Source organism: Streptacidiphilus sp. MAP12-20 (assembly GCF_041262525.1).
Lineage (GTDB): Bacteria > Actinomycetota > Actinomycetes > Streptomycetales > Streptomycetaceae > Streptacidiphilus.
The window spans coordinates 1-54,350 of sequence record NZ_JBGCCK010000036.1 but is presented as its reverse complement, the minus strand read 5'-3'; the positions used below and the strand labels follow the sequence as shown (position 1 = coordinate 54,350).

39 protein-coding genes are annotated in these 54,350 nt (G+C 70.0%); 24 read left to right on the top strand and 15 right to left on the bottom strand.

The window, feature by feature from the left end:
* Positions 1-144: 144 nt before the first annotated feature.
* Both ABIA32_RS31920 and ABIA32_RS31915 read right to left on the bottom strand, forming a co-directional pair.
* Positions 145-1,080, bottom strand: a complete 936-nt coding sequence (locus tag ABIA32_RS31920) for an RNA polymerase sigma-70 factor (protein ID WP_370103078.1) — start codon at positions 1,078-1,080, stop codon at positions 145-147.
* On the bottom strand, positions 1,077-2,015 hold the full coding sequence (locus ABIA32_RS31915; protein WP_370103080.1) for an NAD-dependent epimerase/dehydratase family protein: 939 nt from the start codon (positions 2,013-2,015) through the stop codon (positions 1,077-1,079). The genes ABIA32_RS31920 and ABIA32_RS31915 overlap by 4 nt, the downstream gene beginning before the upstream one ends.
* A 224-nt stretch (positions 2,016-2,239) precedes the next feature.
* On the opposite strand from ABIA32_RS31915, the gene ABIA32_RS31910 reads away from it, so the two are divergent.
* The gene (locus tag ABIA32_RS31910) at positions 2,240-2,752 is read left to right on the top strand and encodes a DUF402 domain-containing protein (RefSeq protein WP_370103076.1); all 513 of its coding nucleotides are present in this window, start codon (positions 2,240-2,242) and stop codon (positions 2,750-2,752) included.
* Between the two features lie 17 nt (positions 2,753-2,769).
* Here the strand turns inward: ABIA32_RS31910 and ABIA32_RS31905 are convergent, their stop codons facing one another.
* Positions 2,770-3,054: a hypothetical protein gene (locus ABIA32_RS31905; protein ID WP_370103074.1), complete on the bottom strand. Its 285-nt coding sequence runs from the start codon at positions 3,052-3,054 to the stop codon at positions 2,770-2,772.
* A gap of 75 nt (positions 3,055-3,129) precedes the next feature.
* Here ABIA32_RS31905 and ABIA32_RS31900 point away from each other — a divergent pair, with 75 nt between their 5' ends.
* Entirely contained in the window at positions 3,130-3,513 is a 384-nt protein-coding gene (locus tag ABIA32_RS31900) for a transposase (protein WP_370103072.1), read from the top strand.
* A 293-nt stretch (positions 3,514-3,806) separates the two neighbouring features.
* Positions 3,807-4,538 (top strand): transposase, encoded by a 732-nt coding sequence (locus ABIA32_RS31895; protein ID WP_370103070.1) that lies wholly within the window; start codon positions 3,807-3,809, stop codon positions 4,536-4,538.
* 205 nt (positions 4,539-4,743) lie between these two features.
* Here ABIA32_RS31895 and ltrA read toward each other — a convergent pair whose 3' ends face one another.
* The gene (ltrA, locus tag ABIA32_RS31890) at positions 4,744-6,174 is read right to left on the bottom strand and encodes a group II intron reverse transcriptase/maturase (protein WP_370103068.1); all 1,431 of its coding nucleotides are present in this window, start codon (positions 6,172-6,174) and stop codon (positions 4,744-4,746) included.
* Between the two features lie 1,156 nt (positions 6,175-7,330).
* Here ltrA and ABIA32_RS31885 point away from each other — a divergent pair.
* Genes ABIA32_RS31885 through ABIA32_RS31875 form a run of 3 tightly spaced genes read left to right on the top strand, consistent with a single transcriptional unit; the run spans position 7,331 to position 10,562 of the window.
* On the top strand, positions 7,331-7,726 hold the full coding sequence (locus tag ABIA32_RS31885; RefSeq protein WP_370103066.1) for a hypothetical protein: 396 nt from the start codon (positions 7,331-7,333) through the stop codon (positions 7,724-7,726).
* A gap of 26 nt (positions 7,727-7,752) precedes the next feature.
* Positions 7,753-9,996: a helix-turn-helix domain-containing protein gene (locus ABIA32_RS31880; protein ID WP_370103064.1), complete on the top strand. Its 2,244-nt coding sequence runs from the start codon at positions 7,753-7,755 to the stop codon at positions 9,994-9,996.
* A gap of 11 nt (positions 9,997-10,007) precedes the next feature.
* Positions 10,008-10,562 (top strand): helix-turn-helix domain-containing protein, encoded by a 555-nt coding sequence (locus ABIA32_RS31875; protein WP_370103062.1) that lies wholly within the window; start codon positions 10,008-10,010, stop codon positions 10,560-10,562.
* Positions 10,563-10,587: 25 nt separating this feature from the next.
* Here the strand turns inward: ABIA32_RS31875 and hppD are convergent, their stop codons facing one another.
* Genes hppD through ABIA32_RS31835 form a run of 8 tightly spaced genes read right to left on the bottom strand, consistent with a single transcriptional unit; the run spans position 10,588 to position 17,314 of the window.
* A complete protein-coding gene (hppD, locus tag ABIA32_RS31870; protein ID WP_370103060.1) occupies positions 10,588-11,682 on the bottom strand; it encodes a 4-hydroxyphenylpyruvate dioxygenase in 1,095 nt (364 codons plus the stop codon).
* Between the two features lie 50 nt (positions 11,683-11,732).
* On the bottom strand, positions 11,733-12,134 hold the full coding sequence (locus ABIA32_RS31865) for a nuclear transport factor 2 family protein (RefSeq protein ID WP_370103058.1): 402 nt from the start codon (positions 12,132-12,134) through the stop codon (positions 11,733-11,735).
* Entirely contained in the window at positions 12,131-13,369 is a 1,239-nt protein-coding gene (locus ABIA32_RS31860; RefSeq protein ID WP_370103056.1) for a PLP-dependent aminotransferase family protein, read from the bottom strand. The genes ABIA32_RS31865 and ABIA32_RS31860 overlap by 4 nt, the downstream gene beginning before the upstream one ends.
* A 45-nt stretch (positions 13,370-13,414) precedes the next feature.
* The gene (gene dpgD / locus ABIA32_RS31855; protein ID WP_370103054.1) at positions 13,415-14,224 is read right to left on the bottom strand and encodes an enoyl-CoA-hydratase DpgD; all 810 of its coding nucleotides are present in this window, start codon (positions 14,222-14,224) and stop codon (positions 13,415-13,417) included.
* A 4-nt stretch (positions 14,225-14,228) separates the two neighbouring features.
* Positions 14,229-15,491 carry an MFS transporter gene (locus ABIA32_RS31850; protein ID WP_370103052.1) on the bottom strand — a complete coding sequence of 421 codons (1,263 nt, stop codon included), beginning with the start codon at positions 15,489-15,491 and terminating at the stop codon, positions 14,229-14,231.
* Positions 15,492-15,548: 57 nt separating this feature from the next.
* Positions 15,549-16,241 carry an alanyl-tRNA synthetase gene (locus ABIA32_RS31845; RefSeq protein WP_370103050.1) on the bottom strand — a complete coding sequence of 231 codons (693 nt, stop codon included), beginning with the start codon at positions 16,239-16,241 and terminating at the stop codon, positions 15,549-15,551.
* 46 nt (positions 16,242-16,287) lie between these two features.
* Positions 16,288-17,094, bottom strand: a complete 807-nt coding sequence (locus ABIA32_RS31840; RefSeq protein WP_370103048.1) for a proline hydroxylase — start codon at positions 17,092-17,094, stop codon at positions 16,288-16,290.
* A 13-nt stretch (positions 17,095-17,107) separates the two neighbouring features.
* The gene (locus ABIA32_RS31835; RefSeq protein ID WP_370103046.1) at positions 17,108-17,314 is read right to left on the bottom strand and encodes an MbtH family protein; all 207 of its coding nucleotides are present in this window, start codon (positions 17,312-17,314) and stop codon (positions 17,108-17,110) included.
* Positions 17,315-17,664: 350 nt separating this feature from the next.
* Between ABIA32_RS31835 and ABIA32_RS31830 the strand changes: the two genes are divergently transcribed.
* The 4 genes from ABIA32_RS31830 (at position 17,665) to vioD (ending at position 35,717) form a co-directional block, all read left to right on the top strand.
* On the top strand, positions 17,665-25,977 hold the full coding sequence (locus tag ABIA32_RS31830) for an amino acid adenylation domain-containing protein (RefSeq protein ID WP_370103044.1): 8,313 nt from the start codon (positions 17,665-17,667) through the stop codon (positions 25,975-25,977).
* 30 nt (positions 25,978-26,007) lie between these two features.
* Positions 26,008-33,267: an amino acid adenylation domain-containing protein gene (locus tag ABIA32_RS31825; RefSeq protein WP_370103042.1), complete on the top strand. Its 7,260-nt coding sequence runs from the start codon at positions 26,008-26,010 to the stop codon at positions 33,265-33,267.
* A 116-nt stretch (positions 33,268-33,383) separates the two neighbouring features.
* Entirely contained in the window at positions 33,384-34,508 is a 1,125-nt protein-coding gene (gene gntD, locus ABIA32_RS31820) for a guanitoxin biosynthesis L-enduracididine beta-hydroxylase GntD (protein WP_370103040.1), read from the top strand.
* 21 nt (positions 34,509-34,529) lie between these two features.
* Entirely contained in the window at positions 34,530-35,717 is a 1,188-nt protein-coding gene (gene vioD, locus ABIA32_RS31815; protein ID WP_370103038.1) for a capreomycidine synthase, read from the top strand.
* A 77-nt stretch (positions 35,718-35,794) separates the two neighbouring features.
* Here vioD and ABIA32_RS31810 read toward each other — a convergent pair whose 3' ends face one another.
* Positions 35,795-36,790, bottom strand: coding sequence for a LuxR C-terminal-related transcriptional regulator (locus ABIA32_RS31810; protein WP_370103036.1), 996 nt, complete (start codon positions 36,788-36,790; stop codon positions 35,795-35,797).
* A 263-nt stretch (positions 36,791-37,053) separates the two neighbouring features.
* Here ABIA32_RS31810 and ABIA32_RS31805 point away from each other — a divergent pair, with 263 nt between their 5' ends.
* Both ABIA32_RS31805 and ABIA32_RS31800 read left to right on the top strand, forming a co-directional pair.
* Positions 37,054-37,242, top strand: a complete 189-nt coding sequence (locus tag ABIA32_RS31805; RefSeq protein WP_370103034.1) for a hypothetical protein — start codon at positions 37,054-37,056, stop codon at positions 37,240-37,242.
* Positions 37,243-37,418: 176 nt separating this feature from the next.
* Positions 37,419-37,610: a hypothetical protein gene (locus ABIA32_RS31800; RefSeq protein WP_370103032.1), complete on the top strand. Its 192-nt coding sequence runs from the start codon at positions 37,419-37,421 to the stop codon at positions 37,608-37,610.
* A gap of 305 nt (positions 37,611-37,915) precedes the next feature.
* Here the strand turns inward: ABIA32_RS31800 and ABIA32_RS31795 are convergent, their stop codons facing one another.
* Complete coding sequence (locus ABIA32_RS31795) at positions 37,916-39,148, bottom strand: helix-turn-helix domain-containing protein (RefSeq protein ID WP_370103031.1); 1,233 nt, start codon at positions 39,146-39,148, stop codon at positions 37,916-37,918.
* Positions 39,149-39,463: 315 nt separating this feature from the next.
* Between ABIA32_RS31795 and dpgA the strand changes: the two genes are divergently transcribed.
* The 10 genes from dpgA to ABIA32_RS31745 all read left to right on the top strand — a co-directional run bounded on the left by dpgA (position 39,464) and on the right by ABIA32_RS31745 (position 48,473).
* Positions 39,464-40,570 carry a 3,5-dihydroxyphenylacetyl-CoA synthase DpgA gene (gene dpgA / locus ABIA32_RS31790; RefSeq protein ID WP_370103029.1) on the top strand — a complete coding sequence of 369 codons (1,107 nt, stop codon included), beginning with the start codon at positions 39,464-39,466 and terminating at the stop codon, positions 40,568-40,570.
* 103 nt (positions 40,571-40,673) lie between these two features.
* Positions 40,674-41,372, top strand: a complete 699-nt coding sequence (dpgB, locus tag ABIA32_RS31785; protein ID WP_370103027.1) for an enoyl-CoA-hydratase DpgB — start codon at positions 40,674-40,676, stop codon at positions 41,370-41,372.
* A gap of 3 nt (positions 41,373-41,375) precedes the next feature.
* Entirely contained in the window at positions 41,376-42,794 is a 1,419-nt protein-coding gene (dpgC, locus tag ABIA32_RS31780; protein WP_370103025.1) for a (3,5-dihydroxyphenyl)acetyl-CoA 1,2-dioxygenase DpgC, read from the top strand.
* A gap of 29 nt (positions 42,795-42,823) precedes the next feature.
* Positions 42,824-44,284, top strand: coding sequence for a PLP-dependent aminotransferase family protein (locus ABIA32_RS31775; protein ID WP_370103023.1), 1,461 nt, complete (start codon positions 42,824-42,826; stop codon positions 44,282-44,284).
* Between the two features lie 117 nt (positions 44,285-44,401).
* Positions 44,402-44,542 (top strand): hypothetical protein, encoded by a 141-nt coding sequence (locus tag ABIA32_RS31770; RefSeq protein WP_370103021.1) that lies wholly within the window; start codon positions 44,402-44,404, stop codon positions 44,540-44,542.
* 52 nt (positions 44,543-44,594) lie between these two features.
* Positions 44,595-44,735, top strand: a complete 141-nt coding sequence (locus ABIA32_RS31765) for a hypothetical protein (RefSeq protein WP_370103021.1) — start codon at positions 44,595-44,597, stop codon at positions 44,733-44,735.
* Positions 44,736-44,787: 52 nt separating this feature from the next.
* Positions 44,788-44,925: a hypothetical protein gene (locus ABIA32_RS31760; protein WP_370103019.1), complete on the top strand. Its 138-nt coding sequence runs from the start codon at positions 44,788-44,790 to the stop codon at positions 44,923-44,925.
* A gap of 127 nt (positions 44,926-45,052) precedes the next feature.
* On the top strand, positions 45,053-46,207 hold the full coding sequence (locus tag ABIA32_RS31755) for a SagB/ThcOx family dehydrogenase (protein WP_370103017.1): 1,155 nt from the start codon (positions 45,053-45,055) through the stop codon (positions 46,205-46,207).
* Positions 46,204-47,220: an alanine racemase gene (locus ABIA32_RS31750; protein ID WP_370103015.1), complete on the top strand. Its 1,017-nt coding sequence runs from the start codon at positions 46,204-46,206 to the stop codon at positions 47,218-47,220. Before ABIA32_RS31755 ends, ABIA32_RS31750 begins: the two co-directional genes overlap by 4 nt.
* A gap of 14 nt (positions 47,221-47,234) precedes the next feature.
* Positions 47,235-48,473, top strand: coding sequence for an MFS transporter (locus ABIA32_RS31745; RefSeq protein WP_370103013.1), 1,239 nt, complete (start codon positions 47,235-47,237; stop codon positions 48,471-48,473).
* A 31-nt stretch (positions 48,474-48,504) separates the two neighbouring features.
* Here the strand turns inward: ABIA32_RS31745 and ABIA32_RS31740 are convergent, their stop codons facing one another.
* A complete protein-coding gene (locus ABIA32_RS31740) occupies positions 48,505-49,890 on the bottom strand; it encodes a condensation domain-containing protein (protein ID WP_370103011.1) in 1,386 nt (461 codons plus the stop codon).
* A 235-nt stretch (positions 49,891-50,125) separates the two neighbouring features.
* On the opposite strand from ABIA32_RS31740, the gene ABIA32_RS31735 reads away from it, so the two are divergent.
* Positions 50,126-51,949 (top strand): amino acid adenylation domain-containing protein, encoded by a 1,824-nt coding sequence (locus ABIA32_RS31735; protein ID WP_370103009.1) that lies wholly within the window; start codon positions 50,126-50,128, stop codon positions 51,947-51,949.
* Between the two features lie 82 nt (positions 51,950-52,031).
* A partial coding sequence (locus ABIA32_RS31730) for a beta-ketoacyl synthase N-terminal-like domain-containing protein (RefSeq protein WP_370103007.1) occupies positions 52,032-54,350 on the top strand: 2,319 nt, incomplete at its 3' end.

The window sequence follows — 54,350 nt, the reverse complement described above, 5'->3', positions numbered from 1 at the left end:
GACGCCCACGAGCGCGCGCTGGGCGCCCCGGAGGGGCGCGAACGTGTGAAGGTGGTCCCCCGCGACGAAATGCTGGACGCCTCCGGCGCGTAGCCCTCTCGGGGTGTGAGGCCCGCTCCTCGGGGACGTGGGCGACTCGACAGGCTATTCGGGGTTGCGGCGGGCTTGCTGCGTTTCGCGGTGGACGGCCCAGGCGTCGGCGACGGGGCCGACGTGGCCGAGTTTGTCGGGGTTGACTACCGAGCGGATCGTCTGGATCTGTCCGTCGAGCATTTCGAGGACTAGGGTGCTGATGATCTTGCCGTCGCGGTCGCGGAGGACCGCGCCGGGCTGGCCGTTGACCTGGTGGGGCTCCATGACGCCGCCGATCCGGACGAACGGGGGGATGATCGCGGCGAGCACCCGGGCGACGTTGTCGGCGCCGGTGACGGCCCTGGCGAGCTGTGGGGCCTTGCCGCCGCCGTCGCCGACCATGTGGACGTCGGCGGCGAGGAGTGCCCGCAGGGCGTCGACGTCCCCTTCACGGAAGGCGTGGAAGAACCGGTCGGCGAGTTCCTGGCGTTCGGCGCGGTCGGCCTCGAATCGGGGCCGGCCGGCGTCCATGTGGCGGCGCGCCCGCACGGCGAGTTGACGGCATGCCGCCTCCGAGCGGTTCACGGCCGACGCGATTTCGGGGAAGCCGAAGGCGAACACTTCCCGTAGCACGAAGACCGCGCGCTCCAGCGGGGAGAGCCGCTCGAGCAACAGCAGCGCCGCCATCGACACCGAGTCGGCCAACTCCGCTGAGCGTTCCGGGTCCTGGTAGGGGTCGGTCAGCAGCGGCTCCGGGAACCACGGCCCGACGTAGGCTTCCCGCCGGACGCGGGCGGAGCGCAGCACGTCGATGGAGATCCGGGTGACCACTGCGGACAGGAACGCCTTGGTCGACGCCGGCCTTGTCGCTGTGGACTCCCAGCGCAGCCAGGTGTCCTGGACTGCGTCCTCGGCCTCGCTCACGCTGCCCAGGAGCCGGTAGGCGATGGAGAACAGCAGCGGGCGCAGTTCCTGGAACTCTTCGGTCCGGGTCGGCTTCTGCGTCATGCCAGTTCCTCCTTGAAGCCTTGCCGCCATGAGGGGTAGCGCAGCTGCCAGCCCAGCTCCTGCTTCGCTTTGGCGTTGGAGAAACCGCGGCCCTCGACCATCATCGTGACAGCCACCTGCCCGACAAGCAGCCGGGCCAGCCACGCGGGGGCCCGCATCGGCGGCTTCGCTCCCGCGCACGCTGCCAAGTGGGGCAGCCACTCACTTGCCGGGGCCGGCTCGTCGTCCACGACGTTGAACACTCCCTGCGCCTTCTGCTCGAGAGCCAGGATGGTGGCGCTGGCCGCATCGTCCAGGTGCACCCATGAACAGTAGCCGGTGCCGCCGCCGACGACGGGGAATCGGCGTCTGCGCACGGGTGCGACCAGGTCGTCGGTGGCGCCCGGCCCGTAGAACCAGCCGTATCGCAGGACGGCGCCGCCAGCCGTGTTGACCGAGTCCTCGACGTGGCGGATCGCCGCCATGCTCGGGCGCGCTGCGGTCCCTGTCATCGGGTCGAGGGGTTGTTCCTCGGCCTTGATCCGTCCGCCGTCGCGGACTCCGTTCCATCCGGCGTAGCTCTGCGCGACGAAGTTGGTCACGCCGGTCGCTTCAGCGGCGGCCAGCAGGTGGTCCGTCCCTTCGGTGCGTAGCCGGTTGGTGGTGGCGAACCATCGGTCCATGTGTTTCATGTCAGGCTTGCCGGCATGCGCGACGGAGATCGCGGTCATCTGGTGGACGATCGCGTCGGGTTGGGCCTTGGCCACCGCCTCCCCGACCGACATCGGGTCCAGCCCGTCCATCACGACTCCCTCGGCGTCCATGCGTTCCAGCAGGCCGAGCTTGGCCGCGTTCGTCGTCGTCGCGGTCACCCGATGGCCCCTGGCCACGAGCTGTGGCACCAGTCGCTGCCCCAGAACACCGGTCCCGCCTGCCACGAACACCCGCACGACCATCACCTTCCCGCGTCGAAAGCCGGTTTCCATCCGAGACGAGAGACCGGGGTGGTTTTGTGACATGGAGGAAGGCTCATGCTGGTCCCTCATTTCTCCGGCGGCTCCCGGGCCGAGGCAGCGTGGACGTCCGCCCACAACAAGATCAAGGCAGGACCTGCGGAGTCCTGCTGGTGTTGACCGGGAACGCTCACGGGATCGGACCCGGTTGCCGTTAGCCTCGCGCTATGGGTGACGCCGAGGTCCGGGTCGTGGTCCGTAAGTTCGACGGGAGTCTGCACCGGCACTATTCCATGATCTGGCTTGGCGAGGACGAGTTCGGGGTCTGGTTGGGTGCGCCGATCGGGACGGTCTGCAGCAGGGTCGCAGAGGGCGAGGTCCTGGTCACTGAAGAACAGTGGGTCATGCTCATCCCCGCCGGTGCCTGGTGGACGGCGCTGTTTCTGGCAGCCCCGGCCCGCCTCGACGTGTACTGCGACGTCACCACTCCGGCCGAGTGGCCGCACACGGGGGAAGTGACCACGGTCGATCTGGATCTGGATGTCTGCCGGATACGGGGAGACGGATCCGTCTTCGTGGACGATCAGGATGAGTTCGCCTTCCATCAGAAGCGTCACGCCTATCCGCCGGACTACGTCGCGCGCGCCGAGACCACCGCTGAGTGGTTGTTGGCGGCGATACGCAACGGTACGGAGCCCTTCGGCAGCCGCTACCGGACGTGGCTTGAGCTTGTTGTGTGACGCGGGCCGACCCGCCATCAGACAACTAGACGTTTGTTGATTGTCCAGTCGGTCGGTGCCCAATCCAGCAGCCAGCCCGGGACTGTGGCCGCCACCGCCTCCAGCGCGGCGCGGACCGCTTCCCCAGCCAGCTCCAGCCGTTGAAGCGTGCGGACCGCCGCCAGGACGTGAGTGGAGTCGGTGCGCTGGCGCCCGCCGGGACTGATCCAGCCGGTCGCGGTCAGCCGGTCCAGAGCGGCTTCGAACACCAGCCGTTCTGCCGCGTCGGACCTGGCAAGACGGGCACGGAACTCCGGCAGCACCCTCTCTGACAGTCTCGACTGAGACGCCTGGTATGTCGGGTTAGTCTGGATGGGCGAGACAGGAGTAGACCCGGCATGGCCAGCACCAACGACCCCGAGCAGGACCCGGCGCCCCGCCCGAAGCGGCGGACGTTCCCGGCGGAGTACAAGCTGCGGATCGTCGCCGAGTACGACGCTGCCCCGAACGGGGAGAAGGGCGCGATCCTGCGGCGCGAGCGGCTGTACCACTCGCACATCATCGAGTGGCGGGCTGCCCGGGATGCCGGTGCGATGGCCACCCTGGTCGACAAGCGCACCTCGCCCGCGCGTCCGAAGAAGGCTGCTGAGCAGGCCGAGCTGGAGCGGCTCCGCAAGAAGGTTGCCCGCCTGGAGGCGGAGGCGGCACGCAAGGACGCCGCGCTGGAGCTCATGGGAAAAGCCAACGCGCTCTTGGAACTGCTCTCCGAGAGCGCGGACTGAAGCACGCTGTCGACCAGGTCCTCGACGACCTCTTCCCCGCCCTGGAGCGGGAGTTGACCACCACGGCCGCATGCCGGCTGACCGGCCGCTCCCGCGCCACCCACTACCGCCGGCTGAACCCGCCCGCACCCAAGCCACGAACCCCGCGGTCCGCGCCGGCCTCGGCCCTGAGCGCGGCCGAGCGTAACCAGGTCTTGGCACTGATGAACCGGCCCGAGTATGTCGACCTGCCGCCCGCGTAGATCTGGGCCCGCGAGCTGGACGAGGGCCGCTACTGGTGCTCCGAGCGCACGATGTACCGGATCCTGGCAACTGTCGGGCAAGCAGGTGAGCGCCGCCGCCAGGCCGCCCACCCGGCCAAGGCCGTGCCACAGCTCCTCGCAACCGCCCCGTGCCAGGTCCTGACCTGGGACATCACCAAACTGCGCGGCCCGGACAAGGGCACCTGGTACCACCTGTACGTGATCATCGACATCTACAGCCGCTACATCTGCGGCTTCACCGTCGAGCGCGCCGAATCGGCCGACCGCGCTGAGGAGTTGATCCGCGAGACCATCGAGCGCAACGGCATCGTCCCCGAGACCGTGCACGCTGACCGCGGCACCTCGATGACCAGCAAGAAGGTCTCCCAGTTGCTGATCGACCTCGGCGTCACCAGAAGCCACTCCCGCCCCAAGGTCAGCAACGACAACCCCTACAGCGAGGCGAATTTCAAGACCATCAAGTACTGCGGCGAGTACCCGAACTCCTTCAACTCCCTTGCTGAGGCCAGGGACTGGTGCGCGGGCTTCATCTCGTACTACAACCACGAGCACCGCCATTCCGGGATTGGCCTGCACACCCCGGCCTCGGTCCACTTCGGCACCGCTGACCTGGTCCGCGAACAGCGCGCCGCCACACTCGCCGAAGCACACGCCCGCCACCCCGAGCGCTTCGCCCGCCGCCCTCGACCACCCCGGATACCCGATCAGGTCTGGATCAACGAACCGAAGACGGAGACTGAACCCGTACAACAGTCCGTATAGCACCCAAACGTCTCATTTGACTTGACAGCTTCCGGCACGGACGCGTCAAAACCCTGGTCGCGCAGCTCCAGCCCGTGAAGTCGGCCCGGAGCGCGGTTCCGGCCTTTCGACCGGCCCGTTTCTCCGGACCGCTTCCCGCACCCGCCGTGCGCCTCTCAACGCAACGGGCGCTCCACAAGTCCCGGTCGTGGCCTACTGGTTGTCCTCATCCCGAGGTCGGCCATGGGGAGGGGATGACTGATCCCCGGTAGCGGTAGCGCGTGGTGCCTACCTTCGCCGGGCTGAACAGTTCCCGTTCCTCGCTGGCCGGCCACCAACCGCCGCCACAGAAGCGGCGGCGCAGGTCCTTCCAGTTCATCCGAGGGTGTTTGCGTCGCAGCCACCAGACCACCCGGCCCCAGACGTAGGAGCTCAGGTAGGAGAAGGTGGCGCTGGACACTCCCGGTCGGAAGTAGGCGCACCAGCCCCGCAGTATCCGGTTGAGCTGGATGAGCAGGGTGTCGAACGGCAGGTCGGTGCCTGTCCTGCGGCACTGCGTCCTGACCTTGTCCATCACGGCAGCCAGGGCCTTGCGGGACGGGTAGGTGTAGACGTAGTACTCGTTGGTGCCTCGTTTGCGGTGGCGCTGGATGCGCCAGCCAAGGAAGTCGAGGCCCTCGTCGATGTGGGTGATCAGGGTCTTCTCCGGCGACAGGCGCAGGCCCATCGTGGCGAGGACCTGGGCGGCCTCTTCCTTGAGCGCCTCCGCGTGGGCACGGGTGCCCGACACGACCAGGCACCAGTCGTCGGCGTAGCGGATCAGCCGGTAGTTCGGCAGTCCGCGACGGCGGCGCTTTCGCCGGTCGTTGAAGGTGGTCGCTGGTCCTCCCGGTCCCTGGGCGATGTGCTCGTCCAGGACCGAGAGGGCCACGTTGCTGAGCAACGGGGAGAGAATTGATCCTTGCGGGGTGCCGGTGTTGTTCTCCCGAAGTACGCGGTCCTCACCGAGGATCCCGGACTTCAAGAACGCCTTCACCAGGGCCAGGACGCGTTTGTCGCCGACGCGAGCGCGCACCCGGTCCAACAGGGCCGTGTGCGAGATCTCGTCGAAGCAGGCCTTGATGTCGCCCTCCACGATCCACTCGTAGGAGTGGGAGGTGAGGTGGCGGACCTCGGCCACCGCGTCGTGAGCCCGATGGTTCGGCCGGAACCCGTAGGAGCACGGGAGGAAATCCGCCTCGAAGATCGGCTCCAGCACCAGCTTCAGGGACGCCTGCACCACCCGGTCGGTCACGGTCGCGATCCCCAGACGGCGCAGCTTGCCGCCCGCCTTGGGGATCATCCGCTCCCGGACCGGGAGCGGGCAGAAGCTGCGGTCCTTGATCGAGGTCCGCAGCCCGTCGAGGAACACCTCGACGCCCCGCACGGTCTCCACGTAGTAGGCGGTCTCGCCGTCCACTCCGGCCGTGCGGGCTCCCTTGTTGCCCCGCACCCGAGCCCACGCGACCAGCAGGAACGCGGGGTCGGCAACGAGGTTGAACAGGTCATCGAACCTGCGATGAGGATCCTCGCGGGCCCAACGGTGCAGCTTCGTCTGGATCTCCAGTACCTGGCGTTCCGCCCCGATCAGGGCGTACTCCAGCTCGTCGGTGTTCACCGGCGACAACCTCCCGGTCTTCCAGTCCTTCCGCTGCCGACTTGCTGTCCTCCTTCGCCATGTACGCGCCTTTCGCGCGCTCGGACTACTACGAGGACTCCGCCACGACCCGGTGCCGTCAGCCGACGACGGACCTGCCCTCCGCCCAACTGGCCGTTGGACGGGAAGGGCGACACCAGACCGCTTCCCACGTTCACCACCACCCGGTTGTCGAGTGAGCCGCCCAGCTGTACCCCGGCAGCATCGCCATGCCTACGCCGCAGACCTTCAACATGGCCTCCCCACCGGCACGCTTATCCGGCTTCGGAGACGTCCCCGCCTACTTATCGGGGAACGAGCACTGCACCCGGCCCAGATCTGCCAGATTCGAGCCGGTGGAAGTGTTACGGGGCTTCAGACGCTGGTTCCTCTCGTACGGCTTCTCGTCTCGCTTGCCGGACCCGCACCGTCTGGCAGTGCCGATGCGTCCCGTCGTTGTCGGGGCTGCTTACCGCCCTCCCGCGCGTCTCCGCGATCAGGCTGCCCCCAGCTTCACCGGCCTGCTGCGACAGACCAGCGGCAAGGGCCTCTCACCCTTGCCCGGAGTAATGGCGCCTCGTGGCGCACCAGCAAGTACTTCCAGTCCAGCCGCCCACGGACCGCGTCGGCGGCCTGGATGTCGGTGAGGCCCTCGACGACATGACGAACACCTCGCATGCCCCCACGGCCAGACCATCCCCACCATGGCAGCCCCGACGAGATCACTTCAGGCAGTAAGCAAATTCGCCAGCGGAGTCCGAGCAAACCGCGTTGAAGGTCCTCTACCTCGTCATCCGCGACCGCCAGCCCGGAAGGCAGAACATCACCGGCAGCACCCGCGACTGGAAGCAAGCCATCAACAGCCTACTTCTACGGCGACCGCGTCTTCGGACGCTGACCACCCCCGTACCAGCCCAAACACACGAAAAGATCCACAGACCCTCCGCCACGGTGCTCCCCGCCCCTCACCGAAGGGACGGGGAGCACCGCGCTGCGTCGAACCGGCGATGCCTCACTTGCCTACCGTGCCTCAAAGCCTTGCTGCTCGAACATCTGGGGATCGACGCGCTGATCAGCCTCCCGAAGACGCCGGACAATGAACCGTTGTTTGATTGTCCAGATCTGTTAGGTTGAGGCCATGGCAGACGACGTGCGCGAGCGGCTGCGCTCCCGGCTTGAAGCGGTCGCGCAGCGCCCCGGCCTGGAGGACCCGCAAGCGCCTTGGGGTCCGGCCCGCGAGCTGGAGCAGGACGTGGCGTTGCTCCGCGCGGTCCTGCTGGCCGCCGCAGCGTCGGACGGCGGTCAGGCTTCGGCTGTCAGCGCGGACGAACTCGGGGCCGCTCTCTCCCTGTTCGAGCACATGCGCAACCAGGTGGACCGACTCGAGACCCAGGTGGTCATCGAGGCGCGCCGACGGGGGATGGAGTGGAAGCAGATCGCTCCGTACCAGGGCCTGGGGTCCTCCCAAGCGGCCACTCAGCGCTACCAGCGGCTGATGACACGTCTGGAAGAGATCCGGCAGGGCGTCAGGTAGTGGACAGCGGCGACAAGAAGACTCCGATGACCCAGAGCGACAACAGCCCTCTGCTCGACTCCGTCGACGCGCTGCTCGCGGCCGTGAACACCGGCACCGTGCTGCCGCCACCGGCGGAGCGGGCGCGGCTGCGTGAGGCCGCCGGGCTCACCGAGGCCGCGGTCGCGCAGGCCCTTGGCGTACGGGTCCCCAGCATCCAGGCATGGGAGGCGGGCCGGGCCGAGCCGAAGGGCGAGCGCTGGGAGGCCTACCGGCGACTCCTCGAGGGCCTCGCGCAGCGCTTCCCCGCCCCGACCGCGACAGCAGCCCCGCCCGCGCAGCCGTCCTCCGGGCAGAGCCCGGGTGGCACCGAGGCCGGGAACCCGCCTGCGCCTGTCTCCCGCCCGCAGCCGCGTATCACCCCCGCTCCCGCCGGTGCCGCTGACTCCCGCTTCGTCCACGGCCCGCTGCTGGTACTGGACGGTGACGGCAGCGCCTACGGCGTCGACGGCCTGGTCCTTGACTGCCCCGCGAAGACCCTTCCTGCGCTGGTGGAGTGGACGCTGACCGAGGCGCGGATCGGCTCGCTCCGGCTCCACCCGTCGGGCAAGGACGGCGACCCGCTGGTCGTGCTGACCGCGAGCGCGGTCGAGCGGTTCAAGCTGCCCGACCGCCTCGCGGACCGGGCCGGCCTGCGCCTGCCCGACGACCACCCGGTCCTGAAGCAGCTGGCCAAAGCGGACTGGCAGCTGACCCGGCGGGGTTTCGGGCCGTGGCCGCGCATCTACCGCCCCGCCGCAGGCGGGCAGCGGCACTGTGTCCAGCTCGCCATCCTGCCCTGGGACGCCCTGGATGTCCGCGCCTGGGGCGAGGAAGCCGCCATCCTGCCGGCGCCGCAGCTCGCCCAGATGCTCGGCTGCTACGCGCAGCGCGTGATCACCCCGGTCGGCGGCGCCGCTGTCTGCGGCACCGAGCTGATGACCGCGCTGCGCCCGCCCACCCACGCCCTCCGCGGCGACGACGGCAGCTGGCGGTCGGCCGCGCTGCCCGGATCACTCCCCGTCGCGGTCGATCCGGCGCCGCCGGAGCCCCCGTCCGACCACCCGCTCGCCATCGGCCGCGAGGAGGGCCCGTCCGGAGCCTTGGACGAGGAAGCACTGGTGTGGGTGCGCGACCCGGAACTGCTGACCGATGCCGAGTGCGCATTGCCGTTCGCGGTCGGCGTCGACGTCAACACCGCCTTCCTGGCTGCCGCGTCCCGCCTGCGCGTCGGCCTGGGCGAGCCCGTGCATGTGCCGCGGCCTGTGTTCGATCCGAAGCTGTGCGGCAGCTGGCTGGTCGACCTGTCCGCCCTGGTCCTGGACCCGCGTCTGCCGAGCCCGTTCAGCTCGACCGGCCAGACCCCCAAGGGGCCCGCCTGGTATGCCACCCCGACCGTTGCCTACGCGGTCGAACTCGCCACCCTGCTCGGCCAGCCACTGGTCCTGCGCCCGGCCGAGGCCTGGCTGTACCCGGACGAAGCCCAGCTGCGCGCCCTGGAATCCTCCTACGGGCTCACGATGCCGCCCGCCCCCTGGAAGCGGCAGGACCCGGATCAGCTCGAACGCCTCGGACTGGCCGCCGTGCTCGACCCGGACGAGCAACGCCGCAACCGCGTACTCCGCTTCCTGGGCACGGTGCCCCGCTTCGCAGCAGGCCCCTACCTGGACCCCTGGTACACCCGGCTGCGCGACGCTTACCTGGCCACCATGGCCGACCTCGGCGTCACCGCCGACCTCACCCCGGCCCAGTTCCTGGCCGCCATGGAGGACCACAAGCAGGGCGACCCGGCCACTGTCGCCGTCCTTGCCGCGATCAAAGCGACTGTCAAGGGCGGCGTTGGGAAACTCCGCGAACGCCCCCAGGGCCGGGGCTACACCCCCGGCCAGCCCTGGGCCGCCCTGCAGCGCCCCATCTGGCGCCCTGGCATCCGGGCCCAGCTGATCGCGAAGAACAACACCAACCTGCACCGCAAGATCATGGCGATGGCCCTCAAAGCCGACCGCTACCCCCTCGCCGTCAACGCGGACTGCGCCGCCTACGCCGCCTCCGGGCCCTCCGCGCTGGACGCCCTGCCCTACACAGGCGAGGGCAAGCCGCTGCCGGGCGGCTTCCGGCTCGGCGTCTCCCCGGGCATGGTCAAACACGAAGGCACTCAAACCCTCCTGTGGGCCGCCGAACTCATGGACCAGGGCATGAACCCTGCCCGCCACATCAAGGGCACCGGCGACGTCCTCGACGGCGGAGAGTAGGAGCAGCACGCGTGGGGACCATCAACGACGCGCTCCAGCGCGCACTCGAGGCCCAGTTCACCCAGAAGCCGCCCGTCTCCACCAAGAAGCGGGTGGAGTTCCTCATGGGCAAGCTCAAGAAGACCAAGGCCGTGGCCGAGCTCCTCGGTGTCTCCCAACGGTCGGTGGAGCGCTACCTCAAAGGCGAACGCCTCAACCCCCCCAAGGACATCGCCGAACGCCTCGAGCGCGAGGTCCGCGCCCGCTTCCAGCCCCTGGTGCGCAAACGCGCCGCCCGACGTGCCGCCTCCACCACCGGCATCACCATCGAGACCCGAGCCGCGTTCGGCTACACCGCCCCCATCGGCACCACCGACGAAGCACGGGTACGCCGCATCACCCAGCACCTGCCCCCTGCCTACGCCGCCCGGCTCTTCGACGCCCACCAGACCGGAGCAGGCGAGGACCAGCTCACCGCGATCATCGCCGAAGGCCTGCAGGAGCTCTACTTCAAGGACGACGGCCGCCGCGCCCAGCAGCTGCAGGTCCGGCTGACCGACATCGACTACCTTGACGCCGATCTGTAGCCGGTGGCTTTGCTGTCCCGCGTGTTCATACGCCGGCGGTGGCGAGGAGCGCGTGGTCTTGTTCGACGGCTTGGTAGAGGGCCTTGATGTTGCCGCTGCCGAAGGTGGTGGCACCTTGGCGTTCGATCAGTTCCAGGAAGAACGTCCGCCGTGGGTGGGTCGAGCGGGTGAAGACCTGGAACAGTTGGCCGGCGTGGTCGCTGTCGGCGAGCAGGCCGAGTTCCCGTAGTTGTTCTGTGTCGTATGTGCCGAGTGTCAACCGCTGTGGCAGCTGGGCGTAGTAGGAGTCGGGGCTGCTGAGGAATGTGACGCCGGCGGCGCGTAGCGTCCTTGTCGTGTTGACGACGTTCTCGCAGGAGAACGCGATGTGCTGGACGCCAGCGCCGCCGTGGTCGCGCAGGTAGGTGTCGATCTGGCCGGGCGCGTGGCTGGGGTCGGGTTCGATCAGGGTGAGTGTGACGTCGCCGCCCGGGTTCTGCACGACCTGGGAGAGCATGGCCTGTCCTCCGACGACGATCTGCTCTTCGAAGATCCGGCGGAAGCCGAGGGCGCGCACGTAGAAGTCCACCGTGCTCGTCATACTGCCTGCGGGCAGGCAGACGGCGAAGTGGTCGATGGCCCGCAGCCCCGCGCCGGAAGCTGTGGTGGCCGGCCGGTCGTGATGGGACAGGGGATGGATGCCGGGCGGGAGATGGTCCTGCGTGGTGCTGCCCGCCGGCCAGGAGAGGAGGGCGTGTCGGACGTCGCCGAAGGCTTGGATCTGGGCGGTGACGCACCCTGTGCGGGGGTCCTGCGTTGGCCATTCGAGCGGCTTCGCACCGCCGGCCACCGCGTTGTCGAAGACCGTACGGGCGTCGTGGCAGCGCACGGCGATCACCATGACGGCGTCACCGTGCGCGCGTTGGGAGGCGTGGGCCGGGTGGTGGGGCGTCAGCGCCTGGGTGAGGACGAGGGTGATGCCGTTCTGCAGGAGGGCCACCGAGAGCCGGTCCGGTGTGTGGGCGGGGGTGCGGCCCGCTATCCGGAAGCCGTACCGGTGGACCAAGTCGAGGGCCGCCGCTTCGGCGTCCGCGACGGCGAACTCGACGTGGTGCAGGGAGGTGTGCGCGATCGTGTTCACAGGGGTGCCGGAATCCGCTCTCATTGGTGGTCGGGTCCGTGCGGGCGAGGTCAGATGGCCGGGCGCCAGAAATACGTGCGGCGGTGGGTGATCAGGCCCTCGCGGACGACGTAGGTGTCGGCGAAAGGCTCGTCCAGCGGCTCACCGGTACGGCTGGTGCCCTGGAAACGGCCCCAGCACGCGGCGGCGCCGAGCCCACCGGTGATGTGGTCCACGTGATGACGCCCGGCGGCGATGATCCGCTCGTGCTCATAGAAGTAGAGGATCCGGTCCAGTCCCAGCAGCGGCGGGTAACCCGGGCGCTCGTAGACGGCGTCCTTGGCGAAGATCTGAGCCAGGTCCTCCCAGGCGCGGCCGTCGACGGCCCGGAAGAGGTCGCGGACGAGGATGTCAGCGGTGCGGTGGCGCAGGGCAGCGGCACCGGATGTGGAGGTGGGGACGAGAATGGTCATGGTGTTCTCGCTTTCTCTGTCTCGGCGGCGAAGGCACGGGCGAGTCGGTCGACGGCCACCTCCTGCTGGGTGTGGTCGAGGGCCGCGTAGGAGATGCGCATGAGCGCGCTGCCGTCCTGGTCGATGCAGAACGGGGTGCCGGGGACGAAGGCGACGCCTTCGGCCAGGGCGCGGGGGTAGAGACGGTCTGCGGTGAGCCGAGGGTCGGCCAGCGTGCACCACAGGAACAGGCCGCCGCGCGGCTCCTGGAAACTGAGCCAGGGCAGTCGTTCACGCAGCAGCCGGGTGAGCCAGGTGGCCTTGCCCCGGTACAGGGCCTGCAGCCGGGACACGTGGCCGGGCAGGAATCCGGGGTCCTGCAGCAACTCGGCCAGGACGTACTGGCTGAGGGTGTTGGTCTGCAGGTCGCTGCCCTGCTTGAGGCCGGCCAGGTCCCTCACCAGTTGCTCCGGGGCCACCAGACCGGCGACCCGCAGACCCGGGCAGAGCGTCTTGGACAGGCTCATCAACCGGATGACCCGGTCGGTGTGCACGTCGGTGGAGGGCAGCCGGCTGCCGTCGAACGCCAGGTCCGCGTAGGGATCGTCCTCGATGATCAGGAAGCCGTAGCGGTCGGCGAGGCGGGCCAGGTGTGCCCGGCGCTCTGCGCTGAGCACCGCGCCGGTCGGGTTGTGGAAGTGCGGCACGACGTAGACGAGCTTGCAACGGGCGCCGGCCGCGAGGCGCTGCTCCAGCACGTCGGTGCGCATCCCGTCGCTGTCGCCGGGGACGGCCAGCAGTCGGGCGCCGGCTCGTCGGAAGACCTGGACGGCGCCGAGGTAGCTGGGGTCGTCCAGCGCGACCAGGTCCCCCTCCTCCAGCAGGGCCTGGGCCGTGAGGTCCAGGCCCTGCTGGCTGCCGCTGGTCACCAGCACCTGGGAGGTCCCGACTGCGGCGCCCGTCGCGGTGGCCATCGTGGCCAGGACCGCTCGCATGCGCTCGACTCCCTCCGTCGGCGCGTACTGCAGCGCCTGGGTGGGGTAGCCGGACATGACCGTGTCGAGCGCCCGCCCGAGCGGCGCGACGGGGAAGCTCTCCGGGGCGGGGATCCCGCCGGCCAGCGAGAGGACCCCGGGGGTCGCGGCCGCCGCGAGGATGTCGCGGATGGCGTCGGAACGGCCGAGCCGGGTACGGGCGGCCAGGAGCGGCGCCCACTGGTCCGTCGCGCTGGCCTGCAGATCAACGAGCTGTGCCATGCCGAGCCTCCTGTTTCTCGCGTTCGCGTGGGTCGTGCTGAGGTCCTAGCGTCCTTGCCATTGGGGGACACGTTTCTGCGCGAACGCGAGCGGCCCCTCCACCGCGTCCTGACTGTTCATCCGCCGTTCCTCCCACACGTAGCGGGTAGCGAAGGCCTCCTGGACCGGTGTCGTGACCGCATGCAGCGCCGCTTCCTTCGCGGCTCGGACGGCCAGTGGCGCGCAGGCCAGGACGTCCTCGACCCAGCCGTCGACGCATGCGTCCAGCTGTTCGAGCGGCACGACCTCGTTGACCAGGCCCAGTTCGTACCCGCGCTGCGCGCTCATCGGCCGGCCGGTGAGCAGGTGGCCCAGCGCCACTTTCATTGGCGCCTGCTGGCTGAGCCGGAAGACCCCGCCGGCGCCGGCGATCAGCCCCCGCTTGGCCTCGGGCAGGGCGAAGGTCGCGTGCTCGGCCGCCACGACGATGTCGCAGGCCAGGGCGAGCTCGAAACCGCCGCCCAACGCGTAGCCGTTGACCCGGGCGATGAGCGGTTTGCTGAGGGAGAACCGTTCGGTCAGCCGGGGCCAGCCCGGCAGGCCGCGGCTGCCGAAGGTGGTCGACCTCGCGCCGTCGCGCAGCCTCCCGGCCAGCTCGCGCAGGTCCTGGCCCACCGAGAAGGAGCGGTCGCCCGCGCCGGTCAGGACGCCCACCCACAGGTCGTCGTCCTGCTCGAAGTCGTCCCAGATCTCGGCGAGCTGCTCGTGCATCCGCAGGTTCATCGCATTGAGCACGCCGGGCCGGTCGAGGGTGATCCAGGCCGTGCGGCCCTTCTTCTCATAGCGCACCGGCGGTGCGTCAACATCCGGGTCCATGGCCTCACTCCGGCCAGCGGGCCTGGGCGACGCTGCTGTTCCCCAGTCCGTAGAGGGTGACGGCGGCCTGCACCGCCGCCAGAGCGGCGATGGTCCACAGCGGGCTGGTGAACTGCAGCAGCAGACCGGCGGCCATGGTCCCGAGCGGCGGGCCGACGCTCAGCACAGTCATGACCGCGACGATGGTCCGGCCGCGCCGGTCCTCGGAGACCTGACGCAGGATCATGATGTCGATCAGCACCCTCAGGGCGGGCACAGTGAGGGTGGCCAGGAGCAGGCACCCGAATACCCACCACGGCCCGAGCGGGACCGTCAGCAGGGCCACGGCGCCGGCCACTACGCCGGAGACCGTCAGCAGCAGGCGACCCGGCGTCATCCGGCCGTGGAGTCTGCCGACCAGCAGTGAACCGAGCAGCATGCCGACCGCGGATCCGGTCAGGGCCACACCGATCAGACCTGCGGCGACGTGCTGGGAGCGCAGGGTGACCACGACGGTCAGCGTGACGGCCGTGATCACCAGGTAGAAGGTGCCGATGAGCGCGATGGCTCCGCGCAGCATGGGGTTGCGCCACAGTGCGAGCACGCCCGCGAACATCCCCTCGGACTCGCCGTCGGCCGGGGCGACCGCGCCGTGCCCGGCCTCCGGCTGACGGGGCGGGATACGCACGAAGAGCGTGCAGATGAGCGAGAGCGTGAAGGTCGTCGCGCAGGCCACGAACGGCAGCAGTCGGGCGACGCCGTAGAGCGAACCGCCCACTGCCGGGCCGACCAGTCCGGCCGCGCCCTCGCGGACCTCGTCCTGGGTGAGCGCTTGGGTCAGCTGGGACGGCGGGACCACGGCGCGGACCAGGAGCATCCGCACCGGGCCGCCGAAGGCGGTGCCGGCGCCCAGGACGACGGCGACGGCCATCAGGTGACCCATGGTCAGATGGCCGAGCACGATGGCCAGGGCGACCGACCCGGTCGCCAGCGCGCGGACGGCTTCGGCGCCGATCAGCATCGATCGGTGGTTCCAGCGGTCGACCAGGCGTCCTATCGGTAGGCCGAGCAGGACGCTCACCGCCGCCTGCACGAAGCCGAAGAGTCCGGCGAGCGCCGGTGAGCCGGTGAGGGTCAGCACGAGCAGGGGGTAGGCCACGTCCACGGCCTCCACCCCGAGGGTGGTGCTGGTCGCGCCTATCCACAGAAGTTGGAAGCGCCAGTTGCGGCGCAGCGGGGGAGGGGGCTGCTGTGCTACGGCGGCGCTCGGGGCCGATGCGGTCATCATGACGGGTCTCTTTCACGCAGGGGGTCGAGTGGGGACGGGCGCGCAACTGTGCCGGGGTCACACGTGAGCGGCGGTGTACCCGATCTTCATCAGCCCGCTCTTGATCTTGATGGAGCGGACCGATACGTCGCGCAGGGCGGACAGGTCGGGCACATGGGTTCCGCCGCACGGCTCGCCGCCCAGCCCCTCGATCGACACCGTCCGCACGCCGTCGCGGATCTCGGCGGTGACCGGCAGCGCCGCCTTCACCGCCTGGACGAAGTGGTCGTTCACCTGTGCGGTGAGCGCCTCGCGGTCCACCTCCCGGTCCGTGACGCGGTAGTCGACCCGCGCCTGGCCGGGGAAATGGCTGTTGCCGGCGTGCTGGAAGCCCAGCGTGCCCACCAGCGCGTGCAGCAGGTGGCCGGCGGTGTGCAGGGCCGCATGCAGCTTGCGCTGCTCCATGTCGATGGCGGCGACCACCTTCCCCTCGGTCGGCAGATCCCGCTGCGCGATGCCGGCCGGCCAGGTCGGGGTACCCGCGGGTTCGACCAGTTGGAGGACGACCAGGCCGTCGGCGTGGCGGCGGGACCGGACCGGCAGCCCGTCGACGGTGCCCACGTCGCTCGGCTGCCCGCCCCCCTGCGGATGGAAGATGTTGTCGGCCAGGGCCACCCAGGGGAGGCCGTCGTCCCCGCGGCCCGTCACGAGCGGTGTCGTGAGGACCTCGCCCAGGTAGGTGTCCGACAGGTAGAGCTGGTGCTGCTGCACGGCTGCGCCTTCTTTCGTGTGCCCGACGGCGGTCGGTCGCGGGGTGTCAGGACCAGACGATCAGGGGTCCGCGGGCGGTGACCCCGACGAAGAACGACAAGGTGACCCGGCGGCCTCCGCCCTGGGCGGGTCTGACCAGGTGGTAGTTGCGGGGGTCGAAGAACACCGCGTCGCCGAGGGAGGCCCGGACCGACACAGAGGGCTCTTCCGCGACCAGCGCCGGGTCGTAGCCGTAGCCGTCGCGGTGCTCTTCGTCGCGCGGGGACCAGCGTCGGCGGTAGGCCACCGCTTCGCCGCCGTCGACCGCGGTGGACAGATGGCAGTTGAAGGCCAGCTGGGCGACCGGCTGCTGGTCCAGGATGCCGTTGAACTCCCGGATCACCTCGTCGAAGTGCATGCGGGCGCCCTGATTGATCTCGCGGATCATCCCGACGAACATCTCCCGTCCACCAGAGCTCGCCGGCAGCACCGCCTCGCCCCAGGCCTCGCGGATGAGGTCGAGCGCGGCATCGAGCGGGTCACTGCCGTGCAGCAGCCGGGAGCGGGAACGCGCGGACTGCTCGGCGTGCTCCCAGTAGTCCTCGCGCAGCCCGCCGTCGCCGTAGAAGTCGTAGGCGGCAGGTCCGAGCTTGGCGATCCGGGGCTGGACCAGTTGCTCGTCGTAGCTGCCCATCTCGCAGGTCTGCAGCGACTGCATCACCTCGATGCATTGGTCGACGCTGAAGAAGTCTTTGACGAGAACCGAGCCGACCGATCCCGCCGCCAGGCGGGTCAGGTGATCGGCGGTCAGCCGGTCGGCGGTCTCGCTCGCGAACAGCACCGGGACGCTGGGCGCGCTGACAGTGGTGGGCATCCTCGCACTCCCCTCAGCTCGTCGCGGCGATCAGGCTCAGCGGGCGCAGATCGGTCCAGCTCTGCTCGATGTAGGACAGGCATTCCTGGCGCGCCGAGTGGGCGAGGACCACGGTCCATCCGCCTGGCACCTCGGCGAACGACGGCCACAGCGAGTGCTGCCCCTCGTCGTTGACCAGGACCTGGTACTGCGCAGAGTCGTCTTCGAAGGGGTTCGTCACGTTCGTCCTCCGGTTCACGTCGTGTATGGGGTCCTGCGTGAGCTCAAGAGCAGCCACCGCAGCGCCCACAAGCTAGCCCACCGTGACAACTGGTGTCTATAGACATGCCATCATTGATCCATGTCATGACAGACTTTCAGGGCTACTCTGGCCTCTCCGCTCTCTGGGGCAAATGCCCAAGAAAACCAGGCATTTGAGAGACTCGTCATGACAAGTTTTGTCACGGCAATGCATCTCTTCATGACAAGGCTCTGGACGGGTGGCGCTTGATCTGACTACGGTGATGCCTATCGCGTCGGGAACTGTCATCGACGTGGTCGTTGGCCGTCCACCCGATGGAGTGAGAGAGCATGACCGAGCGCCAGGACCACCCGCAGCAGCCGTTGCTGTTCGGGGCTGAGCGGACGCTGATGCTGGAGAGCTGGAATGACACGGTGGTGTCGGTTCCTGGCCGGAGCGTTGTGGGGCAGTTCGAGGCGCATGTTGGGGCGTGCCCGGATGCTGTGGCGGTCGTGGGTGAGGGTTTTGTTCTGACGTATCGGCAGTTGAACGCGCGGGTGAACCGGCTTGCTCATCGGTTGATGGGTCGGGGTGTGGGTCGTGAGACCGCGGTGGCGATGCTGTTGGAGCGTTCGGTGGACGTGGTGGTGACCACGTTGGCGGTCTTGAAGGCGGGCGGTGTGTATGTGCCGCTGCCTGCTGGTTATCCGGTGGAGCGGATGGCGCTGGTGATGGGCGGGACGGGTGCGCGGGTGCTGGTGGTGGATCCGGCGCACGCGGGTCATGAGGTGGTCGGCAGTGCGGGGGCGCTGGGTGTTGAGGTTCTGGTGGTCGATGGCGAGGTGGGTCTGGAGGGTGAGCCGGATCATGATCCGGGGCTGGTGATCGATCCGCAGCAGTTGGCGTATGTGATCTACACCTCGGGTTCGACGGGGGTTCCCAAGGGTGTGGCGATCGGTCATGGCGCGGTGGTTTCGTATGCGGCGGACCGGCAGTTCGGGGCGCCGGCGACGGATCGGCTGCTGCTGCACTCGACCCACGCGTTTGATGCGTCGACGTTCGAGATCTGGGTGCCGTTGCTGAACGGTGGCAGCATCGTGATGGCCGGGCCGGGGAAGTTGGACGTGTCGGACTATGCGCGGATCATCCGGCAGTTCGAGGTGACCACGGGGTTCTTCACGACGTCGTTGTTCAATGTGCTGGTTGATGAGATTCCGCAGGTGCTGGCGGGGATGCGGCAGTTGTGGACCGGTGGTGAGGCGTGCTCGCCGCGGGCGATGCGGGCGATGCTCGCGGCTGCGGGTCCGGACTTCGAGTTGATCCACTTGTATGGGCCGACGGAGTGCACCGTCTATGCGACCACGCATGTGGTGCGGGATGTCGCTGCGGACGCGGTGGGTGTGCCGATCGGTGCTGCGATGGACAACACGCGTTTGTATGTGCTGGATGCCAGGTTGGAGCCGGTTCCGGTTGGGGTTGCGGGGGAGTTGTACATCGCCGGTGACGGGTTGGGTCGTGGTTATGTCGCGCGGCCGGGTCTGACGGCGGAGCGTTTCGTGGCGGATCCGTTCGCGCGGGTGCCCGGGGTGCGGATGTACCGGACCGGGGATGTGGTGCGGTGGACGCCGGATGGTGAGCTGGAGTTCGTCGGCCGGGTCGATGGTCAGGTCAAGCTGCGTGGTTTCCGGATCGAGTTGGGTGAGGTCGAGGCCGCGCTTGCGGCCGATCCCGATGTCGCGCATGCGGTGGTGATGGTCCGCGAGGACCGCCCCGGTGACAAACGACTCGTCGGCTACTTCACACCGGAACCCGGGTCGGCCGGTGACCCCGGACCCGTCCGCGAAAGGCTCGCCCGGACCCTGCCCGACTACATGGTCCCCCGGGCGCTCGTGGCCCTCGACGCCCTTCCGCTGACCCCCAACGGCAAGGTCAACCGCCAAGCCCTACCAGCACCCACCTACAACGCCGGCGCCGGTCGAGCGCCCCGAACCGGGCCGGAGCGGACGCTGTGCGCGCTCATCGCGGACGTGCTCGGACTGCCTGAGGTCAGCCCTGACGACAACTTCTTCGACCTCGGCGGCCACTCGCTGTTCGCGACCCGTCTGGTCAACCGCATCCGCACCACCTTCGGCGCCGACCTCACGGTCCGCCAGCTCTTCCAGGACCCGACCGCCGAAGCCATGGCCGAGCTCATCGCCACGTCCCTGGTCGAGGAAAGGCCCCGCCTGGAACGGCGGACCGCCCCCCGGCAGCAACTGCCGCTTTCCCACGCGCAGCAGCGGCTCTGGTTCATGCACCGGCTGGAGGGACCGAACGCGACCTACAACGTGCCGCTGGTCCTGCGCGTCGCCGGAGCACTGCAGCCCGCGGCGCTGTCCGCGGCGCTCGACGACGTCGCGCTGCGCCACGAGAGCCTGCGCACCGTCTATCTCGACACCGCCGGCGAGACCCGGCAGGTCGTCCTCCCCACAGCGAAAGTCCCGTTGACGGTGTGTGCGGTGCCGGTGGGGGAGTTGGACGAGGCGGTGGATCAGGCGGCGCGGCAGACCTTCGATCTGGCGTCGGACCTGCCGTTGCGGGCGTGGTTGTTCCGTACCGGTGAGCTGGACAGCACGTTGTTGTTGGTGGTGCATCACATTGCGGCTGATGGCTGGTCGATGGGTCCGTTGGGTCGGGATCTTGGTGTGGCGTATCAGGCGCGGCTGGCGGGGGTGGCGCCGGTGTGGGACGAGTTGCCGGTGCAGTACGCGGACTATGCGTTGTGGCAGCGCGACCTGCTGGGTGAGGGTGAGGATCCGCAGAGCTTGGCGGCGGCGCAGACGGTGTTCTGGAAGCAGACCCTGGCGGGTCTGCCGGATGAGATCGAGTTGCCGGTGGACCGGCCGCGTCCGGCTGTGGCCGGTCATGCCGGTGGCGTGGTGGAGCTGGCGGTGGATGCCGGGTTGCACGGGCGGTTGCTGGGGTTGGCGCGGGAGCGTCAGGTGACGTTGTTCATGGTGCTGCAGGCGGGCCTGGCGGCGTTGCTGACCCGGTTGGGTGCGGGGACGGACATCCCGCTGGGTTCGGTGGTGGCCGGCCGGACCGATGAGGCGTTGGACGACCTGGTGGGGTTCTTCGTGAACACCCTGGTGCTGCGCACCGACACCTCGGGTGACCCCACCTTCGCGGAGCTCCTGGACCGGGTCCGCGACACGGCGCTGGCTGCCTACGCACACCAGGACCTCCCGTTCGACCGCGTCGTCGAGGCCCTCAACCCCACCCGCACCCGCGCCCGCCACCCCCTCTTCCAGACTGCCCTCGTCCTGCAGAACAACGCCGCCGCCCACTTCACGATGGGAGAGGCCGCCCAGGTCGAATCCGCCGAGGTGCCGAGCCTGGCGGCGATGTTCGACCTGTGCTTCAACACGCTGGAGCGGTACGGCCCGGACGGCAGCCCCGACGGACTGCGACTCCAGGTCGAATACGCCACCGACCTCTTCGACCGAGCCACAGCCGAAGCGCTGGGGCAACGACTGGTCCGGCTGCTCGACCAGTTCGCCGCCCGCGCCGAGGAGCCGATCGCCGCCGCCGAACTGCTCTCCGATCAGGAGCGCGAGCTCGTGCTGGAGCGCTGGAACGCGACCACCCAAGAGCTTCCGCCGCGCACCCTGCCCGCTCTCCTCGCCGAGCAGGCGGCCCGCACGCCCGAGGCGCTCGCCGTCGAGCACGGCCAGACCCGACTGAGCTACCGGGAGCTGGACGAGAGGGCGCGCGACCTCGCCGCTCTCCTGCGGGCCCGCGGCGTCGCCCCCGGCGACACGGTCATGCTGGCCATGCCGTCCTGCGCCGACCTGGTGGTCGCCGTCAGCGCCGCGCTCAAAGCAGGAGCCGGCTTCCTGCCGGTCGACCCGAAGCTTCCCCAGGCCCGGCTGAGCGCGATCCTCGCCGATTCCGCGCCCACCGCGGTGCTGACCCAGCGATCCGCCCTCGACGCGAACGCCTCCCTCGCCTCCGCCCTCGCCGGCCAGCCGCTGCTCTGCCTGGACGAGCCGTGGGAGCAAGCCGGCTACGCCCCTCTCGCCGCGATCACCCCCGAAAGCCTGGCCTGCGTCTTCTACACCTCCGGCTCGACCGGTCGCCCCAAGGGCGTCATGTTCGCCCACGGGCCGCTGCTCAACTACACGCTCGCCATGGTCGAAGCCTTCGCTCTCACCAGCGCCGACCGGATCCTGCAGCTCGCGTCGGTCGGATTCGACGTGCTGCTCGAGGAACTGCTGCCGGCCCTGGCGGTCGGAGCCACCGTCGTCATCACCGACGAACCAGTACTGACCAGCGGCGCCGACCTGGCCGACGTCGTCACTGACCTTCGCATCACCGGCCTGGAGCTCACCACCGCCTACTGGCACGAGTGGGCCCACGACCTGCACGCATCGGGCCGCACCCTGCCGGCCGGCTTCCGCTTCGTCGCGACCGGCGGCGAGCGGATCCTCCCCGAGCGCCTGCAGATGTGGGAGCGCCAGCCCGCCCGACTGATCCACGTCTACGGCCTGACCGAGGTCTCCTGCACCTCCACCACGGCCGTGCTCGGCACCGCAGGCGACCGCGGCGACGCCCTGGCCGCCCCGATCGGCCGACCGCTGTGGAACACCCGCGCCTACGTGCTCGACTCCGGGCTCCGCCCGGTGCCGCCGGGCATCCCGGGCGAGCTCTACCTGGGCGGCGCGGGCCTGGCCCGCGGCTACGTCGGCCGCCCCGACCTGACCGCGGAGCGCTTCGTCGCCGACCCCTACGCCCCCCTCGACGGCGCGCGGATGTACCGCACCGGCGACGTGGTGCGCTGGACGCCGGACGGCGAACTGGAGTTCGTCGGCCGCGCAGACGAGCAGGTCAAGATCCGCGGCTTCCGCATCGAACTCGGCGAGATCGAGGGCGCCCTCGCCCGCGACGGGAGCGTCGCCCAAGTCAAGGCCGTGGTCCGGGAGGACCGGCCCGGTGACAGGCGCCTGGTCGCCTACCTGATAGCCGTGCCCGGCTCCACACCCGACGTCCAGGCCCTGCGCGTCCGGCTGCAGACCGCACTGCCGGCCTACATGGTCCCCGACGCCCTGGTCCTCCTCGACGCCTTCCCGCTCAGCCCGAACGGGAAGGTCGACCGCAAGGCCCTCCCGGTGCCCGACTATCCGGCAGCCGCCGGCACCTCGGGCCGACCGCCGCGCAATCCCCGCGAGGAGATCCTCTGCTCGCTCTTCGCCGAAGTGCTGGGCCTGCGGCACGCCGGCATCGACGACAACTTCTTCCACCTGGGCGGCCACTCACTGCTGGCCACCCGCCTGGTCAACCGCGTCCGGGCCACTCTTGGCCTGGAAGTGCCGCTGCGGCGCCTCTTCGAGACACCGACCGTCTCCGGACTCTGCGACGTGCTGGAAGGCGGAACCGTCCGCCCCGGCCTGGAGCGCCGGATCCCGCGCCCGCAGAACTTGCCGCTCTCCTCCGCGCAGCAGCGGCTCTGGTTCCTGACGTGCCTGGAGGGCTCAAGTGACACCTACAACATCCCGATGGCCATCCGGCTCCGCGGACCGGTCGACACGCAGGCGCTTCAAGCGGCTCTTGGTGACCTGGCTGACCGTCAGGAAGCCCTGCGCACGGTGCTCCGGATCGTGCACGGGGAGCCGGTACAGGACTTCCTGCCCGTAGGCACCGCGCAGCCGCCGTTGACGGTGTGTGCGGTGCCGGTGGGGGAGTTGGACGAGGCGGTGGATCAGGCGGCGCGGCAGACCTTCGATCTGGCGTCGGACCTGCCGTTGCGGGCGTGGTTGTTCCGTACCGGTGAGCTGGACAGCACGTTGTTGTTGGTGGTGCATCACATTGCCGCGGATGGCTGGTCGATGGGTCCGCTGGGCCGGGATCTCGGCGTGGCGTATCAGGCGCGGCTGGCTGGGGTGGCGCCGGAGTGGGACGAGCTGCCGGTGCAGTACGCCGACTATGCGTTGTGGCAGCGCGACCTGCTCGGCGACAGTGAGGACCCCCAGAGCTTGGCGGCGGCGCAGACCGCGTTCTGGAAGCAGACCCTGGCGGGCCTGCCCGAAGAGATCGACATCCCCCGCGACCGCCCCCGGCCGGCCGTGGCCAGCCACACCGGTGCGGCGATCCGCGCCGAACTCGGTGCGGAACTGCACGGGCGGTTGCTGGGGTTGGCGCGGGAGCGTCAGGTGACGTTGTTCATGGTGCTGCAGGCGGGCCTGGCGGCGTTGCTGACCCGGTTGGGTGCGGGGACGGACATCCCGCTGGGTTCGGTGGTGGCCGGTCGGACCGATGAGGCGTTGGACGACCTGGTGGGGTTCTTCGTGAACACCCTGGTGCTGCGCACCGACACCTCGGGTGACCCCACCTTCGCGGAGCTCCTGGACCGGGTCCGCGACACGGCGCTGGCTGCCTACGCACACCAGGACCTCCCCTTCGACCGCGTCGTCGAAGCCCTCAACCCCACCCGCACCCGCGCCCGCCACCCCCTCTTCCAGATCGCGCTCACCTACGAGGACACGGCCGAAGTGGGCCTGGACATCGAAGGCCTGACGGCCTGCGTCGAAGCCCCGCGCTTTCGCTCCGCCAAGTTCGACCTGACCTTCTTCGTCAAGGAGCGGCCCTGCGTCGACGGCGCCGCCGCGGGCATCGAGCTGACCGTCGAGTACGCCGCGGACCTCTTCGACCAGAGCACCGTCGAACAGCTGGCGCAGCGCTTCGTCGGCCTTCTCGAATCGCTCGCCGATGCCCCCGAGGAGGCCATCGGGAGCCGACCGTTGCTGTTCGGGGCTGAGCGGACGCTGATGCTGGAGAGCTGGAATGACACGGTGGTGTCGGTTCCTGGCCGGAGCGTTGTGGGGCAGTTCGAGGCGCATGTTGGGGCGTGCCCGGATGCTGTGGCGGTCGTGGGTGAGGGTTTTGTTCTGACGTATCGGCAGTTGAACGCGCGGGTGAACCGGCTTGCTCATCGGTTGATGGGTCGGGGTGTGGGTCGTGAGACCGCGGTGGCGATGCTGTTGGAGCGTTCGGTGGACGTGGTGGTGACCACGTTGGCGATCTTGAAGGCGGGCGGTGTGTATGTGCCGCTGCCTGCTGGTTATCCGGTGGAGCGGATGGCGCTGGTGATGGGCGGGACGGGTGCGCGGGTGCTGGTGGTGGATCCGGCGCACGTGGGTCATGAGGTGGTCGGCAGTGCGGGGGCGCTGGGTGTTGAGGTTCTGGTGGTCGATGGCGAGGTGGGTCTGGAGGGTGAGCCGGATCATGATCCGGGGCTGGTGATCGATCCGCAGCAGTTGGCGTATGTGATCTACACCTCGGGTTCGACGGGGGTTCCCAAGGGTGTGGCGATCGGTCATGGCGCGGTGGTTTCGTATGCGGCGGATCGGCAGTTCGGGGCGCCGGCGACGGATCGGTTGTTGTTGCACTCGACCCACGCGTTTGATGCGTCGACGTTCGAGATCTGGGTGCCGTTGCTGAACGGTGGCAGCATCGTGATGGCCGGGCCGGGGAAGTTGGATGTGTCGGACTATGCGCGGATCATCCGGCAGTTCGAGGTGACCACGGGGTTCTTCACGACGTCGTTGTTCAATGTGCTGGTTGATGAGATTCCGCAGGTGCTGGCGGGGATGCGGCAGTTGTGGACCGGTGGTGAGGCGTGCTCGCCGCGGGCGATGCGGGCGATGCTCGCGGCCGCGGGTCCGGACTTCGAGTTGATCCACTTGTATGGGCCGACGGAGTGCACCGTCTATGCGACCACGCATGTGGTGCGGGATGTCGCTGCGGATGCGGTGGGTGTGCCGATCGGTGCTGCGATGGACAACACGCGTTTGTATGTGCTGGATGCCAGGTTGGAGCCGGTTCCGGTTGGGGTTGCGGGGGAGTTGTACATCGCCGGTGACGGGTTGGGTCGTGGTTATGTCGCGCGGCCGGGTCTGACGGCGGAGCGTTTCGTGGCGGATCCGTTCGCGCGGGTGCCCGGGGTGCGGATGTATCGGACCGGGGATGTGGTGCGGTGGACGCCGGATGGTGAGCTGGAGTTCGTCGGTCGGGTCGATGGTCAGGTCAAGCTGCGTGGTTTCCGGATCGAGTTGGGTGAGGTCGAGGCCGCGCTTGCGGCCGATCCCGATGTCGCGCATGCGGTGGTGATGGTCCGCGAGGACCGCCCCGGCGACAAACGACTCGTCGGCTACTTCACACCGGAACCCGGGTCGGCCGGTGACCCCGGACCCGTCCGCGAAAGGCTCGCCCGGACCCTGCCCGACTACATGGTGCCTGCCGCCCTGCTCGTGCTCGACGCCCTGCCGCTGACCCCCAACGGCAAGGTCAACCGCCAAGCCCTACCAGCACCCCAGTACGAGGCCCTCGCGCAGCGGCGCGCACCCCGGGACGAGCGCGAGCAGACGCTGTGCACGCTCTTCGCCGAGGCCCTCGGGGGCGTCGACGTCGGTATCGACGACAACTTCTTCCACCTGGGCGGCCACTCACTGCTCGCCACGCGACTGGCCAACCGCATCCGCACGACGCTCGGCGCCGAGCTGTCGGTCAGCGCCCTGTTCGAAGCCCCGACCGTGGCGGGTCTGTCCGAACGGCTAGCGGCAGCTCCGGCAGCGCCTGCCCGGCCAACCCTTGCCCGCCCAGCCCTGCGGCCCCGCGCCCGGGTCTGATACGCCCGACCCGCCGAGGAGACCATCGCGATGACACTCCAGCTTTCCTACGCACAGCAGCGGCTCTGGTTCATGCACCGGTTGGAAGGCCCCAGCCCCACCTACAACCTGCCGCTCGCACTGCGACTGACGGGCCCCTTCGACTGGCTTGCCCTGTCCAAGGCGCTGGCCGACGTCGCAGAACGGCACGAGGTGCTGCGCACGGTGTACCAGGAGGACGACGGCGAGGAGCCGCAACAGATCGTGCTGCCCGACGCGAAGCCCCAGCTGACCCTGGTCGGAGGCGTGCCCGAGCACCGGCTGCTCGACGAACTGACCGAGGCCGCCAGGCACCCGTTCGACCTGTCGAACGAGATCCCCGTCCGCTGCTGGGTGTTCGGAGTCGGTCCGCAGGAGAGAGTGCTGCTCCTGGTGATTCACCACATCGCCGCTGACGGCTGGTCGCTGGGGCCACTCGCCCGGGACCTCGGCACCGCATACAGCGCCAGACTGGCCGGCCGGCCGCCGCAGTGGGACGAGCTGCCGGTGCAGTACGGCGACTACGCGCTGTGGCAGCGTGACCTGCTCGGCGACAGCGAGGACCCCGACAGCGTCGCCGCCCGGCAACTCGACTACTGGCGCCAGGCACTCGCCGACCTGCCGGAACAACTCGAGCTCCCCACCGACCGGCCCCGGCCGGCTGTCCCCAGCCACCAGGGCCGCATCGTCCGGCTCGCCGTCGACGCCGACACCCACCGGCGGCTGCAGAGAGCCGCGGTGCAGCACGGAGCCACACTGACCATGGCCGTCCAGGCCGCCGTCTCGACCCTTTACACGCGCCTCGGTGCGGGGACCGACATCCCCCTCGGGTCGGTAACCGCCGGTCGGACCGATGAGGCGTTGGACGACCTGGTCGGGTTCTTCGTGAACACCCTGGTGCTGCGCACCGACACCTCCGGTGACCCCACCTTCGCGGAGCTCCTGGACCGGGTCCGCGACACGGCGCTGGCCGCCTACGACCACCAGGACCTCCCCTTCGACCAGATCGTCGAAGCCCTCAACCCGAGCCGTTCCCTGGCCAGACACCCCCTCTTCCAGACGATGGTGGCGCTGCAGAACAACGCCGCCGACGGCTTCGCCCTCGACGGCCTTCAGGTGACCGCACAGGAGATCCGCGCCGGCATCTCCCAGTTCGACCTCGCCATCACGCTGAACGAGGACTACACCGCCCAGGGCGCCCCCAAGGGAATCACCGGCTGGATCGAGTACAGCACCGACCTCTTCGACCAGGACACCGCCCAGGACTACGCAGACCGTCTGGCCGCCGTACTCCGCCAGGTCGCCGCCGCCCCGGACCAGCCGATCAGCAGCATCGAGCTGCTCAGCGCCGCGGAACGGCAACAGGTGCTAACGCGCTGGCAGGGACCGGAGGCGAAGGAACCGCACACCAGCGTCCCGGAACTCTTCCGGGACCGCGTACGGCTGCACCCCGACGCCACGGCCGTCTCCTTCCAGGGGTCCACGCTCAGTTATCACGAGCTCGACGCCGCGTCGGACCGCCTCGCCGCCATCCTGCACGCACATGGAGTCGGCGCCGAGAACCGTGTCGCGGTGCTGCACGAGCGCTCGCCGGGCCTGATCGTCTCCCTGCTCGCCGTCCTCAAGACAGGGGCCACCTACGTCCCCCTCGACCAGCGCGCCCCCGCCGACCGGATGGCGGTCGTGCTCGCCGACACCCGGGCCGCCGTCCTGCTCACCGACGTGCCGATGAGCGGCCACCCGATCGTGCCGCTGCGCCCCGACGGCACCGCGCACCTGGTGGCACCGACCGAGCCGGTCACGAAGGCAGCGAAAGACGGAGGCAGCGACGCGCGCAACGCCGGCATCGACACGGCTCACACCACGGTCCCCGCCCCGGCCAGCGCCGCGGTCCACCCCGAACAGCTCGCCTACCTCATGTACACCTCGGGATCCACCGGGACGCCCAAGGGCATCGGAATCACCCACCGGGATCTGGCCGCCTTCGTCCAGGACCGCTGCTGGCAGCGGCCACCCGAGCGGATCCTGCTGCACGCCCCAGTCGCTTTCGACGCTTCCGTCTACGAGCTGTGGATCCCCCTGTTGACCGGCGGCACCGTCGTGGTGGCCCCACCCGGCAACCTGGACGCCGCGACGCTGGGACGACTGATCCGTGCCGAACAGCTCACCAGCGTGCTCCTTACCGCTGGCCTCTTCCGCGTGGTCGCCGAAGAGGACCCGCAGACCTTCACCGGGCTGCGCGAAGTGCTGACGGGCGGCGACGTCATTCCGCCTGCCGCCGTGCAACGGGTCCTCGACGCCTGCCCGAAGACGCTGGTACGCCCCACGTACGGCCCCACCGAGACGACGCTCTTCGCCACCCAGCACCTGCTGCGGGCACCGCATCAGGTCGGCGCCACGATCCCGATGGGTCGACCCATGGACGGCATGCGCGCCTACGTGCTCGACGCGCGCCTGCGGCCGGTGCCGCCCGGCGTGACCGGCGAGCTCTACCTGGCCGGCCTCGGTCTGGCCCGCGGCTACGAGAACCGGCCGGGACTGACCGCCGAACGATTCGTCGCCGACCCCTTCGGCCCGCCGGCCGGCGGGCGCATGTACCGCACCGGCGACCTGGTCCGCTGGACCCGTGACGGACTGCTGGACTTCGTCAGCCGCGTCGACGGCCAGGTCAAGCTGCGTGGCTTCCGCATCGAGCTCGGCGAGATCGAACTCGTACTGTCCCGCATCCCCGGGGTGAGCCAGGCCGCGGTTCTGGCCCGTGAAGACCGCCCCGGCGACAAGCGCCTGGTTGCCTACGTGGTCGCCGAGGTGGCCGGCGCGGACCCCGCAGACCCCGCAGACCTCCGCGCCAAGGTCGCCGCCACACTCCCCGACTACATGGTCCCCTCGGCTTTCGTCGTCCTCGACACGCTGCCGCTCACCATCAACGGCAAGCTCGACCGCCGCGCACTGCCCGCCCCGGCAACCGGCGACGCCCCGGCGGGCCGCCCACCGCGTACCGAGCGCGAGCGCGTCCTGTGCGGCATCTTCGCGGACCTCCTCGGGAAGGACGAGGTCTCCGTTGATGACGACTTCTTCGCCCTGGGCGGCCACTCGCTGCTGGCCACCCGACTGGCAAGCCGCGTCCGCGCCGCACTCGGCGCCGAAGTCGGCATCAGAGACCTCTTCGAAGCGCCGACAGTCGCAGCACTGAGCGGCCGGCTGGGAAAGGACGAAGGCCGCCCCGCCCTCGTCGCCGCCCGACGACCGGACCTGCTACCGCTCTCCTTCGCGCAGCAGCGGCTCTGGTTCATGCACCGGCTGGAGGGACCGAACTCGCTCTACAACCTGCCGATGATTCTCCGGCTGCACGGCACGCTCGACCGCGATGCCCTCGCCGCGGCCATGGGCGACCTGGCCCTGCGTCATGAGGTCCTGCGGACCGTGCTGCACGAGATCGACGGCCACCCCCACCAGGTGATCCTCCAGGAGGGGCGGATACCGCTCGCGATACACCGCACCACCGAGGACCGCCTGCCACAGGACCTGGCCGACGCCGCGGCCCGCCCCTTCGACCTCGCGGCCGATCTGCCTGCCCGGGTGGGGCTCTTCGAGCTGGCCCCCCAGGAGCACGTGCTGTTGTTGGTGGTGCATCACATTGCGGCTGATGGCTGGTCGATGGGTCCGTTGGGTCGGGATCTTGGTGTGGCGTATCAGGCGCGGCTGGCGGGGGTGGCGCCGGTGTGGGACGAGTTGCCGGTGCAGTACGCGGACTATGCGTTGTGGCAGCGCGACCTGCTGGGTGAGGGTGAGGATCCGCAGAGCTTGGCGGCGGCGCAGACGGCGTTCTGGAAGCAGACCCTGGCGGGTCTGCCGGATGAGATCGAGCTGCCGGTGGACCGGCCGCGTCCGGCTGTGGCCGGCCATGCCGGTGGCGTGGTGGAGCTGGCGGTGGATGCCGGGTTGCACGGGCGGTTGCTGGGGTTGGCGCGGGAGCGTCAGGTGACGTTGTTCATGGTGCTGCAGGCGGGCCTGGCGGCGCTGCTGACCCGGCTGGGTGCGGGGACGGACATCCCGCTGGGTTCGGTGGTGGCCGGCCGGACCGATGAGGCGTTGGACGACCTGGTGGGGTTCTTCGTGAACACCCTGGTGCTGCGCACCGACACCTCGGGTGACCCCACCTTCGCGGAGCTCCTGGACCGGGTCCGCGACACGGCGCTGGCCGCCTACGCACACCAGGACCTCCCCTTCGACCGCGTCGTCGAAGCCCTCAACCCCACCCGCACCCGCGCCCGCCACCCCCTCTTCCAGACCACCCTCGTCCTGCAGAACAACGCCGCCGCCCACTTCACGATGGCCGATCTGGAGGTCACGAACGTGGACCCCGGCGTCGACGTCTGCCAGTTCGACCTCCAGTTCAACCTGACCGAGAGCTACGCGAGCGACGGTTCACCGGTCGGACTGGAAGGCGCAGTGGTCTTCGCCACCGAGCTGTTCGACCGCGCCACGGCCCAGACCCTGGCGGACCGCCTGGTCCGGCTGCTCGACGCGGCCGCCACCGACTCCGGGCAGCCCCTGAGCCGCCTGGACCTCCTCGCCCCACCGGAGCGCACCGCACTGCTGCGCGCCTGGAGCGGACCCGAGCGACCCGTGCCGACGCGCAACCTCGCCCAACTGGTCGAGGCGCGCGCCACAACGGACCCCGACGCCGTAGCGGTCACCTCCGCGACACGACGTCTGACGTACGCGCAGCTGAACACGCGGGCCAACCAGCTCGCGCACCGGCTCTCCAAGCTCGGCGTCGGTCCCGACCGGACCGTCGCCACCCTGCTGGAGCGCTCGGCCGACCTGGTGGCCGCCACCCTCGGCGTCATCAAGGCCGGCGGCGCGTACGTCCCCCTTCCCTCGGGCTATCCGGTCGAGCGGATGCGCTTCGTGCTCCAGGGCACGGCCGCGCGCGTCCTGGTCGTGGACGCCGCGATGCGTGATCACGAGCTCGTGCGCTTCGAACGGGCCCGCGGCACCGCCGTGGTCGACCTCGATGATCCGACGCTGGCCGATGAGCCGGACAGTGACCTTGAGGCCGCCGTCCAACCGGACCACCTGGCCTACATCATCTACACCTCCGGCTCCACCGGCACGCCCAAGGGCGTCGCGGTCACCCACCGCAACATCGCCGACCTCGCCGCCGACGCCTGCTGGCAGGGCGGCGCCCAGGAACGGGTCCTGATGCACGCCCCGCACGCCTTCGACGCGTCCACCTACGAGCTGTGGGTGCCGCTGCTGAACGGCGGTCAGATCGTGGTGGCTCCGGCCGGATCGCTGGACACCCGCCAGTACGCCCGGCTCATCGCCGAGCACCGGGTGACCTCGGCACTGTTCACCCCGGTGCTGTTCAACCTCATGGCCGAGGAGGAGCCAGCCGCGCTGGGGATGCTGCGCCAGGTGTGGACCGGAGGCGACAACGTCCCGGTCAGCGGCGTGCAGCGGGCCGTGGACAGCTGCCCGCAGACCGAGATCGTGGCCACCTACGGCCCCACCGAGACCTCGGTGGTGTGCTCCTGGCACCCGATGCGGGCACCCCACCGCCTGGGCCGCACCGTGCCGATCGGCCGCGCGATGGACAACACCCGTCTCTACGTCCTCGACGAGCGTCTGGCCCCGGTTCCGGTCGGCGTCCCCGGCGAGCTCTACATCGGCGGCGCCGGAGTGGCCCGCGGCTACCTCGGCCTGCCCGGCCTCACCGCGAGCCGGTTCGTCGCCGACCCCTTCACCGACGAGCGAGGGGCACGCATGTACCAAAGCGGCGACATCGTGCGCTGGGCAGGTGACGGCACCCTCGAGTTCGTCGGGCGCGCCGACGGGCAGGTCAAGGTGCGCGGCTTCCGGATCGAGCTCGGCGAGGTGGAGAAGGCCCTGGCCGCCGACCCGGCCCTGCTCCAGGTGGCCGCGGTGGTCCGCGAGGACCGCCCGGGCGACCGACGGCTGGTCGCCTACCTGGTCCCCGGTCCGGGCGACAGCGTCGACACCACCGCGCTCCGCGACAAGCTGGCGGGGCGGCTGCCCGACTACATGGTCCCGTCCGCCTTCGTCGTCCTCGACGCCCTCCCACAGACCCCCAACGGCAAACTGGACCGCAAGGCGCTGCCGGCGCCGACCGTCCAGGCAGCTGGCCGCAAGGCCCGCAACGCCCGCGAGGAACTGCTGTGCGGCCTCTTCGCCGACGTCCTGGGACTGGCCGACGTCTCGATCGACGACGACTTCTTCGCCCTGGGCGGCCACTCGCTGCTGGCCACCCGGCTGGTCAACCGGATCCGCCGCACCCTGCACGCCGACTTCGCCGTGGCCGGGCTCTTCGCGGCGCCCACCGTGGCCGCCCTCGCCGCAGCCATCGGCGACGACACCACGGGAGACGACGGCGACGACGAGGACGGCACCTTCGAGACGGTGCTGGCACTGCGCCCCGACGGGGAAGAGGCGCCACTGTTCTGCATCCATCCCGGAGGCGGCATGGGCTGGTGCTATGCCGGCCTGACCCGGTATCTCGACCCGCGGGTCCCGCTGTACGCCTTCCAGTCCCGCGGTCTGGCCCGCCCGGTCCAACTCCCGGACAGCGTCGAAGAGATCGCAGCGGACTACCTGCGGGAGATCCGCCGGGTCCAGCCGAGCGGACCGTACCGCCTCGCCGGCTGGTCCTTCGGCGGCGCGGTGGCGCATGCGATCGCGACACTGCTGCGCGACCTGGGGGAGGAGGTCTCGCTGCTCGCGCTGCTGGACGCCTACCCCGGCGGCTCCAACGGCGAGCACGAGGTCATGGACGAGCGCTCGGTCCTGCAGTTGGCCTTCGACGGCGTCGACGTCCTTCAAGGCGCGGCCGAGGCGGACCTCCCGGTCAGCCCCGCCCGGGTACTGGCCCTCCTCCACGAGCGCGGGAGCATCCTGTCCGGACTGGACGAGCGCGCGATCCAGGCCCTGATGGCCGTGACCGTCAACAACGTCCGGCTGATGCGCGCCTTCACCCCCCGTCGCTTCGACGGCGAGGTGCTCTTCTTCCAGGCCGGCCTGGAAGGGCTGACCGTCGACGAGGCGGCCGGGCTGTGGACGCCGTTCGTGGCGGGTCTGGAGCACCACGTCCTTTCGACCACCCACGCCGAGATGACCGGACCCGAGGCGCTGCAACTCATCGGACCCAGGATCGCCGATCGTCTGGAGGCCGACACGGCCTCCCAGGCTCCCCGACCCACCCACGCCGCATCCGCGGCCGCCCAGCCCGTGCTCGCGCTGACGGCCTGAGCCGGCACCGCCTTCCCGCACCGAACTGCCTTCCCGCACCAAGGGCGCCCGGCCCGGCCCTCACCCGGGCCGGGCGCCCCCTTCCCATCGCTTCCGCACCCAAGGAGTTCCGCGCCGTGACCGCTCAGATCCTGCTTGATCCGGCCCCCCTGCACGAAGCCGACCTGCCGCCGCTGGTCACCACCGAGGAGTGGCACGCCGCGACGGACCCGAACCCGGTCAACGGCGGTGTGCACCGCTACCGGCTCAGCCGCACCGAGGCCGAGCAGGTCCACCGGCTCGCCGCGCGATGCATGGCCGTCTACCGGACCGTGGACAACCCGCGGTTTCTCACTGACGTCCGGGTCCTGGCCGCCGAGCTGCCGCTGGGCCTGCGCCTGGCCGTGAACGCGGCCAGACTCGATGACCGGAAGCACGGTCTGGTGGTCTCCGGCAACCTCGTCGACGAGCAGCTGCTCGGGCTCACACCCAGGGGCTGGCAGGAGGCCGACACCGACGCCAGCCGGGTCCACGCATTCATGATCATGCTCTACGGCGCCGTGCTCGGCGACGTGGTCTCCTGGGCCACCCAGCAGGACGGACGGATCGTCACCGACGTCGTACCCGCACCGGGCATGGAGGAAAGCCTGGTCAGCTCAAGCAGCAGCAAAGAGCTCGGCTGGCACACCGAAGACGCCTTCTCCCCGTGCCGCGCCGACTACGTCGGCCTGCTGTGCCTGCGCAGCCCGGAGCTGACCGCCACCACCATCGGCCACCTCGACCTGACCGCTCTGCCGGAAAAGGTCGGAGACGTCCTGCGTGCGGCGCGCTTCCACATCATGCCGGACACCTCGCACGAGGCCGCGCTCAACACCGAACCGGAGGCGGCGGGACGCGCCGACGCCTTCGACCGCCTCGACGCGGTCCGACGCCGGCCTCCGCGGATACCGCTGCTCGAGGGACACGCCGACGCCCCGGTGCTGCGCATCGACGGCGACTTCGTCTCCGCGGTGGAGGGGGACGAGGAGGCGGCGGCGGCGCTGGCCTGGCTGAAGGCTCACCTCAGCGCCAACCTCTACGACTTCCCCCTCGCCCCGGGGGACGTCGGCTTCATCGACAACCGGAACGTGGTCCACGGCCGCCGCCCCTTCCGCCCCCGCTACGACGGCACGGACCGTTGGCTCAAGCGGGTCAACATCGTGGCCGACCTGCGGCGTACCCGCCCGGGTCGCTCCAGCACCTCCACTCGCGTGATCGGCTGACTCACAACTCCTGGAGAACCCATGAATTCCGACTCCACCCACGCCGCGGATCTGCAGAAGGCAGCCTCGCAGGCGCTGGGTGACATCGAGCCGGCCCTCCTTGAGGACTGGTTCCGCTCACGGTACTTCGACGCCAAGATCGACATCTCCAGCTCGGGGATGCAGAACTACTCACTCGGCCAGCTGCGCGGCATGCTCGGCGTGAGCATGGACGAACTTGACGGCCTTCCCTTCAGGGACAGCCCGACACTGGGGTGCGAACCGCTGAGGGCCGCGATCGCCGCCCGCTACGCGCCCACCCGGTCCGAGCGCGTGATGGTCACCCACGGCTCCACCGAGGGCATCTTCCTGGCACTGTCCGCAGTCGTGCGCCCGGGGGACGAGGTGGTCGTGCTGAGCCCGGTCTACCAGTCGCTCTCCTCGGTCGCTTCCGCTCTCGGGGCGACCCTGCGGGTCTGGGAGCTGTCACCGGCCGAGGACTTCACCCCCGACCTGGACCGGCTGGCGGGCCTCATCACGGCGAAGACCCGGGCCGTGGTGGTCAACTTCCCGCACAACCCGACCGGGGCGATGCTCGACCCGCAGGGCTATCACCGGCTCCTGGAGATGGTCGAGGCGGCCGGCTGCTACCTCTTCTGGGACGCCGCATTCGGCGAACTGGTCTACGACTTCACACCGTTGCCGGACCCGGCGGCGATCATGGAGAAGTGCGTCTCCTTCGGCACCATGTCCAAGGCCTTCGGCCTGCCCGGCCTGCGGATCGGTTGGTGCATCGCACCGCCTGACGTGCTCGCCACCATGGTCAAGCTCCGCGACTACGTGACTATCAGCACCTCACCACTCAACGAGCTGTTGGCGACCCGAGTGATGGAGAACGTCGACACCGTGGTCGGCCCGCTGCGTGAACAGGCCAGGTTCAACCGGTTGCTGCTCAGCACGTGGGCGGCCGACCACCCGGACCTGATTTCGCTGCCGTTGCCCCACGGCGGGGTGAGCGCCTTCCCCGCCCTGCCCAGGGGGGTGGACACCATCAGCCTGTGCGACAAGCTGCTCGACGAGCACGGGGTGCTGCTCGTCCCGGGATTGTGCTTCGGTCACCCGGACCGGGTCCGGCTCGGCTTCGGCGGGGGCACCGACGAACTGCAGGCCGGACTGGAAGCGGTGGCGATCGCCGCCTCCGAACTGGCATCCCCGGTCGCGGCGTACTGAGCCCCGGCGGTCCGCACGGGCCGCGAACAGACCGCGCCGCGCCCAGCACACCGGGCGCGGCGCGGTCTGTTCGGGTTTCAGCGATGGTCGGGCAGGAAGCCGTCCTGCACGGCGTGCACACCCGCCTCGAAGCGGCTCCGGGCCTGCAGCCGCTCCATCAGCTCGGCGGCGATCCGCCGCGCGGTGCGCGGCGACACGCCCAGACGCTTGGCGATGGCCTCATCGGTGTGGCCGTCGGCCAGCAGGACGAGCACCGCGCGCTCCTGCGGCGGCATCGCGTCCGCGTCTGCGCTCGGCGCCGCCCCGAGCGGCACGGCCTCGCTCCAGACGCTCTCGAAGAGCGCGCACAGGGCGGCAACGGTGCCTGTGCCGTGCAAGACCACCGCCCCGGCGCGGGCGTCGGCGGTGTCGATGGGGAGAACCGCGTGCGCGCGGTCAATAATGATCATGCGAATGGGAAGCATAGGAGTGGTGCGTACCTGTCCACCGTGACTGCCCAGCCAGGTCACATGATCGAGCGTGGGCTGGTGGTTGCGGACACTGTCCAGGTAGACGGTCCGCATCCGGACCCCGCGCTCGAACAGCCCGCTGTTCGGTCCGCGGCTCGCCTTCAGGTCGGCCTCGTTGTGTGCGCCGCCGGGAGCGAAATTGACGATCTCCTCCCGAGCGGACTCGGCAAGGTCTGCCAGCCGGTCGCGGATCGCCTCCACGCCGATCAGCTGCTCGTAGCCGCCGTCCGACACGGTGGGCCGCAACGCCGAGCACTCGGCGATGAGCTGCGCCGCGGCGGCCCGGGAGGCCTCGACCCGCATCTGCTGGGCGGCCAGCTCCGCCTGCTGACGGGCAAGGAGAAGTTCCATGGCCATCTCAGGGCTGACCGGACGGAAGCCGATGCCCGCCTGATGCGTGGGGCGCACCAGTGACAGCTCACTCAGCCGGTCCAACCCGGCACGGAATCGTTCCTCGGACATGTCCAGGCGTGAGGCGAGTTGCCCGAGAACTTCCTGAGGGTAACTCAGGATCGCTCTGTAAATACTCTCCGCCTCCGCGTCGAGCCCTAGCACCTCCAACAACCTGTCCCCCAGTTCTGTCTGTTCGATTTCAGTCTCAGGGGATCCTAGGGACTTGACGCGTACGGCGCAGCAGGACGATTTATGCCAGTGCAGGAACCGTCCAGCTTGGGCGATTGTGGATGGTTATGTCTGGCTCCCACGATGGGAGCATGTACCTCATCCATGTGCGCCTTCGGGCTCCTGACGGTATTTCGCTTCCGTCTGACACTGCCCGCCTCGTCACCGGCTGCGCCTTTGCGGAGGACGGGCTGCAGCATGTCTCCGTGCACTCCGATGCCGAGGGCGGGCCGGTGCTGGGTCTCTTCGTGTCCGTTTCCGGCCTCGCCGAGGCGGAGGAGGCGGTGGCGAAGCTGTGCGCCCGCGCGATCGGCGAATGTCCCGCGTTGGCCGCGTTCTCCATCCTGACCTGCGGCGCTGTGCTGGTCCCCGGCCCCTGGTGGGACGGCGGCTGACCGCGTCGGTGGACGGCTTATGCCAGTGCATGTTCCGTCCAGCCGGCATCCGTTCCCACCGTCCCGCCGGTCGGTCACAGTAGAGGCATCGGCAGGAACGAGAGCCGAAAGAACAAAGGCCCGCAGGGCCCGGGAATAATCCCGAAGCATCGAATTCATTGAGAAGGAGAAATCCAGTGGTGGCCACCCGTTTCGCAAAAATCGTTGCTTCTGTGATCGTCGCGGTCAGCGGAATCGCCGTCGGTGCCGTCGTCGCCGGCGCTCCGGCTCACGCGGCAACCACCGTCCGCGCCGATGCGGCCACCACTGTCACCAGCACGGCTCCCGTTGCCACGCCCTCGCCGGCGGACGTGACCTGGGGGGGATGACCGACAGCTCCACGGCGCCGCGAAATCCATAAGTGTCGGGGCGACGGAATGGAACCGGTCGAACCTGCCGGCTGTTCATAGATCGACTAATTCCAGGGAAATCCCGCAGCGGATAGATGCGAGTGGCCACCCGCATCGCCTGGGAAACGAGATCGGAAAATTTCGCGCCGGCCCGACCGTTGCGCCGCGGCCGTCTTCTGGCGAACCGACCCGGGGCGCCTCGTCCCGCACCGAGCCAGACCCAGAACCGACTGACCTGGAAGGCAGAGATGAACCAGAACGTGGCGCCCCGCGAAGAGGCCTCACTACTCCCCGATACGACCGAGCGCGGCCTCCGCCAAGGCCTTCCAGGCCTCGGCGGAAAGATCGAGGTTGCCCGAGGCCTGGAGTCGATCGGCGACGGAGCGCAGCGCGGAGACAGCAGCCTCGCTCTGGCCGAGGCTGAGGGCGATCTGATGGAACAGGATCTCGACGCTCATCCGGTCCTGCAGCGACAGTCCGGTCGGATCGTCCAGGACCTCACCGGCGAGTCGGGACGCCCTGTCTCGATCGCCCTGGTGGAAAGCGATGCGGGCGGCGAGGGCCTTGAGCTCTGCCTGGTGGCCGGGGCTTCCATAGAGTCCGACGACTCCCTCGGCCTCGTGGAACCAGGACAGGACCTGCGGGGTGACCTCCTGTCCCGACCTCAGGTGCAGCGACACGGCCGCAGTGCGAAGCCGGCCCCAGGTGAGGATGTCGCGGTGGTCCGCGATGGACAGCGCCTGGTGGAGCAGGGCGAGCCCCTGCTCGACAGCTCCCTGGCGGACGGCGACGGTCGCAGCGCTCCACAGAACCTGAACCCGCAGCGCCCCAAGCTCCTGTGGCGGGATCTGCTGGGCCAGCTCGGCATGCTGCGCGGCGTCGAGGAGCCGGCCGGACTCGGCCTCCGCGGCGATGAGCGCGAGCAGGACACGCGCGATGTCCGCCCGCGGGATCTCCACGTGCTCCTCGCCGAGCGCGAGCGCCTTGCCTGCCACAGCCACGGACTCGTCGACTACGCCGACGAGCCGCGCGCAGACTGCTAGCTCGGTCAGTGCCTTGACCTGGAGGGTCGCGGAACCCAACTCCTCTCCCACGGCGAGCAGCCGAGTCGCCACCTGGCGGCGCTCCTCGTGCAGCCCCAGCCGCTCGTAGGCCTGGGCCAGAGTCCAGAGCATCAGCCAGCGGGTCTCCGCGGCCAGATCCTGAGCCTCGTCGCTGGCCTGCGTCAGCGCGGCGACAGCGGCTTCAAGACGTCCGTCCTCCAGTGCCGTCACACCCTCGGCGATCCGCTCGGCCGCCACTTGCGGGGAGCGGGCCCGGAAGGTGTCGGCAGGCACGCCGAACCGCCGCGCGAGCTGCGTGACAGCCTGCGTGGTCGGCGCGCGCACCCCGGATTCCAGTCGTGACACGTAACTGGCAGAGAGTCCCTCGCCTGCCAGCTGGGCCTGAGAAAGGCCGCGGTCCCGTCGCAGCTGGCCGACCAGCAAGCCGAAGGCCGGCTGTTCCAGGTACTTCATGCTCCACCAGCCCCGATCCAAGACGCAGGAGTAATGCCGTGAGAAGTTCCGTCCGATCCGCCGGGGCCGCGGCCGCCGCGCCCGACGAGGGCGAGTGGCCGTAAGGGCCGGCGCAGGAAGTCCTCCGTGCCATTGCACGACAGTGTAGATGACACAAGCTTCAGGCCCAATGGCACAGCGCGTCAAGCCGTCCGGCAGCCGTCCTCTCGACTGTCATGACAAAAAATGCCAACATGCTAGACAAGCTTGTCATCTCTGGCTAGCTTGCTGGCATTGCCCGGCCTACGGGCACCGACCCTCGCCGAGGTTGAGAGCATGCTGACCCAGACCAGACGTACCGAGACCGAGACCGAGACCGAGACCGAGCACACGCCCAAGCCACGCCTGCTCGCGGTAGGCACGGCAAACCCGCCCACCAGCTACTCGCAGGACGACATCCTGCGCAGCTACGGCATCACCGACCCCACCGTGGTCTCCGTCTTCCGCAACAGCCACATCGACAAGCGCCACCTGACTCTCCCCCCGGTCGGTCCGGACGGCCGGCCCAGCATCGAGACCCAGGGCGAGCTGCTCGCCAAGCACAAGGCGAAGGGGATCGAGCTCGCTGCCGAGGCGCTTCGCAAGTGCCTCGCGCAGATCGGCGCCGATGTGGACGAGCTCGGCTACCTCGTCTGCGTCACCTCCACTGGCTTGCTCACGCCCGGGTTCAGCGCCCTGTTGATCAAGGAACTGGGGATACCGGTCACCTGCAGCCGACTCGATGTGGTCGGCATGGGCTGCAACGCCGGCCTCAACGGGCTCAACCCGACCGCCGCCTGGGCCTCACGCAACCCCGGCCGACTGGCGGTGATGGTCTGCGTCGAATGCTGCTCCGCCGCCTACGTCTTCGACGGCACCATGCGGACCGCCGTCGTCAACGGCCTCTTCGGCGACGGCGCCGCCGCGGTCGCGGTGATGGCCGGCGCCGACCTCGCCCCCGACGCGCCGCAGGTGCTGAAGTTCACCAGCCGCATCGTCCCCGAGGCCGTCGACGCCATGCGCTTCGACTGGGACGAGGACCACGGCAAGTACAGCTTCTTCCTGGACCGCGACGTCCCCTACGTGGTCGGCGCACACGCCGAGGAGGCGATCGACAACCTGCTGCGGGACACCGGCCTGCGCCGAACCGACATCGCTCACTGGATCGTCCACTCCGGCGGCAAGAAGGTCATCGACGCGGTCAAGGTCAACCTCGGGCTGACCTCCCACGACGTCAGGCACACCACATCCGTGCTGCGGGACTACGGCAACCTCTCCAGCGGCTCGTTCCTCTTCTCCTTCGACCGTCTCCGCGCCGAGCAGGCCGTCCGCCCCGGCGAGTACGTCGTGCTGATGACCATGGGCCCCGGCTCGACCATCGAGAACGCGCTGGTCCGCTGGTAGCGCGCCCCGCCACGCCCCGGCGCCTACCCGCGTCGGCACTCCCCGCCCAGCCTGTGCACCTGTCAGCGTTCTTCAGCCCATGAGACAGATAGGACTCCCTTCGATGGCCAACTCCACTGAACTCGCCGCCCCCAAGACCGACTTCACGCTGACGATCGACGGCGCCGAGGCACTCACCCCGGACCTCATCGCCCGGGTCGGCGCGATCTGCGGCACCGTCGAGGACGCCGAGCACGGTGACACCCTGCTGCTCCGACTCGGCACCGGCACCGGCGCCGACGCGGCCGCTCCGTCGCGCAGCCAACTCCCCGCCAACGTCCACCAGGTGAACAAGTGGGAGCGCTCGCTGCGCCGCCTGGAGCGCCTCCCCGTCGCCACCGTCGCCGTCGCCACCGGAGCCTGCTACGGCCGCAGCGCGGAAACCCTCCTCGCGACCGACTACCGCATCGCCGGCACCGACCTGCGCCTGCAGCTGCCCACAGCCGGTCACGCCACCTGGCCCGGCATGGCCATCTACCGCCTCGCCCAGCAGCTTGGCGTCGCCCGCGCCCGGCAGATCGCCCTCTTCGCCACCGAGCTGTCGGCCTGGCAGGCCCTCGAACTCGGACTCGTCGACGAGGTCGCCGAGGACCCCGAGGCCGCCGTCCACGCCACCCTGGAGCGTCTCGCCGGCGCCCGAGGCCGTGACGTCGCCGTCCGCCGCCGCCTGCTCATGGACGCCGCCTCGACCGACTTCGAGGAGGCCCTCGGCCCGCACCTGGCCGCCTGCGACCGCACGCTGCGCCGTCACCGGGCAGCGTGAGCCATGCCCAGAGACCTTGCCGAGCAGTTGCGGGAGAACCTCATGACCAGTTCCTTCCCCCGGCGGCAGCACCGCCCCGGCCCCGCACTCGAGCCCGACACCGGCCTTCCCCAGCTCAACGGCGTCTTCGACGTCGACGCCACCCGCCTCAGCGCCCACCTGGGACCGCTGCGGGAGCAGCTCGACCGGCTGCCTGCCCGCCCGCAACGCTCACCCGAGCAGCAGCGGCTCGCCGAAGGCCTCCTGCAGGCCGGCCGGTCCGCCCGCCTCGCCTTCGTCCGCACCCACGGTGAGCGACTGCACCGCGAGCTGACCCACGGCGGCAGCCGGAGCCTGCGCCTGGACGCTCTCGCCTACGCCGCCGCCGGACTCGTCCCCGGCCTGACCCCGACCCGGCAGACCATCGACGCCGAGCGTGCCCACGACCAGGTCCACAAGGACGGCCACGAACTCGACCAGGGCATCCTGCTCTGGGGCCTGATGCGCTCGCGCACCGCCGGCACCCAGATACTCGACGCCATGCTCGCGCCGACCGCCCGCGCGCAGGCCGCCCTACCGGAGTTCTCCCGAACCGGCATCGCCGGACTCGGCACCGTCTCGCTCACCCGTGAGAACGGCGTCGCCACCCTGACCATCAACAACACCTCCTGCCTCAACGCCGAGGACGACCGGCTCGCCGAGGACATGGAAACCGCGGTCGACCTCGCCCTGCTCGACGACAGCACCCACGTCGGCGTCGTGCGCGGCGGCGTCATGAGCCACCCCCGCTACAACGGCCGCCGGGTCTTCTGCTCCGGCATCAACCTGACCCGGCTCTACCACGGCCAGATCTCACTGGTGGACTTCCTGCTCCGCCGCGAGACGGGCTACATCCACAAGCTCATCCGCGGTATCCGGATTCCCGGCGCCGACCCACTGGCACCCGAGGGGATGCGCGAGAAGCCCTGGCTCGCGGCGGTCGACTCGCACGCGATCGGCGGCGGAATGCAACTGCTGCTCGCCTTCGACCACGTCGTCGCCGAGAGCGGCGCCCACTTCAGCCTCCCCGCCGTCCAGGAAGGCATCGTGCCCGGCGCCTCCAACTTCCGCCTCTCCAAGGTCATGGGACCCCGACTGGCCCGCCAGGTCATCCTCGGCGGCCGCCGGATCCACGCGGAGGAGCCCGAGGCGCTGACCTTCTGCGACCAGGTCGTCCCGCCCGAGCAGCTCGACAAGGCCGTGGCTCAGGCCGTCGAGACGCTGGACAACCCGTCCGTCGTCAGCAACCGCCGCATGCTCAACCTGGTGGACGAGCCTCTCGACCAGTTCCGCAGCTACATGGCCGAGTTCGCCCTGGAGCAGGCCAAGCGTCTGTACAGCGCCGACGTCATCGACAACCTCGAGCGCACCTGGATCAACCGCAACCGCCACCAAGACAACTGACACCGACGAGATCCGGATTGGGGTGTGACATGACTGGAACCGCCGCGCTCTACGGAGCACGACACGTCGAACTCGACCGCGACCAACTCCACGGAGCACTGGCGGACCCCGTGCTCACCTCCATGAACTTTCTCAACGAGGTGATGGGAAGGTTCCCGGAAGCGATCTCCTTCGCTCCTGGCGCCCCGCACACATCCTTCTACGACGAGATCGACGTGGCTCGTCACACCAAGAGCTTCCTGCAGCACCTGCGCCGCAGCCGCGGACTGGGCGCGGACCAGGCCCGTGACCAGCTCTACCAGTACGGACCGGCAGCCGGGCAGATCAACGACCTGGTCGCTGAGCAACTCCGCGTCGACGAGGGCATCGTCGTCCCCCCGGAGTCCGTGGTCGTCACCGTGGGCTGTCAGGAGGGCATGTTCATCACCCTGCGCGCCCTGCACGCCGGACCGAGGGACGTGCTGATCGTGGCCGACCCGTGTTATGTCGGCATCGTCGGCGCCGCCAAGCTCCTCGGCATCGAGGTCCGCACCGTCGACCAGTCGGACGGCCGGCTCGACCCCGAAGAGCTGCGCGAGGTCTGCGCGCAGATCCGCGCCGAGGGCAAACGGCCGCGAACCTTCTACCTCGTCCCCGATTTCGCCAACCCGACCGGGTCCCGCATCGACCTGGCCACGCGCAAGCGGCTGCTGTCGCTGGCCGACGAAGAGGACCTGCTGGTCCTGGAGGACAACCCCTACGGCTTCACCGCAGCGCCCGGCAGCGAACTGCCCACCATGAAACTGCTGGACCAGCGGCAGCGCGTGATCTACCTCGGCACCTACGCCAAGGTCTGCATGCCCGGCGCCCGCGTCGGCTTCGTGGTCGCGGACCAACGCGTGACCCGAGCGGGCGGCCGCACCGGACTGCTCGCCGCCGAGCTCACCAGCGTCAAGAGCATGATCACGGTCAACACATCGCCGATCAGCCAAGCCGTCATCGGCGGCATCATCGTCGAGGAGGGCGGCTCCCTGAAGCGGCTGATCCGCGAGAAGGCCGCCTTCTACCAGCGCAATCTGCAGGCCCTGCTCAACGCGCTGGAACGGCACTTCCCCGCACCGGCACGCCGGCGGGTCGGCATCGACTGGCTGACCCCCGAGGGCGGCTTCTTCCTGGTCATGAACGTGCCCTTCGCCGTCGACGACGCCCTGCTGGAGATCTCCGCCCGCGACTTCGGCGTGCTGTGGACTCCCATGGCCCACTTCTACGCAGGCGCCGGCGGCGAACGCCAGCTCCGGCTCTCGTTCAGCTACCTGGACGAAGCCCGGATCGAGGAAGGCGTCAGCCGCCTGGCCGCCTTCCTGCGGAGCCGCCTGGAACCACACGACCGGCTGACACTGCCACCCGCTATGGCCTCGCCGTTCTCGCGAGCCCTGGACACCGCACCGGAACTCTTCGCCGAGATCTTCGGCGCCGGCCTGCGGCTGGCCCGCCTGCCCCAAGGGGCTTGACGCCCCATCATCCTGACTTCCCGTCGGCGCTCCGCCGCCGGGAGACCCCCACCAGGGTCACAAGCGCAACACCCGTCCACCTGTCAGTAGTGCAGTCAATCCGAGAAGGAGGGTCACATGTCTGAGATCCGTAACCGTCGTGAGCTGGAGCTGGGCATCGAGATCGGCATCGATGGGATCGAGGAGACCCGCATTGAGCGGATCGAGGGTGACCTCGGTATCGACGGGATCGAGTCCCGGATCATCCGTTCCATCTGAGTCCGCTTCGTCCACCTGTCAGTAGTGCAGTCAACCTGAGAAGGAGAGTCACATGTCTGAGATCCGTAACCGTCGTGAGCTGGAGCTGGGCATCGAGATCGGCATCGATGGGATCGAGGAGACGCGTATCGAGCGGATCGAGGGTGACCTCGGTATCGACGGGATCGAGTCCCGGATCATCCGTTCCATCTGAGTCCGCTTCGTCCACCCGTAAGCAGTGCAGTCAACCTGAGAAGGAGAGTCACATGTCTGAGATCCGTAACCGCCGCGACCGGGAGACGGGCATCGAGATCGGCATCGACGGGATCATCGAGGAGACCGGCATCAACCTGATCGAGGGCGAGTACGCCGGCGCGCAGACCTGCCTGGTCCCCCTCGCCTGAGCCGAATCGGACAACACATGCGTATGAGCCCACCGGTGCCGGGCCCCTCCCGGCACCGGAGCGCTCACGCAGCCCCACGTCCCCATCCCGACCGAAACCGAACGAGCCACGACCTGACAGGTGAGTGATGAGCCGGCTGCGCGTCTCCCAGCTCTGCGTGTTCCTCTGGCGGGAAGGTCGACTCGTCTGCGACGACCCGCTGCGGCACCGCCAGTTCGCCCTGAGCACCGAAGCCGGCTCTCTCCTGGGGCACTTCGCCGACTGGGCCGAGGCACCCCCGGTCGCCGCCCGATCCGAGACGTACCCCCAGCTGATCCAACGTCTGCTGGACGCCAAGGTCCTCGTCGAGGAGGGCTCCGCCGAGCACGAACGGGAGGAGCACCTGGGTCCCTGGGCCGAGTGGGGTACCGCGGCCACCTACTACCACCTCGCCTCGCGTACTCACGCAGCAGACCGCTTCGCCTCCGCCGCCGAGGACAGCCGCTGGCTCAAGGAACGCCTGGACGAGCGCCCGCAGCCGCAGATCTTCAAGGAGTACCCACCCCAGGCACGCCTCGCGCTGCCCGCCGGCGACAACACCGCGCTGACCACCGCCGACCTCGAGCAGGCCCTGCGCCGCCGCCGTACCACCCGCCGGCTCGACCCTCAGCAGCCGATGACCGTCGACCAGCTGGCCTGCCTGCTGAGCTGGGCCGCAGGCCCGCTGTACCAGGTGGAGAGCCCTGGTCTGCACAGCGCGATGCTCAAGGCGAGCCCCTCGGGCGGCTCGCGGCACGCGGTCGAGGTCTACCCGGTGGTGCTCAATGTCGATGGCCTCGAGCCAGGCATCTACCACTACCACTGCGGAGAGCACGCCCTGGATCCCATTCAGTTGGGCGCCCGCGACCTGGACGAACTCGTCGACTGGTGCGGCGGCCAGACCTATGTCCGCAACTGTGGCGTCCTGTTCTTCTACACCGCGGTGCTGGAGCGCACCGCCTGGAAGTACCGCATGGGCCGGGTCTACCGCTCCCTCTACACCGAGCTCGGCCACATCAGCCAGACCTCCTATCTAGTCGGCGCCTCCCTCGGGCTCGGCGTGTTCTTCACCGCCGCCACCCGCGACGAGCCCGTCGAGGCGGCCCTGGGCCTGGACTGGAGCGAGGAAGTGCTGCTCGGGCTGAACGGATTCGGCGTGCCCACCGCACAAGAGCGCGCCCGGCAGAGCCGGATGCTCGCCGGTGGCCCCGCGGACTTCTCCTTCCTCGGGGACGAGTGGGACGGACAGGCGGCGGCCGGATGACCGCGACTGCCACGCGACGCGGCGAGGACCTGACCGTCCACGTCGACCTGCGGCGTGCCGAACGCAACATCGAGCGCTTCCACGCCGCCGCCTCCGAGCGCCGGGTCGCCGTCCGTGCCCACGTCAAGGGCCACCGGACCGTCGGCCTGGCCGTGCGCCAGATCGAGTCCGGCGCATGCGGCGTCTCCGTGACCCAGGCCGGCCAGGCGCGTGAGTACCTGGAAGCCGGCATCACCGACATCGTCATCGCCCACCCCTGGCGGGACGCCTGGCGTTTCCCGCTCTTCGCCGAGCTGGCCCGCGACTGCGTCCTCGCCGTGCACGTCGACGATCCGGTCGTCCTCGGCGCGCTCGGCGCCGCCGCGCGGGAGGCCGGCAGCACCATCGGCGTGCTGGCCCGCATCGGTGACGGCTACGACGCCACCGCGAGCAGCCCCGCGCGACTGCTCGCCCTCGCCCGTCAGGCCCGGCACACCCCGGGCCTGCGTTTCGACGGCCTGACGTCCTACCAGGGCATGCTCGCGCCCGCCGACGGGCGCGACGGCTTCGACATCGGCGGGCGGACCGCTCGCTACGCCGTCCGCTGCGCTGGCTACCTGCGGGCCCGTGGTGTCCCGTGCCGGACGGTCTCGGTCGGGGGCACGCCCACAGCCGCCGGGATCCTGTCCGTGCCGGGGGTCACCGAGTTGGGCTCCGGTGCCTATGCCCTGCTGGACGGGGGTCTGGTGGAGGCCGGGATCTGCACCGGGGAGGACGTCGCCCTCACCGTGTCCCTGGCGTCCGGTGGGGAACACGACCGCGCCGAGAGCCTGCTGGCCGAACACCGCTACCCGTGGCAGCGGCCCGGCCCCGCGCTTCCCGCCGCCGGGCTGCCCCCTGCCCCGGTCGCCGCGCCGCATCTGTGCCCGCTGCTCCAGGAGGTGCAGGTGCTGCACGTCCGCGGGCTGAGCGGCCGGGTGGACCGCTGGCCGGTACTGAACCTCCCGGACACCGCGCCGCCTGGCGCCGCCTGAGCAAAGGATCACGCGTGACCTCGTACGCCGACAACTTCCGCGTCCTGGCGGTGCCCGCGTTCCGCCGGTTCTTCCTGGGCCAGTGCGCCTCGCTGCTGGGCGACTTCCTCGCCGGGCCCGCCCTGGCCTTCGCGGTGCTGGGCCTGACCGGGTCACCGGCTCGGCTCGGCCTCGTGCTGGCCGTGCGCCTGGTGCCGACCGTGCTCTTCATGCTGCTGGGCGGCGCCATCGCGGACCGGTTGCCGCGGCAGCGGGTGATGCGCTGGGCCGACCTGGCCCGGGCCGTCGCGCAGGCCGCTTCGGCGGCGCTCATCCTCACCGGGCAGGCGCGGCTGTGGGAGCTGATGGCGCTGCAACTGGTCCTCGGCACGGGGAGTGCCCTGTTCACTCCGGCGATCACGGGACTGGTCCAGGAGACTGTTCCGGCGGAGCGGCGGCAGGCGGCCAACGCGCTGCGGAGCCTGTCCCAGTCGGTGGCCATGGTCGTCGGCCCGCTCTGCTCGGTCGCGCTGGTCGTCTGGGTCGGCCCGGGGTGGGCCATCGCGGTCGACTCGGCGACCTTCCTGTGCAGCGCAGCCTGCCTGCGTCGCCTCGGGGTGGAGCGGGCGGCCGGACCGGTCAGGGCGAACCGGATCGGCGCCGACCTCGCGGAGGGCTGGCGGGAGTTCACCGGCCGCACCTGGATCTGGGCGACCATCGCTGTCGCCTCCGTCGCCAACATGGCCTACTCGACGCTCTCGGTGCTGGGGCCCGAGCTCAGTATCCGCTCCTTCGGCGGTGCGGCGGCCTGGGGCGAATTCCTGGCCGCCTTCGGCCTCGGGGCCGTGGCGGGCGGGGCATTGGGCCTGCACGTCCGGCCGCAGCGCCCGCTGCGTTTCGCCCTAGTGGCCGTCTCGTTGTTTGCTTCACCTGCCCTGGTGCTCTCGCAGACCACGGCCACGCTGCCCGCGCTGGTCGCCTTCTTCGGCGGTGGCCTGGGCATGATGGTCTTCAACCCGGTGTGGGAGACCACCTTGCAGGCGCATGTCCCCGCCGACCGCCTCTCCCGGGTGAGCGCCTACGAGTGGGCCGGCTGCTTTGCCGCGCAGCCGCTCGGCCTGGCACTGGCCGGGCCGCTGGCCCTGGACGTGGGCCTGCGGCAGGTTCTGCTGGTCGCCGGGATCCTGCAGTTGGCGGCCACGTTGTCCCCGCTGTTGCTCAAGGAGATCCGTGATCTGGGGGCCGAGCCGGCGACGGCGGTGGCCTGCGGCTGAGGCCGGGTCCCGGCCGGTCGCCGGCCCCGCCTCATCCCAGAATCCACCGGCGGGCGGGGACGGGATGCTCGTCGTGCGCTGTGCGGGCCGGGTCGAGCTGCGAGATGGGTAGCTGGGGTGCGGCGCACACGGCGCGGGCGAGATCTGCGAGCTGCGCCGTCAGGCGCTGCATGGTGGCCCGGTCGAAGAGGTCGGTGCTGTACTCCACGAAGCCGCCGAGCCCCAGTGGCGTCCCTTCGCGGTCCAGCTTCTCCCTGAAGACGACCGAAAGGTCGAACTGTGCGATGTCGGGGCGCAGTTCCTCCGCCTCGATGTGCAGCCCGTCCAGTTCGAAGCCGGTGGCGTCCTGGCTCTGCAGGGAGACCATGGTCTGGAAGACCGGCTGGCGGCCTGGCACGCGGGCGGGCTTCAGTGCGCGGACGACCCGGTCGAACGGCAGGTCCTGACGGTCGTAGCCGGCCAGGCAGGTCTCCCGGACCAGGGAAAGCAGCCGGGCGAACCCTGGGTCCCCGCTGGTGTCCACGCGCAGCGCGAGCGTGTTGACGAAGAAGCCGACGAGGTCGTCCAACCCTTCGTCGCAGCGCCCGGAGACGACTGTGCCGAGGGGGATGTCGCTTCCGGCGCCCAGGCGTGTGAAGAGGGTCGCGATGAGCGCGATCGCGGCCATGGTGAGGCTCGCGCCCTGGTCGTCGGCGAGCTTGGACAGGGCCAGGTGGGTGTCCGCGTCGATGTCGATCTCGACCGTGCGGCCCGCCCCGAGCGCGCCGGCCGGGCGGGGACGGTCGTAGGGGAGTGCCAGCTCCTGGGGTATCCCGGCGAGCTGCTGTGTCCAATAGGCGAGCTGTTGCCCGGAGATGCTCTGCGGATCCTGCTCCGCGCCGAGGAGTTCCTGCTGCCACAGGGCGTAGTCCGCGTACTGGATCTCCAACTCCTCCAGGTCCGGCGTCCTTCCGGCGCGGCGCGCCCGGTAGGCCTTGGCCAGGTCACGTGCGAACGGGCCGAGTGACCAGCCGTCCAGGCCGATGTGGTGGAAGAGCATCAGGAGCGTGTGACGGTCGGGGCCGGTCCGGCTGAGTGAGATGCGCAGCGGCGGCTCGTCCGCGAGGTCGAAGCAGTAGCCCGCCGCGGCGCGCAGCGCCGCGACGTCCTCCTCGCTCTCCCGGACCGCGGCGAGGATGCGCGCGAGTGCCTGGTCGGGGTCCAGCACCACCTGCACCGGCCCCTGGGGCGATCGCCGATAGACGGTGCGAAGGATCTCGTGTCGGCGCACCATGTCGCCGAACGCCTCCAGCAGCGCGCCCCGGTCCAGCGGCCCGGTCAGGTGGAGCAGGGCGGGGAGGTTGTAGGTGGGGCTCGGTCCTTCCAGGCGGTGCAGGAACCAGAGGCGCTGCTGCGCGTAGGACAGGGGGAGTGTCATCGCGGACTCCTGGGCTCGACGGCGTGTCGCGCAATTGTCACACGTGCCGCCAAGCTTGTCATGGTGCTCGCCGCAAGGGCTGGAGTCGCCTCGCTGTCTGCCCGTCAGAATCCACATAAAGGCTGCCAAAACGCCGGGAGAGTCGTTGTCATCTCTGGCATGGAGTGATGACAACTACTAGACGGTGCTGTCATGGCCAAGGTAGCGTGCCGTTACATCCAGTCGAGGAGGACTCATGCGCGAGCTGCGCGGGACAACGATCGCTCACCTCTTTGAGCGCCATGCCGCTGCGGCTCCCGCGCATCCCGCGATCCTGGGCGCGTCGGGCGAGACACTCAGCTATGCCGAGGTGAATCGCCGCGCCAACCAGTTGGCCCACCACCTGCGTTCGCTGGGGGCCGGACCGGAACAGGTCGTCGGGGTCTGCCTGCCGCAGACGCCTGAGCTGCTCATCGCGGTCCTCGCCGTGGTCAAGTCGGGCGCGGCGTACCTGCCGCTGCTTCCCGGCCACCCCGCCGGCCGCCGTAGGCAAGCGCTGGCGTCGACCGGGGCCCGGCTCGTGGTGACCTCGGGGGAACTGGAGAGGGACGGCTTCGCGGACCGCGTCCGCGTGGTGCGGACCGACCTCGACAGTGAACTCGTCGCGGCCGCGCCGACCGTGAACCCCGATGCCGCCGGCCATCTCGACCAGCTGCTCTACCTGATCCACACCTCCGGGTCCACCGGCACACCCAAGTGCATCGCGATCACCCATCGGGCGGTGCTGGACCGTAGCGTCGACGTCGGCTACATGACGTTCCGTCCGGACGACGTCTGTCTTCAGCTCGCGCCGCTGTCCTTCGACGGCTCGGCCTGGGAGATCTGGACGACCTGGCTCAACGGCGGCACTCTGGCCCTCCCGCAGGCCGGTGTCCCCTTCCCGGACGCGCTCCGGGGCGCGCTGGAACGGCAGCCGGTCACCACCCTCTCGCTGATCTCGCCGCAGCTTCAGCTGCTGCTCACCGAGTTCCCGCAACTGCTGGCCGGCATCGAAACGCTGCTGGTCGGCGGGGACGTGTTGGCGCCCGAATACGCGCAGCAGGCGCTGCGCCTGCATCCGGAAGGGCGGCTCCTGCACTGCTACGGCCCGACCGAGTGCACGGTCTTCGCCACTACCGAGGAGCTCGGCGAGCAGCACGCGGGCCTGCCGGTGCTCCCGATCGGCCGGCCGCTGCCGAGGACCACCGCTTACGTGCTCGACGAGCGGCTGCGGGTGTGCGCGCCCGGGCAGGCCGGCGAGTTGTGGCTGGGAGGAGCCGCGCTGGCCCGTGGCTACGCGGGCAGCGCGGCGCTGACGGCGCAGCATTTCGTCGCCGACCCGTTCGGTCTGCCTGGGGGCCGGCTCTACCGGACGGGGGACGTGGTGCGATGCCTGGCCGACGGGCGGCTGGAGTTCGTTGGCCGGATCGACGGCCAGGTCAAGATCCGCGGCTACCGGGTGGAGACTGGTGAGGTCGCGTCGGTGCTGCTGCGTCACCCGGGTGTCGCCGCTGCGGCGGTGGTCGCGCGTGACGACCTGCCGGCGGGCCGCGGCCTGGTGGGTTATCTCGTCGCCCCTGCGGCCGGGCCCTGCGTCGATACGGGCCAGGCGGAGTCCGAGCTGCGCGGGCTCCTCGCCGACACGTTGCCCGGTTATATGCGTCCCGCCGCCCTGGTGTGGCTGGACCGCCTGCCGCTGACCGTCAACGGGAAGCTGGACCGCGCCGCGTTGCCTGCCCCCGCTCCCCGTGACCGCGCCGACGCTGCGGGTTGTCCGCGCACGCCCACCGAGGTCTCGGTGCATCGGCTCTGGGTCGAGTTGCTGGGGGCCCCGGGGCTCGGCCGGCAGGACGACTTCTTCGACGCCGGCGGTGATTCGCTGTTGCTGGTCCGCCTCATGGACCAATTGGAGGGGCACTTCCCGCAGGCGGGCCTGAGCCTGGTCGACCTGTTCGAGTTCACCACCTGCGCGTCGCTGGCGGCCGAGCTGGACCGGCGCAGCGGCTCCCGGGTCGACGAGCTCGCAGGCCTGGCCGTGTGACGCGGCCCGCCCGCGTGCCCCGGCCGGCGGCCCTCCGCTCGCTCCCCTTGTCCGTCCTGGCTCACTGAAAGGCCGTCCCGAGATGTCCGGTAGCACCCCGAACTCCGCCAGCGAGGAGGCGTTCACCCCGATCGCCGTGATCGGTATGGCGCTGCGCATGCCCGGCGCCGATACCGAGTATCAGCTTCACGAGCTGCTCGCGGCCGGGCGTGACGCCATGGACGCGATCCCGCTGGAGCGTCTGGAGTTGGCGGGGTTGGACCCGGAAGGCACCTACCCGCCGCTGGCCGCGTTGTCGCGGATCGAGGAGTTCGACCACGCTTTTTTCAAGATCTCGTCGGCCGAGGCGGTCGCGATGGATCCTCATCAGCGTCTCGCGCTCCAGTTGGCACACGCTGCGATCGAGAACGCGGGACAGCGGCCGTCGCGGCTGCGGGGCAGTGACTGCGGTGTCTTCTTCGCCGCGCCGCGGCCGGACTACGTCAGCCTCGTCGGTGACCGTGACCTGGTGAGCATGCTGGGCACGCAGTCGTCGGCCCTGGCGGGCCGGATCTCGCATCAACTGGGCCTGCAGGGGCCTGCGGTGGTGGTCGACACGGGGTGTTCCAGCGCGCTCGTCGCGTTGCAGCACGCGTGTCGGGAGTTGGCCGCGGATGCGACGGGGCTCGCCCTGATCGGCGCGGTGAGTTTGTTCCCGACGCTGTTCGAGCAGGCCGATACCGTCCAGGAGGTGGTCTCCGAGAGCGGTACCTGCCGGGCGTTCGATGTTTCGGCGGACGGTACCGCGCCGGGGGAGGGCGGCGCGGTGCTGCTGCTCAAGCGCCTGGACCGGGCGCTTGAGGACGCGGACCAGATCCACGCGGTCATCCGCTCCGTGGCTGTCAACCACAACGGGGACCGCTCCAACGGCTTCTCCGCGCCGGGACCGGCCGCGCAGGCGGAGGTCATCGAGCGGGCGTGGCGGCTGGCGGGGCTCGACCTGGACCGGCTCACCTATCTGGAGGCGCACGGGTCAGGGACACGGCTGGGCGACATGATCGAGATCGAGTCCGCGCAACGGGTGCTGCGGGCGGCCGGGGCTGCCCGGCACGCGTGCGACGTGGGCACGATCAAGAGCAATATCGGGCACCTGGGCAATGCCGCAGGCCTGGCCGGCCTGCTGAAGGCCGTGCTGGCCGTCAAGCACGCGACGCGGTATGCCTCGATCAACGTGGCGACTCCGAACCCGCAGTTCGCCGCCCACGGTGAGCCGTTGCGGGTGCGCACGACGACCGAGCCGTGGACGGAGCAGCAAGGCGTGTCCCGGGTCGCGGGCGTGAGTTCCTTCACTTTGATCGGGACCAACGCCCATGCCGTCGTCGAGGAGCCCCCGAAGCCGGCGCGCTACGGCGCGGTCGCGCCCGCCGTCGTGACGCGCGGCGCTCCGGCGGCGGTGTCGGCGGCGTCGCGTGGCGCACTGCGGCGCCGGCTGACCGACCTGGCTGAACACCTCGCCGTTGTGCGTGACGAGGATCTCCCGGACGTGCTGTTCACCTTGAACGCCGGCCGTGACCACTACCCCTATCGTGCCGTGCTGCCCGCCACCGGCGGTGCGGCCGGCCTTCGGCATGCCCTGACCTGGGCGGCCGAGAGCGTGGAGACGGTCGATCCCGTACCCACGCGGCGGTTGGTCCTGCTGCTCACCGACCCTGAGGTGACAGGACCGGCCGTGTGGGAGGGCGCGGGCAGTCTCGCGGACACGGGCGCCTGGAAGGCGCAGAGCCGGGCCTACCAGCGGGCCTGGGCCGACGCCGACGCTGATGCCGATGCTGATGCGGCGGTGCCGGATCTGACGCGGCACCAGTACGCGGCCGTGCAGGCGCTGCGGGCGGCGGGCGTCGAGCCCGCGCTGATCGTGGGCCTGGGGCGCAGCCGGGCGGTCGCTCGTGCGCTGCGCGGCGAGGTCTCGCTCGCGCAGGCGTGGGCGCAGGAGAGAGGTGGGCCCGATGGGCCGGCGCCCGAGCTGGTCGCGGCCCGGCTGGCGCAGGGTGAGCCGAGCGCGTTCCGGGTCCTGGGCCCGGCCGAGCCCGCGTTCGAGGCGCTCGGTGCGGGCGGTCACGATCTCGCTTTGCTGGATCTGACGTGTCCTGACGGGCTGGTCGGGGCTGTGGCCGGGGTGTATCTGGCCGGTGTGCCGGTCGACTGGGAGGCGTACCCGGCCGGCAGCGGTGACTCGTCCGGCGGCGGTGAGTGGTCCGGTCGTCCCCGCCCGGTCGCCCTGCCGGGCTACCCCTTCGAGCCGACGCGCTGCTGGCCGGGCGTCACCCCGGCCGTGTCCCAGGCGGGTGCGTCGGTCCCGGCCGGAGCCGCACCGGCCGTTGCCGGGGCGAGTGCGGACCCGCAGGGCAAAGACGCGGTCGGG

Bases quoted from the DNA above. Each gene is read 5' to 3' on its own strand.
- ABIA32_RS31765 (WP_370103021.1), top strand. From the start codon at position 44,595: ATGTCTGAGATCCGTAACCGTCGTGAGCTGGAGCTGGGCATCGAGATC.
- ABIA32_RS31900 (WP_370103072.1), top strand. From the start codon at position 3,130: ATGGCCAGCACCAACGACCCCGAGCAGGACCCGGCGCCCCGCCCGAAG.
- dpgB (WP_370103027.1), top strand. From the start codon at position 40,674: ATGGCCAACTCCACTGAACTCGCCGCCCCCAAGACCGACTTCACGCTG.
- ABIA32_RS31920 (WP_370103078.1), bottom strand. From the start codon at position 1,080: ATGACGCAGAAGCCGACCCGGACCGAAGAGTTCCAGGAACTGCGCCCG.
- ABIA32_RS31885 (WP_370103066.1), top strand. From the start codon at position 7,331: ATGGCAGACGACGTGCGCGAGCGGCTGCGCTCCCGGCTTGAAGCGGTC.
- ABIA32_RS31910 (WP_370103076.1), top strand. From the start codon at position 2,240: ATGGGTGACGCCGAGGTCCGGGTCGTGGTCCGTAAGTTCGACGGGAGT.
- ABIA32_RS31775 (WP_370103023.1), top strand. From the start codon at position 42,824: ATGACTGGAACCGCCGCGCTCTACGGAGCACGACACGTCGAACTCGAC.
- ABIA32_RS31860 (WP_370103056.1), bottom strand. From the start codon at position 13,369: ATGGCACAGCTCGTTGATCTGCAGGCCAGCGCGACGGACCAGTGGGCG.
- ABIA32_RS31735 (WP_370103009.1), top strand. From the start codon at position 50,126: ATGCGCGAGCTGCGCGGGACAACGATCGCTCACCTCTTTGAGCGCCAT.
- ABIA32_RS31865 (WP_370103058.1), bottom strand. From the start codon at position 12,134: ATGACCATTCTCGTCCCCACCTCCACATCCGGTGCCGCTGCCCTGCGC.
- dpgC (WP_370103025.1), top strand. From the start codon at position 41,376: ATGCCCAGAGACCTTGCCGAGCAGTTGCGGGAGAACCTCATGACCAGT.
- dpgA (WP_370103029.1), top strand. From the start codon at position 39,464: ATGCTGACCCAGACCAGACGTACCGAGACCGAGACCGAGACCGAGACC.
- ABIA32_RS31795 (WP_370103031.1), bottom strand. From the start codon at position 39,148: ATGAAGTACCTGGAACAGCCGGCCTTCGGCTTGCTGGTCGGCCAGCTG.
- vioD (WP_370103038.1), top strand. From the start codon at position 34,530: ATGAATTCCGACTCCACCCACGCCGCGGATCTGCAGAAGGCAGCCTCG.
- ABIA32_RS31755 (WP_370103017.1), top strand. From the start codon at position 45,053: ATGAGCCGGCTGCGCGTCTCCCAGCTCTGCGTGTTCCTCTGGCGGGAA.
- ABIA32_RS31770 (WP_370103021.1), top strand. From the start codon at position 44,402: ATGTCTGAGATCCGTAACCGTCGTGAGCTGGAGCTGGGCATCGAGATC.
- ABIA32_RS31750 (WP_370103015.1), top strand. From the start codon at position 46,204: ATGACCGCGACTGCCACGCGACGCGGCGAGGACCTGACCGTCCACGTC.
- ABIA32_RS31895 (WP_370103070.1), top strand. From the start codon at position 3,807: ATGTACCGGATCCTGGCAACTGTCGGGCAAGCAGGTGAGCGCCGCCGC.
- dpgD (WP_370103054.1), bottom strand. From the start codon at position 14,224: ATGGACCCGGATGTTGACGCACCGCCGGTGCGCTATGAGAAGAAGGGC.
- ABIA32_RS31830 (WP_370103044.1), top strand. From the start codon at position 17,665: ATGACCGAGCGCCAGGACCACCCGCAGCAGCCGTTGCTGTTCGGGGCT.
- ABIA32_RS31840 (WP_370103048.1), bottom strand. From the start codon at position 17,094: ATGCCCACCACTGTCAGCGCGCCCAGCGTCCCGGTGCTGTTCGCGAGC.
- ABIA32_RS31915 (WP_370103080.1), bottom strand. From the start codon at position 2,015: ATGGTCGTGCGGGTGTTCGTGGCAGGCGGGACCGGTGTTCTGGGGCAG.
- ABIA32_RS31880 (WP_370103064.1), top strand. From the start codon at position 7,753: ATGACCCAGAGCGACAACAGCCCTCTGCTCGACTCCGTCGACGCGCTG.
- ABIA32_RS31850 (WP_370103052.1), bottom strand. From the start codon at position 15,491: ATGATGACCGCATCGGCCCCGAGCGCCGCCGTAGCACAGCAGCCCCCT.
- ABIA32_RS31740 (WP_370103011.1), bottom strand. From the start codon at position 49,890: ATGACACTCCCCCTGTCCTACGCGCAGCAGCGCCTCTGGTTCCTGCAC.
- ABIA32_RS31760 (WP_370103019.1), top strand. From the start codon at position 44,788: ATGTCTGAGATCCGTAACCGCCGCGACCGGGAGACGGGCATCGAGATC.
- ABIA32_RS31825 (WP_370103042.1), top strand. From the start codon at position 26,008: ATGACACTCCAGCTTTCCTACGCACAGCAGCGGCTCTGGTTCATGCAC.